Source organism: Mycobacterium sp. GA-2829 (assembly GCF_001499965.1).
Taxonomy (GTDB): domain Bacteria; phylum Actinomycetota; class Actinomycetes; order Mycobacteriales; family Mycobacteriaceae; genus Mycobacterium.
The window spans coordinates 1-55,098 of record NZ_LQIT01000031.1; the positions used below are offsets into that span (position 1 = coordinate 1).

Below are 55,098 nucleotides of genomic sequence, written 5' to 3' on the forward strand. Positions count from 1 at the left end.
CCGCCGAAACACTCGACGCACTACTGTGCGACCCACTCAATCCACCCGCTGTTGCATAGACGCCTTGAACCCAAGCGCGAATTCTCGCGCACGAGCTCACGTTCGGCCGAGGAACCCAGCGATGGCCCTGGCGATCGGCCCCGCCTGCAACCGGAACGACTGCAGCGGCCCGATCAACGGTTCGTCGTAGCCGGCGAACCACAGCCCCGGCGCGGCGCTCGGCAGCCCGTTGACCACCGGCGCCCCGTCCTCCTCCAGCACCCCGAGATGGCCCACCAGCGGTTCCAGTCCGTGCCGGTAGCCGGTCGCGCCGATCACCACGTCGGGATGGATCCTGCTGCCGTCCTCGAGCACCACGGCGTCGACGTCGAACGACTCCACCGCCGCGACGACTCCTACCCGGCCCGCCTTGATCCGGGGCACCAACTCGTCACCCAGCGTGGGGACGCTGCCGTCGTCGAGCAGCGCCCGGTAGATGCCCTGCCGCGGCGCAGGCAGACCCACCGAGCGCAGGTCGCCGAACCACACCCGGCTCACCACCGCGGCGGCACGGTCGAGCACCGGGACCGGCAGCTTGCTGAACGCCGGGCTGAACGCGTCGACCGGGATACCCGCGGCCGACCGCGGCACCAGATGCGGCGGGGTGCGCACCGCGAGCCGGACACGGGTGGCGACGTCGTCGCTCAGCTGCAGCGCGATGTCCACCGCGGAGTTGCCCACCCCGACCACCAGCACGTCGCGGCCGGCGTACGGCCACGGGTTGCGGTAGTCCGCCGAATGCAGCAGTTCGCCTGTGTAGCCGTCCATTCCGGGCCAGGCGGGCAGTGCGGGCGTGTGGTAGTTCCCGGTCGCGATCAGTACGGCATCGGCGGTGTACGCGTCACCGTCGGTCGTGATCAACCACCGGTCGTCATCACGGTCGATCCGGGTGACCGCGACCCCGAGGGCGAGCCGAAGCCGTTGTCGGCGAACGTAACTGTCGAAGTAGTCGATCATGTCGTCGCGGCGCGGCCAACGGCCGTAGCGGCGCGGGATGGGCTGTCCCGGCAGATGCGACCAATAGCCGCAGGTGTTGAGGCGGAACCCGTCGTAGCGCGCCCGCCAGGTGGACGCGGGCGCCGACGCCCGGTCGAGGATCAGCGGATCGATCCGCTGTTCGTGGCGGAGTTGGCGCGCGATGGCCAGCCCGCACGGGCCCGCACCCACGACGATGACGCGCTCGTGGCGCTGCTGCGTTGACGACATCGCGGTCAGTGTTCCCATCCGGCGCGACGCTCAAGCCGGTTTCCCGCCGAACGCGTTGGGTAGTCCTGTGGTTCACCCGACCGTTCGAGGAGGATTCGATGAGCTCACCGGAGCCGACGCAAGACGAGCCGACCCAGCACAGCGCCCAACTCGGGGGCACCCCCGAAGGGCAGGTGCCCAGCGCCAGCCCCGGGTACTCGACGCCTCCGCCCGAAGGTGTCCGCGACGCCGAGGACCAGGGCGACGCCGCTCCCGAATAGGCCTACGGCTCAACCTTTCTCGGCCGTGCGCGGACTGTGCGTGCTGGGATCCTCACCGCGGGTCAGCGGCGGCACGTGCTCGACGACGCCTGCGACCTTGGCCAGGCCGGAGCTCACGGTGCTCAACACGGTGCGCTGCCTGCCCGAGGAGTGCCGGGCCCCGCGGTCGAGGTGATCGCGGGCGCGGTCGAGGAAGGTCAGCGGGGCCGCCGCGACCGCGTTGCCCGGTGGGCGGCGCGCCACGACCGGGTGCGGACGCGTCGGCGCCGTCCGTCGCACCGCCTCCCACGCCCAGCCCAGCCGGATGAGGGTGCGCCGGTCGACGGACTCCTGCAGCATCGGCAGCAGCCGGTCCTCCTCGTCCCGAACGTCTTCCCGCAGAAGCGTTTCGATGCGCCGCCACAGATCACGGTGCCGGGCCCCGTCCACCGTCGCCTTCTCCAGTTCGGTGAACAGTTCGTTGATCTCCTGGTGCTCCTGTTCGATCTCGAGGGTGAGCGGTTCCCCGCCGGGCACCATCTTGCGGATCGCCGGCCACAGCACCGCCTCCTCGGCGAACGCGTGCGGGAACACCAGTCGGCACAGCTCGTTCAGATAGTCCTGCCGCTCGTCTCCGGTCGTCGCGTCGATCCGGTGCAGCAACCGGTCCAGCTCGATGTGGTCCCGCTTCTGGCGGGTGAGCACGCTGTACGGCCCACCGAGCTGAGCGAGATTCTGATCGGCAAGCAATGTCGACATGAGTACTCCTCTCCGTGGCCGAACCAGTGCCCCGCAAACGCCTCTCCAAACATCGCGATTGCAGCGTTTGCCCACCCTTACCCGGGGTACCGCGTCGGTTGCCGTACAGGAGCGTGCGGCGGTCGGGGTGGTCGTTGCGGCGGCCGCTGAATTCAACAGTGGAGAACTCATGTTCCGTCATACCGATTACATGCAATTCGACGTCAAGCCCGAAAAGCCGGATCCGGTCTACGCCCGCAAGCTCCAGGAACTGCTCGGCGGTGCCTTCGGCGAGATGACCGTGACGATGCAGTACCTCATGCAGGGCTGGAACTGTCGCATGAAGGGCAAGTACAAGGACCTGATCATGGACGTCGCGACCGAGGAGATCGGTCACGTCGAGATGATCGCGACGATGATCGCCCGTCTGCTCGAGAGCGCACCCGCCACCGACGCCACCGAGAACGCGCTCGGCGATCCGGTGGTGGCCGCGGTGATGGGCGGAATGGACCCGCAGCAGGCCATCATCTCCGGTGGGGCGCCGACGCTGTCGGACAGCCAGGGGCAGGCTTGGAACGGGAAATTCGTTGTGGCGTCGGGCAATCTGCTCGCCGACTTCTATGCCAACGTGAACGCCGAGGCCCAGGGCCGCGTGCAGACCGCACGGCTGTGGCACATGACCGACGATCCGGGCGTCAAGGCGATGCTGAAGTTCAACCTCGCCCGCGACACCTACCACCAGAACATGTGGCTGGCCGCGATCGAGGAGTTGCAGGCCGACGGGCTGGAGGGCGTCGTGGCACCGAACGATCTGTTCGACGAGGAGTACGAAGAGCACGCCAGCACGCTGTGGCACCTCTCCGACGGCGCCGACGCCGACAAGGGCCGCTGGGTCAACGGACCGCTGCCCGACGGCAGGCACACGGGCAAGTTCCTGGCCGATCCGCAGCCGCTCGGCGACCGTCAGTCCGGTCCGCCGCCGGACCCGAAGCTCTACGTCACCTACGACGGTTCGATGGGTGAGCCGCGGACCCCGTCGTTCGGCACCGAGAAGGGCATGATGGGCAAGCTCAAGGACGCGATCGACCCGGACAAGACATAACGGGCCGCTCCGTAGTCTGGATGAGGTGACTGCCTCACCCCCGACCAATCTGCGCCTCGACGACCGCTTCGCCACGGAGTTGCCGGAAATGGCGGTCCGCTGGAGGGCCGAGGAAGCCCCGGATCCGCGACTGCTCGTGCTCAACGAGCCGTTGGCCGCGGAACTCGGGCTGGACGCCGATTGGCTGCGCACCCCCGACGGGGTGCGTCTGCTGGTCGGCAATTCGGTTCCCAGCGGCGCCACTCCGGTGGCCCAGGCGTATGCCGGGCACCAGTTCGGCGGGTTCGCGCCGCGGTTGGGCGACGGCAGGGCGCTGCTGCTCGGCGAAGTCGTCGACGCCGACGGCCGGCTGCGGGATCTGCACCTCAAGGGTTCGGGCCACACCCCGTTCGCCCGGGCCGGTGACGGGCTGGCCGCGGTCGGGCCGATGCTGCGCGAGTACATCGTCAGCGAGGCGATGTACGCACTCGGCATCCCCACCACGCGGTCGCTGGCCGTGGTCGCGACGGGCCGCCCGGTGCAGCGGGAGACCGTGCTCGACGGCGCCGTCCTCACCCGCGTCGCGGCCAGTCACCTGCGCGTCGGCAGCTTCCAGTACGCCGCAACCTCAGGAGACCGGGATCTGCTGCGTCGACTGGCCGACCACGCCATCGCCCGCCACCATCCGCAGGCCGCGGCCGCCGACAACCCGTACCTCGGCCTGTTCGAGGCCGTGGTGTCCGCCCAGGCGCAGCTGATCGCCCGGTGGATGCTGGTCGGATTCGTGCACGGCGTGATGAACACCGACAACATGACGATCTCCGGGGAGACCATCGACTACGGGCCGTGCGCGTTCATGGACGTCTACGACCCGGAGACGGTGTTCAGCTCCATCGACATGTGGGGCCGTTACGCGTACGGGAACCAGCCCGCGATCGCGGGCTGGAACCTCGCCCGCTTCGCCGAGACGCTGCTGCCGTTCTTCGACGCGGACCTCGACCGCGCGGTCGGCATCGCCCAGGATGCGCTGGGTGGGTTCGGCGCCCAGTTCGAGGCCGCGTTCTCCACGGGGCTGCAGACCAAGCTGGGCCTGACCGCGGCCGGCGACGCCGAGGTGGCGCCCCTGCTCGAGGATCTTCCGAACCTGTTGCGCGACAACCACATCGACTACACCACGTTCTTCCGCGACCTGGGCCGGGCCGCGCGCGGCGACGCCGAACCGGTGCGCGGCGCGTTCGTCGACCTCGCAGGGATCGACGCGTGGCTGAACCGTTGGCGCGCACTGCATCCCGACCCCGAGGCGATGGACCGGGTCAACCCCGTCTACATCCCCCGTAATCACCTCGTCGAGGAGGCGTTGACCGCCGCGTCCGCGGGCGACCTCACCCCGGTCCAGCGGCTGCTCGACGCGGTGACCGGGCCGTTCGACGAACGGCCCGGTCTGGCGCGCTATGCCGAACCCGCTCCGGAGGAGTTCGGCAGGTACCGCACGTTCTGCGGCACCTGAGCCGGCTCAGGGAGCCGGTACCGCCCCGCAGCCGACGCCCGGGATGCACCCGGCCGCACCGCCGGGTCCGGCCGTACCGGCGGGACCGCCGGGGATGGCGCCGGTCGCGCCCTGCGGACCGGCCGCACCGCCCGGACCACCCGGGATCGCACCCGCAGCACCCTGCGGACCGGCCACGCCGCCTGGACCACCCGGGATGGCGCCCGCAGCACCCTGCGGACCGGCCACGCCGCCTGGACCACCCGGGATGGCGCCCGCGGCACCCTGCGGTCCGGCGACACCGCCGGGTCCGCCGGGCACCGCACCGGCCACACCCGGCGCGGGCGGGACGTACACGCCCGGCGCGGGTGCAGGTGGCGGTGGCGGGACGGCGCCGCATCCGGTGCCGTATGGGTCGACGCAGCCGGGCGGGCCGCCCGCGGTGTAGGTGACGGTGGTGCTGCCCAACGGGGCGGCGACGGCGAAGAACGCGAGCGCGGAGAAGCCGGCGGCGAGCGCCGGCGCGAATTTCTTACGTTCGAGCAACATGCCGGCGGCTACCACGATCGTCTGTGACCTAAACGCAACCTGCGCGAAATTCTTCTCAGTAGTGGTACGTGTCCGACGGGGCGGGCATGTGCACCGGCTCGTCCTCGAACTCGGTGGCCTCGATGCCGTAAGCGCGGGCGAGGTCGAGGATCTTGTTCGCCCGCGCGATGCGGGGCAGGTCGGACCCGTTGCGGATCTCTCCCCCGTCGCGTTCGAACTCGGCGAAGAATTCCTTGGCCCAGGCGATCTCGTCCTTCGACGGGGACAGTCCCTCGTTGACCACGGCACACTGATCGGGGCTCAGGCAGATCTTGCCGGTCATGCCGAACTCCGTGGACACCGCCGTCGCCTCGATCAGTTTGAGCGCACTCGAGCCGATGGTCGGTCCGTCGATCGCACTGGGCAGATGCGCGGCCTTGGCGGCGATGGTGAACCGGGACCGCGCGTAGGCCAGCGTGGCGGGGTTGTCGCCGAAGCCGGTATCACGGCGGAAGTCGCCGATGCCGAACGCCAACCGGAAGGTGCCCTTCGCGGCGGCGATCTCGGTGATGCGTTCCAGTCCGCGGGCGGTCTCCACCAGCGCGACGATCGGCACCCCGGGCAGTCGTTTGGCGGTCTCGGTCACATGGTCGACGGATTCGGCCATCGCCAGCATCACCCCGCCGACCGAGGTCCCCCCGAGCGCGGCGAGGTCGTCGGCCCACCACGGCGTGCCGAACCCGTTGATCCGCACCCAGTCGGCGTTGCCCGCGCCCAGCCAGCGCACGACGTTGTCGCGGGCGGTCTCTTTGTCCTTCGGCGCGACCGCGTCCTCGATGTCGAGGACGACGATGTCCGCACGCGAGCGGGCCGCGGCGGCGAACCGGTCGTTGTGCGCGCCGTTGACCAGCAGCCAGCTACGCGCGAGTACCGGATCGATACGCGTACCCGCCTCGTCGGAGTCGTGGGAGTCAGGGCCGTAGGAGTGGGCGACCTCGTCATACACGCCCTAATCGTCACCCAGGCGCCCGAGGGGCGGAGAGTCAGGGGTGCGACATCGGGCCCGGCGGCGGCGGGGGCGGCACCGGCAGGCACAGCCCGGTGGTGGTGTCGAGGTAGCGGCCCGGCAGGCAGAACGGCGCGCAGCCGTTGGTGACCCCGGTCTCGCCGGGCAGACAGGCCGACCCGACCGCGGGCGTCACGATCGTGGTGACGGCCACGGGTGCCGCGGTGAATGCGGCCACCGACAGCGCCGCGACGAGCAGCCGTCGCATCGGGTGCGTCATGGTTCGACTGTAGGTCGGTGCGCTGCGCGTGACCGGCGAATCGGGTCAGACGGTGTCCGGAAGCTGTGCGCCGGTGGCCAGTTCGGCGTACTGGCGCATCAGCCGCAGCGCGGTGTCGCGGCTCATCTGCGGATCGCGCGCGACGATGCGGTAGCCGAGGTAGTCCTCCATCGCCATCAGCGTCATCGCGATGTCGGCGGCCGGTGAGCCGAGCCGGAACGCCCCGGCGCGTTCCCCGTCGGTGAGGATGCGGACGTAGAGGCCGACCTGCCGGTGATAGATCTCCGCGACGTCGCGGCGCTGGTCGAGTTCGAAACCCGCGGCCAGCACCGCCCGCCAGATCGACCGCCATTCCGCATCCTCGGGACCGGTCGGCAGGCCTGCGGCGATGGTCAGCGCGAGTTGGGCGGCGGCCTCATCGGTGGCCTCGACGACGGCAAGACGCTCGTCGTAGAAGCGGGTGTCCGAGCGCAGCGCCAGCTCGGCCAGCAGCTGGTCCATCTCCTTGAAGTAGTAGCGCACCGCGTTGGCGGTCAACCCCAGTTCGGCAGCCACGTCGGTGATCCGCAGGGTCGCCAGGTCGTGGCGTTCGATGAGCGCGATCGTGGCGTCGAGGATCTCCTCGCGGCGCTCGGCCTTCCTGCTGGGACGTGCCACTGCTCTCCTCCGGGCGATGCGTGCACCAACCGTACCGTCGGCGATCCGAACCTTCCTCTTGCGCATCCGCCGCCCCGGCCGCATTATTTTCCGGACAGGAAAAAAACTAACGACTTCCCGGAGGCGTCATGCGCACCCGCGACCTCGGCGTCGTGATCGGTGAACACCCCACCGGTCCGCACAACGCCATCACCGACGTAGCGGGCGTGCGGGTCGGGCACACCACCCTGCACCGGGACGGCCCCCCGGCCGTGCACACCGGCGTGACCGTCGTCGTCCCGCACGACGACATCTGGACCGAACCGGTCTTCGCCGGCGCCCACCGGCTCAACGGCAGCGGCGAGATGACCGGGCTGGAGTGGATCCGCGAGACCGGCGAGCTGACGTCGGCGATCGGGCTGACCAACACCCACAGCGTCGGCGTCGTACGCGACGCCCTGGTCGACGAACAGGTCCGCGCGCGCGGCGACGGGCTGTACTGGTCCCTGCCCGTGGTCGGCGAGACCTACGACGGGGTCCTCAACGACATCAACGGTCACCACGTACGCGCCGAACACGTCCACGCCGCCCTGGCCGCCGCGGACAGCGGCCCGGTCGCCGAGGGCGCCGTCGGCGGCGGCAGCGGCATGATCTGTCACGAGTTCAAGGGCGGGATCGGCACGTCCTCGCGGGTCACCGAGACCGCCGCGGGCAGCTACACCGTCGGCGTCCTGGTCCAGGCCAACCACGGCCGTCGCGAACGGTTCCGGGTCAACGGCGTCCCCGTCGGCGAGCTCATCGGCCCCGACGTCGTCGCCCTGCCCGACATGCCCAAGGCCTACGAGCGTGGTTCCGGGTCGATCATCGTCATCGTCGCCACCGACGCACCGCTGCTGCCGCACCAGTGCAGCCGGCTCGCACAGCGCGCCGCCCTGGCGGTGGCCCGGGTCGGTGGCAGCGGCGAGCAGTACAGCGGCGACCTCATGCTGGCCTTCTCGACCGGCAACCGCGGCATCCCGCCCTACTCGTGGGACGAGGACACCGGCACCGACCGGCCGGAGATCGACCTGCGGATGGTCGCGCCGCAGCTCATGACGCGGCTGTTCGACCTCACCATCGAGGCCACCGAGGAGGCGATCGTCAACGCCGTCGTCGCCGCCACCACCGTCACCGGCCGCGACGGCCGCACCGCCCACGCCATCGACCACACCCTGTTCCGCCAGGCCGTCCTCACCAGGGAGATCTCATGAGCACCGACGTCACCCCCGCCGCGGAGGCGCGGCGCCTCGAAGGCAGGCTCGGCCCTGTCGCGGTCGTGTTCATGGTGGTCGCTGCCGCCGCCCCGCTGACCGTGATCGGCGGCAACATGCCGCTGGCGATCGGCATCGGCAACGGGGCGGGCGCCCCGCTCGGCTTCGTGATCGCCTCGCTGGTGCTCCTGATGTTCAGCATCGGGTTCGTGGCGATGACGCCGTACGTACCCGAGGCGGGCGCCTTCTTCTCCTACGTCACCCTCGGGCTCGGCCGACGGCCGGGCACCGGGATCGCCGCCGTCGCGCTGATCGCCTACACCGCGATCCAGGTCGGCATCTACGGCTACATCGGCTGGGCCATCGGCGACACCGTCCGGTTCTACGGCGGCCCCGAGATCCCCTGGCCGGTGTACGCGTTCGCCACGCTCGCGATCGTCGCGGTGCTGGGCTACCGGCACATCGACCTGAGCGCGAAGGTCCTCGGCGTCGCGCTCGCGCTGGAGATCGGCATCGTGGTGGTGCTCGACCTGGTGATCGTCGCCGATCCGGGCCCCGCGGGGCTGACGCTGACCTCGTTCGCGCCGTCCACGTTCACCCAGGGCGCCCTCGGCATCGCGGTCCTCTTCGCGCTGACCGGGTTCATCGGCTTCGAGGCGACCGCGGTGTTCCGCGACGAGGCCCGCGACCCCGAGCGCACGATCCCGCGGGCGACCTACGCCGCGGTGCTCATCATCGGCGGCTTCTACGCGGTGACCTGCTGGGCGTTCGTCGTCGCGATCGGCCCGGACCAGGTGGTCGAGGTCGCCGAGCGCACACTCGACGGCGAGGGCAACATGCTGCTCGACACCACCGACGACAAGCTGGGCCGCATCGGCCGCGACATCGTCAACGTCCTGCTGCTGACCAGCCTGTTCGCCTGCGTGCTGTCGTTCCACAACGTGATCGCCCGCTACCAGTTCGCGCTCGCGGGCAAGGGCCTGCTGCCGCGCCGCCTCGGCGCGGTGCACGCGCGGCACCACTCACCGGCGTTCTCGTCGATCGTGCAGACGGTGACGGCCGTCGTGATCGTCGCCGTGCTCGCGGTGCTCGGGGTGGACCCGCTCGTCGGCGTCTTCGGTTCGATGGCCGGGGTGGCCACCGTCGGGATGGTGCTGTTGATGCTGACCACGTCGGTGGCGGTGCTCGTGTACTTCGCCCGTCACCGCGACCACGCGGCCGGGCGGCCGTGGCAGACGCGGATCGCGCCGGTGATCGCGTGTGCCGGACTGACGGCCAGCATGTATCTGGTGCTCAGCAACTTCACCCTGGTGACCGGCGGCAGCACGACGCTGAGCGCGGTGCTGGCGGCGATCCCGTTCGTCGGGCTGGTGCTCGGCGCGGTCCGGAGCCCGCGACGCGGCTGATCAGCGGGTGCAGCCGCGCCACACCATGTCGAGCAGCTGGGTGAGCGCGGTCTCGTCCAGCGGCGGCAGGCCGAACACGAGCCGGTAGTAGGCCGGGGAGAACAGCGCGTCGACGGTGACGTCGATGTCGAGGCCGGACCGCAGTTCCCCGGCGGCGATGCCGCGCAGCAATACCGCGGTGACCGCGGCGCGGCGCGGCAGCAGCCACTGGTCGAGCAGCGCGGCCGCGACGTCGGTATTGCGGTCGGCCGAGGCGATCACGCTGCGGAACAGCGGGCCGGTGGTGGGGTCGGACAGGAGGCCGTTGAGCGCGCGCAGCTGATGGTCGAGCGCACCCCTGGTGTCGCTGCCGGCGGGCGGCACGATCGAGGTCCGCGTCGCGGCCAGCAGACCCTCGAGGACGATGGCCGCCACCGACGGCCACCACTTGTAGATCGTGGTGCGGCTGACCACCGCGCGCCGGGCGATCGCGTCGATGCTGATGGCTCCGGTGCCGCCCGCGAGTGCCAGTTCGGTCGCCGCCCGCAGCACCGCGTCGCGCAGCTCGACGTTGCGCGGGCGGCCCCGTCGCGGGGGTTGCGCTGCGGTGTTTGCCAGCTCCGACGGGGTCCGTGTACCTTCGTTAGTGGACACTCTGTCCACTATATTTCTTTTTCCTTCACGGCCCTCAGCGGTCGTCGTATTCGATTGGGGCAGCGGCGGTTTCCATGGTCAGCAGGTTCACCACCACGTCGGTCTTCGCGAAATCGTCGGCTTCGGTCGCAGCGACCGTGGGGGCGGCCGTGCTGGCCATCGGACTGAGCGCGTGCACCCCCGGCGACACCCCCGCGGCGACGGAGGCCCCCGGCCTGCCGACCCCGGAGTCGAGCAGCACCAGCCAGACGTCGGCGCCGAAGGAGAACACCAGCGCACCCGTCGTCGACTACGCGAGGCTGCTCATCGAACCGGGCGACATCAACTCCGCCTACGACACCTTCGTCGCGCGCTCGACGGTGCCCAACCGGCGCGGGGGCAAAGGGGTTTCGGCGCTCTACGTCAACGAGGCGGATACCCGCGCGCTCGGCGTGACGATCTCGATCCTGCCGGACGAGGCCGCTGCCGCCGCGGCGCTGGAGGCCAGCATGCACGCGATCGGCAACACCGTCACCGGCGGCGAGCCCGCGCCCTCGCGGGTCGGTAACAACGGAACCGTGGTCGCGGGGCTGTCCCCGGACGGCAGCAAGGAGATCACCACCCTGCTGTTCACCGAGGGTCCCGCGGTGGCGCGGTTGGAGTTCCAGAGCGCGCCCGGAGATGTCACGCCGCTCGACGTGGTCACCGACATCGGCATCAAACAGGAGATCGCGCTGCGGGTGGGTCTGCCCGCCATCCAGAAGTGACCTCCTCACATCCCACGGTGGAATGGCGCGCATCGGGGTAGAGGACACCAGTGAGCGAATTGCGTCGTGAGCTGCTGCAGGAACTCCTGACGACGTACGGACCGTGCGGTCAGGAGGCCGCGGTGCGCGACATCTGCCGCCGCGAACTGGAACCCTTCGTCGACGAACACTGGGTCGACGAGGCCGGAAACCTCGTCGGCGTCGTCCGCGGCGACACCGGCGACACCGCGGGCACGCGGGTGATGGCGCACCTCGACGAACTCTCCATGCTCGTCAAACGCGTCGAGCCGGACGGCACCGTGCACCTCACCCCCCTCGGCACCATGTATCCGGGCAACTTCGGGCTCGGCCCGGTGGCGCTGCTCGGCGACCGGGAGACCCTGAGCGGTGTGCTCACCCTGGGTTCGGAGCACACCACCAAGGAGAGCCAGCGGATCTGGGAGACCAAACCCGATCAGGGCGATCAAGCGCTCGACTGGCTGCACGTCTACGTGTTCACCGGACGGTCAGCGGACGAGTTGACGGCCGCGGGCGTGCGTCCCGGCACTCGGGTCTGCGTCGACCGCAGCAAGCGGAACCTGTTCGAGTTCGGCGACTACCTGGGCGGCTACTTCATGGACGACCGCGCGGCGTGCGTCGCGCTGCTCGACTCCGCCCGTCTGCTGCACGAATCCGGTCGGCGCCCGGCCGGCGACGTCTACCTCGTCTTCACCACGGCCGAGGAGATCGGGGGCGTCGGCGGGTCCTACGCCAGCCGCACCCTGCCGGGGGAACTCACTCTCGCGTTGGAGGTCGGCCCGACCGAGGCCGAGTACGGCACCACCTGCGGCGGCGGACTGATCGTCGGCTACAGCGACGCGATGTGCGTCTACGACAAGGACGTCGCCGACCGGTTGATGGCGATCGCCGATGACCGCGGGCTGTCCCCGCAGGCCGCCGTGCTCGGCGCGTTCGAATCCGACGCCTCGCACGCCAAGGCCAACGGGCTCACCCCACGGGCCGGGCTGTTGTGTCTGCCGACGCTGAGCACGCACGGCTACGAGGTGATCACCCGGCGCGCGATTCCGGAGATGGCCGAGGTGCTCGCCGAGTTCCTGCTCGATCCGGCCGCATGACCACCGCGAGTTGCCGGTCCGTGGAGAATCGACCTGTGGCGTCGCGCATGAGCTGGGTGCGGCGGTGGTGGCAGCTGCCCGATCACTTCGACTGGTTGACGGGCTACCTGCACAGCCGCGGCATGATGGCCGCTGCCCGGATCCTGCTGGCCGCCATGGTCGGGTCCCTGGCACTGGTGCCGATCCTGTTGGTGTTCAGCGACTTCGGGCCCCGGTCGACGTTCGGTGTCGTGGTGTCGTGCGCCGCGGGCATCGCGGGCTGGGCGACGATGATCCCGTACGTCCAGCGCTGGCCCACCCGGGTCCAGTCGCTGGCGGTGTCGCTGATCGCGACGGTGTGTGTCGCCGCGATCTGTCTGTCGCAGTCGTATCCGTTGGTCGCGCTGGTGGCGTGTTTCGGGTTCGTGACCCCGGCCGCCTACGTGGCGTTCATGCACACCTCCCGCTACACGGTGTACATCTTCTGCGTGGCCGTGGTGACGGCCGCGATCGGTGCGGTGCGCCTGGCGAACAGCGGGCACATCGTCGGTGCTGTCGCGATCTTCTGGTTCGTCGTGGTGCTCAACGCGGTCATCCCGTTCGGCGTGCAGACGATCGTGCACGCGCTCGGCGCCGACGTGGTGCGGTCGGAATGGGATCCGCTGACCGGGCTGCTGACCCGGCGGGCGTTCTATCAGCGGCTGTCCGGTCTGCTGGCCGACACCGCGTCCGCCGACCGTCACCTGCTGGTGGCGGTGATCGACCTCGACCGGTTCAAGAACCTCAACGACACCCAGGGGCACGCCGCCGGCGACCGGGCGTTGATCGCCGTCGGCCGGGCCCTGTCCCGCAGCGCCGACGCCGACGCACTCGTCGGCCGCACCGGCGGTGAGGAGTTCGTCGTCGCGACCGTCTCGCAATCGACCAGCCCGGCGCAGCTGGGGCTGCGGCTGCTCGCGGGGATCGAGAGAGCCGCCGCACCGCTGACGGCGAGTGTCGGGACGGCGAGCGTGCCGTTGATGCGGCTGCGTGTCACCGGATGGCGCGCCGGGATCGACGAGGCGATCACCGCCGCCGACACCGCGATGTACGAGGCCAAACGCGCGGGCGGGAACCAGGTCCGGCACAGCGAGCTGCCCGGCGTTCCGGACGACGACCTGGCCTGACCTACAGCCCGGGCTGGTCCTCGATGAGCCCCAGCCAGATCTGCGCCGCGTCGATGGCAACCTTCTCGCTGATGAACGCGTGCTGGGTGCCGGTGTAGATGTCGCGGAACGCCCGCTCGAGGCGGCGGCCCTCGCGGATCGCGTCGGTGCCCGCGACCAGATGCGCCCACTCCGCGCAGGCGCGGGCGGTGTCGGTGGCGAAGACCGCAGCCACCCGCATGTCCGCGCGCAGCGTCGGGGTGAGGTCCTCACCGGCTGAGACGGCGGCCTCGGCGGTGGTGAACGCGTCGAGTACCAGCAGCCGCGCGGCCCGCCACGCCGCAGTGTGGTGGGCCAGCCCCTTCTGGAAGGTGGGCCGGCTGGCGAGCGACGCCATATCGCTCATCCGGAACTTCGTCGCGGCGAGTTCGCCGACGTCATCGAGCATGCTCTTGGCGACGCCGAGCGCCCACGCCGCGTGTCCGGCGGCGGTGACGGGCATCAGGCCCATCCGGGTGGCAGGCGACCCGCCGCGGTGCGGGGTCCGGCTGAACAGCGGGAAGGTCCGCTCGGCGGGGACGAACACGTCGTCGACGCGGTAGTCGTAGGAGCCGGTGCCCTTGAGCCCCTGCACGAACCACCCGTCGGTGAACGTGACCTCCTCGCGCGGCAGCACCGCCACCTGCATATCGGGCACTCCGTCACCGGCCCAGCGGATCTCACCGGCGTCCATCGGCAGGAATCCCGCCGCGACGTACTGCGCGTGACCGGTGCCCGAACCGAAGCTCCATGCCCCGCTCAACCGGTAGCCGCCCGCGGTCGCCACGCCTTGCCCGTTCGGGAAGAACTGTCCCCCCATCGTGACCTGGTTGTCGTGCGCGGTGAACACCTCGGCGAAACCGGCGTCGGGCAGATAGCAGGCCGCGGCGAACGACGACGGCAGGTTCGCGATCCCGACCCAGCCGAATGATCCGTCCTGCCAGGCCATTTCGATCCACGTCTCGATCATCTCGGCGAACGTGGGTTCCACCCCGCCCGCCGGGACCGGGTTGAACGCGGTCATCAACCCGCAGGCCCACATCCCGTCCACGATCTCGGGGCACAGCGTGCGCAACCGTTCACTGTCCTCGGCATGCTCCCGCACCAGATCGCGCAGGTCACGTGCCCGCCCGACGACCCCGGGGTGTCGTGTCTTCATCGCGACCGACCGTAACCGCTGTGTGCCACCGACGAGGCCGAATCGAGATGTCCGGGGGTTTGCCCGGCGGCCTCGCGGGTAATTCAAGATCTCCCAGCGCGCACCGAACCGACCGAAGGGACCCGTCGATGAGCACACCGATGCCTCGTCCGTGGCTGTTCCGTGCGGTGACGGCGCTGCTGCCGCGCCGGGCGCCCAAGAAGTCCGCGTGGGTGCCCGCGGCGCCCTCATATCTCAGTTATCAGGTCAGGATTCGTTGATCGACGACGCGGTACGGTTGGCCGGCCGAAGCGTCCTGCGGTTGGGCCGCTCCCTTCCTTTCGTCGGCGGGATGTTCGGCGCGCCGCCACATCTCGCCCTCGACGGCCGTGTCGTCTTCGTCACCGGCGCGGCCCGCGGCCTCGGCGCCGAGATCGCCCGGCAGGCGTATGCACGCGGTGCGCGGGTGGCCCTGGTCGGGCGTCGGCTGCCCCCACTGCAGGACCTCGCGGCTGAACTGGGCGACGGCGCAGCCGCATTCGAGGCCGACGTCACCGATTTCGACGCACTGCGGCGCGCGGCCGACGGCGCGGTCCAGACCTTCGGCGGGATCGACGTCGTCGTGGCCAACGCCGGGATCGCACCGCCGTCCGAGTCGGTGGCGACCATCGATCCCGAGACCTTCGAGCACACCGTCGAAGTGGACCTGCTCGGGCAGTGGCGCACCGCCCGCGCCACGCTACCCGCCGTGCTGGCCGCCCGCGGACACATCGCGTTCGTCGGGTCCATCTACGCGTTCTTCAACGGTGTGCTGGCCGCGCCGTACGCGATCAGCAAGGCCGGGGTGGAACAACTCTCCCGCGCGCTGCGGGTGGAGCTCGCCCAGCACGGCGCCACCTCGGGCATCGCCTACCTCGGCTTCATCGACACCGATCTGACCGCCGACGCGTTCGCCGACGAACACGCCGCGGCGATCCGCGGCGCCGCACCGGGATTCATCACCAAGCCGATGAGCACCGAGGACGCCGCAGCGGCCGTGCTCTCGGGGATCGAACGGCGCGCCGCACAGGTCACCGCCCCGTGGTGGGTGGGCCCGCTGCTCGCGACCCGTGCGGTGACCACGGCGGTCATGGACGACGTGCTGATCCACAACGCCAGCGTCACCGAAGCGGTCCGCGGCGCGGAAACCCTTGCCCTACGCGCGAAGCGGTGATCAGGGCCGAACGGTCGTCAGGCAGAACGGATGTCCGACCGGGTCGAGCAGCACACGCCAGGCCGCACCGGGTTGGGCCGAAGCCTCCGTCGCGCCCAACGCCACCGCCGCGGCCACCGCGGCGTCCAGATCGTCGACCGCGACATCGAAGTGCATCTGCTGACGCTGCGGACCATCTGGCCACGTCGGCGGCTCATAGCTGTCGACGCGCATCAGCGTGACCATCGGTCCGGCGCCCGCGAGTGCGATGACACCGCGGTCGGGTGTGGCGAAGAACTCCTGCAGGCCGAGCAGACCGCGGTAGAACGGGGCGAGCGCATCGGGGTCCGGGCAGTCGACCGAGATCGACGCCAGCGTGCCGACGGGTGTATCGGGTGTGGTCATGGGTCCTCTCCTCAGCGCACCACGATGGTGTGTTCACCGCGTGGCACGAGTTCGCCGATGACGGGTGCGCCGGGGATCTCCCCCGCGATCAGCAGGCCGCCGGAGGTCTGGGCGTCGGCCAGCAGCAGCGCCTCGTCCTCGGACACTGCGGACAAATCCGCATGCGGGGCAACCCATTCCAGGTTGCGCCGGGTGCCGCCGCTGACGTGGCCCGCGGCGAGCGCGTCGCGCGCCCCGGCGATGTAGGGCACCGCCGCCGCATCGACCACCGCGGTGACACCGCTGGCCCTCGCGAGTTTGTAGAGATGGCCGAGCAACCCGAAACCGGTGACGTCGGTGGCACATTCGGCACCGGCCTCGAGCGCCGCCACCGCGGCCTGTGCGTTGAGCGTCGTCATCACCGCGATCGCCTCCTCCGACCGCTCACCGGTGGCCTTGTGCCTGCTGTTGAGGACACCGATGCCCAGCGGTTTCGTCAACGTCAGCGGGGTGCCCGCCTTTCCGGCGTCGTTGCGCAGCAGGCGGTTCGGGTCGGCGATCCCCGTCACCGCCAGACCGTACTTCGGTTCGGGGTCGTCGACGCTGTGCCCGCCGGCCAGGTGGCAGCCCGCTTCGGTGCACACGTCGAGGCCGCCGCGCAGGGTCTCGGCGGCCAGTTCGAACGGCAGCACGTCGCGCGGCCACCCCAGCAGGTTGACCGCCACCACGGGCCGGCCGCCCATCGCGTACACGTCCGACAGCGCGTTGGCCGCCGCGATCCGGCCCCAGTCGTAGGGGTCGTCGACGACCGGGGTGAAGAAGTCCGTCGTCGCGATCAGCGCGGTGTCCCCGGCGATGCGGACGGCGGCGGCGACGTCGCCGTCGTCGAGTCCGACCAGCAGTTCGCCCACCGGATCCCGCGGTGTCGCCGCGGTCAGCCCGCGCACGACGTCCTCGAGTTCGCCCGGCGGGATCTTGCACGCACAGCCGCCGCCGTGGGCGAACTGCGTCAGACGGTAGGTCACGTCGGAGGTCATGCCCACCATGGTGCCTGCCATGATGGGGCGGTGGTCCAGGGAGGCGTATTCGGTCTGGTGACCGGCGCGATCTTCAAAATCGTCGAACGGCAGGATCTGTCGTTGGCGGGTTCGATTCCCGTCCGCCTCCGCCATGTTTCCCGTGATTTCGGTGTAGTTGGTTGCGCTGACCGCAACCGGCTACACCCAAATCACCAACGGGGTGCGGCGTGACCGACCCGCGCCGCCGCGTCCCCCACACCGACGCGCTGCTCACCGACCCTCGGCTGGCCGAGGCCGAACGCACGTTGGGCCGCACCCTGGTCAAGTCGGTCATCGCCGCCGCCCAGGAGCGGGCGCGCGCCGGGGACATCGCACCCGAACAGGTCGCCGACCAGGCGGTGGCCGCGCTGCCGGCCGCCGCGGTGAGCCTGCGGCCGGTGATCAACGCGACCGGCGTCGTCGTCCACACCAACCTCGGCCGCGCCCCGCTGTCGCAGGCGGCCGTCGACGCCGTCGTCACCGCCAGCGGCGCCACCGACGTCGAGTTCGATCTCGCGACGGGCCAGCGCGCCCGGCGGGGCCGTGGCGCGCTCGCCGCACTCGCCGCGGCCGTGCCCACCGCCGCCGCGGTGCACGTGGTCAACAACAACGCCGCCGCGCTACTGCTGACCGCGCTCACCCTGGCGCCCGGCAGGGAGATCGTCGTCAGCCGAGGCGAACTCATCGAGATCGGCGACGGGTTCCGCATCCCCGAACTCCTCGCATCGACGGGTGCGCGCATCCGCGAGGTCGGCACCACCAACCGCACTCACCTGCGCGACTACGCCGACGCGATCGGTCCGGACACCGGATTCGTGCTCAAGGTGCATCCGTCGAACTACGTCGTCAGCGGATTCACCAAGACGGTCGGCATCGCCGAGCTGGCCGGGCTCGACGCGCCGCTGGTCGTCGACATCGGTTCGGGGCTGCTGACCCCGCACCCGGTGCTACCCGACGAACCCGACGCCACGACCGCACTGCGCCAGGGCGCCGACCTCGTCACCGCCAGCGGCGACAAGCTTCTCGGTGGGCCGCAGGCCGGGCTGCTGTTCGGCACCGCCGAGCTGGTCGAACGGCTCCGCAGGCATCCGTCGGCGCGGGCGCTGCGCGTCGACAAGCTGACGCTGGCCGCACTCGAGGCGACGCTGGTCGGTCCGCCGGTCCCGGTCGAGCGGGCGCTGACCGCCGACGTGGCGGGTCTGCGCGAACGCGCGCAGCGGCTCGCCGCGCAGCTGCCCGATGCGCGGGCCGTCGACTGCGAGGCGGCGGTCGGTGGCGGCGGCGCCCCGGAGGTCACGCTGCCCAGTGCCGGGATCAGCCTGCCCGCCGAGTTGGCCGGACCTCTACGCGCGGGGACACCGCCGGTGGTCGGGCGCGTCGAGGCCGGCCGCTGCATCCTCGACCTGCGCACGGTCGATCCCGACGACGATCCGCGCCTGCTGGCGGCCGTCAGCGCATGTATGTAGTCGCGACCGCCGGGCACGTCGACCACGGCAAGTCGACGCTGGTGCACCGCCTCACGGGGATGTGGCCCGACCGGCTCGCCGAGGAGCAGCGCCGCGGCCTGACCATCGACCTCGGCTTCGCCTGGACCGAGATCGACGGCCACCAGGTGGCGTTCGTCGACGTCCCCGGGCACGAGCGGTTCGTCGGCAACATGCTCGCCGGGGTCGGGCCCGTCGCGGCGGTGATGTTCATCGTGGCCGCCACCGAGGGCTGGATGCCGCAGTCGCAGGAGCACCTCGACGCGCTCGACGCACTCGGGGTGCGGCACGCGCTGCTGGTGGTCACCAAGGCTGACCTCGCCGACGCGACGCCCGCCATCGAACAGGCGCGGGAGGCGTTCGCCGCCACCGGGATGGCCGATCCGCCGGTCGCCCTCAGCACGGATCTCGATGGGGTGCGCACCGGGTTGGTGCGGCTCGTCGATCGGCTGCCCGCGCCGGACACCGCGGCCGACGTCCGGCTGTGGGTCGACCGGTCGTTCACCGTGCGCGGCGCGGGCACGGTCGTCACCGGCACGCTCGCCGCGGGGACGCTGCGGGTGGGTGACGAACTCGAGCATGCCGGGCGGCGGGTGACGGTGCGGGGACTGCAGTCGCTGGGGACGTCTCGCGAGGCCGTCGAACCGGTCGCGCGGGTGGCGGTGAACCTGCGCGGGATCGACCGCAAGGACATCGGCCGCGGCGACGCCCTGCGCACGCCGGGGGCCTGGCTCGACACCGACGAGGTCGACGTGGCGCTGCGGGCGGCAGGCGATCTCAACCGACAACTGGTGCTGCACATCGGGTCCGCCGCGGTGCCGGTGCACGTGCGGCCACTCGGCACCGCCGCGCGGCTGCGGTTGGCGCGTCCGCTGCCGCTGCGGATCGGCGACGTCGGCCTGCTGCGGGATCCGGGGCAGCACCGCATCACCGCCGGGGTCGAGGTGCTCGACGTGCGCCCGCCCGCGCTGCGCCGACGGGGTGCGGCGCGCGAGCGGGGCGCCGAACTGGCCGCGGGCCGGGTGTCGCCGCCGGTGTGTGTGCGCGCGTCGGAGCTGCGGGCGATGGGGTTCGCCGCGACCGGTGTGCGGATCGGGGCGTGGGTGGTCGACCCCTCGTGGTGGGCGCAGCGGCGCGAGCGGGCGGTGAACGCGGTGCGCCGGTGGACGGCCGACCACGAGGTGGCGGCGGGGATGCCGCTGGAGACGCTTCGTCAGGAGGTGGGGTTGCCTGCGGCCGAACTGGTCGCGCCGCTGCTCGCCGACGCTGATCTGCGGGTCGCCGACGGCCGGGTCGGTGCGCCGGGGACGGCGCTGCCCGCGCGCGTCGACGAGGCGGTGCGTGCGGTGGAGGAGCTGCTCACCGCCGCGCCGTTCCAGGCGCCCGATGCCGACACGCTGACCCGATTACGGCTGGGCACAAGCGAGTTGGCGGCGGCGGTCCGGGCAGGCCGGCTGGTCCGGATCGCCGACGGTGTGGTGCTGGGACGCGACGCGTTGGAGCGGGCCGCGGGGATCCTGCGGGAGATCCCGCAGCCGTTCACCGTGGCCGAGGCGAAACGCGCGTTGGGGACGACGCGTCGGGTCGCGGTGCCGCTGTTGGAAGCGCTCGATGCGCAGCGGCTCACCCGGCGCGGGGACGACGGCACCAGGACGTTGTCCGAAACCTGACCACCGCATACCTAGAAGCGCTAGGGTAGCGGTGCTATGTATATCGACAAGGACCTCGTCGCGGCGACGGCGACGCCACTGGTACTCGGCATCCTCGCCGAGGGCGAGTCCTACGGGTACGCGATCATCAAGCGCGTCCACGACCTGTCGGGCGGGCAGATGCAGTGGACCGACGGCATGCTGTACCCGCTGCTGCACCGGCTCGAGCGGCTCGGCTACGTGTCGGCGTCGTGGGGCGTCTCCGACAGCGGGCGTCGGCGCAAGCACTACGCCATCACCGACGCGGGTAGGCAGATGCTGGCCGAACGCCGCAGTCAGTGGAGCGTGGCCGTCGATGCGCTGGATCAGGTGTGGCGCAACCTCCAGCCGCCGGTCGCCGAGGGATGGTCGTGATGGTCGACGCACCGCTCGAGGCCCAGATCGGCAAGTGGCGCGGTTACGTCGAACGCCACCAGGCGATCTCGCCCAACGACGCCGACGAGATGGAAGACCACCTGCGCAGCCAGATCTCCGATCTCGCCGCGGCGGGGCTCTCGGCCGACGAAGCCTTCCTGGTCGCCGTCAAGCGGATGGGAAACATGGGCGGGGTGTCCCGTGAGTTCGCGCGCGAACACTCCGAGCGGCTATGGAAGCAACTGGTCCTGCCGACCGGCACGACGGATGGGGCAGGCCGGCGAACGACGAACGAACTGCTCGTCGTCCTCGCGCTCGCCGTCGGCGCCGCGGTGGCCGTGAAGGCCGGCTGGGCGGTGCTCGGCGACCGCGGCTTCGCCCGCAACGCCTCGCTGTTCGTCCTTCCCTTCCTCACCGGATACTTCGCGTGGAAGCGCCGGATGCCGCCGCGGGACATCGCCACGCTCGCGGTGCCCTACGTCGTCGCGGCCGCCGTGCTCAACGCCTACCCCTTCGCGCCCGAGGGGGCGACGGAGGTCATCGCGGTGATCCACGCGCCGATCGTGTCCTGGTTCGTCGTCGGGGCGGCCTACACCGGAGGACGATGGCGATCCGACCGCAGGCGCATGGATTTCATCCGGTTCACCGGCGAGTGGGTGATCTACCTCGCGCTGCTCGGAATCGGTGGCGGTGTCCTCGTCGGCCTGACCGTCGGTGCCTTCGACGCGCTGGGCATGGATGTCGAGTGGGTGATCGAGAGCTGGGTGATGCCGTTCGGCGTGGCCGGTGCCGTCGTCGTGGCGGCGTGGCTGGTGGAAGCCAAACAGAACGTGGTGGAGAACATCGCCCCCGTACTGACGCGGGTGTTCACCCCGCTGACCATCGTCATGCTGCTGGTGCTGCTCGTGGCGTTCGCGGCGTCCGGCAGCGTCGTGGGCGTCGACCGCAACCTGCTGATCCTGATGGACCTCATCCTCGTGCTGGTGCTCGGCCTGCTGCTGTACGCGACGTCGGCGCGCGACCCGCAGTCGCCACCGGACCTGTTCGACCGCCTGCAACTCGTCCTCGTGGTGAGCGCCCTCGCCGTCGACGTGCTGATGTTGGTGGCCATGCTCACCCGCATCGCGGAGTTCGGCGCGACGCCCAACAAGGTGACCGCGCTCGGCCTCAACCTGTTGCTCCTGGTGAACCTGACGTGGTCGGCGCGGCTGCTCGTCGGATTCCTCCGCGGCCGTACCGGGTTCAGCACCGTCGAACGGTGGCAGACGCGTTACCTGCCGATCTTCGGCCTGTGGGCGGCCGTGGCGGTCGTCGTCATCCCGCCGGTGTTCGACTTCGTATGACGGGCTCTCGTGATTGGATGGACGCCAAGCGGGTAAGGAGGACGCCGTGGACTTCAGGAAGCTGATCGAGTCGTGGCCGGTCTACCGGCAGCTCACCGGCGACGACGCCCTGGGCCGCGGCAAGGCCGCCCAGTCCAAACGCTCCCTGACCCTGACGCCGCGCACCGCCGAATCGGACCGCGTCGCGCATTCGGTGTGCCCGTTCTGCGCCGTAGGCTGCGCCCAGAAGGTGTACGTCAAGGACGAGAAGGTCGTCCAGATCGAGGGCAACCCGGACAGCCCCATCTCCCGAGGTCGGCTGTGCCCCAAGGGTTCTGCGAGCAAGCAGCTGGTGACCGGGCCGCAACGCCTCACCAAGGTCAAGTACCGCCCGCCGTATGCCACCGACTGGCAGGAACTCGACCTCGACACCGCGATGGACATGGTCGCCGACCGCCTGCTCGACGCGCGGCAGAAGGGCTGGCAGCAGTTCGACGCCGACCGCAACACCCTGCGCCGCACCATGGGTGTCGCCAGCCTCGGCGGCGCCACCCTCGACAACGAAGAGAACTACCTGATCAAGAAGCTCTTCACCGCGCTCGGCGCGTTACAGATCGAGAACCAGGCGCGTATTTGACACAGCGCCACGGTTCCCGGTCTGGGAGCCTCCTTCGGTCGCGGCGGGGCGACGGACTACCAGCAGGATCTCGTCAACGCGGACTTCATCGTCATCATGGGGTCCAACATGGCCGAGGCCCATCCCGTCGGCTTCCAGTGGGTGGTCGAGGCCAAGAACCGGGGCACCGAGGTCGTGCACATCGACCCGCGGTTCACCCGCACCAGCGCGCTGGCCGACCGGCACGTCTCGCTGCGCGCCGGTAGCGACATCGCGTTCCTCGGCGGGGTGATCAACTACATCCTGTCGAACGACCTCGACTTCCGTGAGTACGTCACCGCGTACACCAACGCGTCGTTCATCGTCGACGAACGGTTCAGTGACGCAGAGGATCTCGACGGTCTGTTCTCGGGCTACGACGACGAGACCGCGTCGTACGACCCGTCGACGTGGCAGTACGAACGCACCGATCAGGAGAAGGGCGGCGCCGAGGCCAAGGAGGAAAGCGCCCCTTACGAATCCGGTTCCGGCGGGCCACCGGTCGAGGGCGGCGCCGGGGAGATCCCCCGCGACGAGACGCTGCAACACCCGCGTTGCGTGTACCAGATCCTCAAACGGCACTACGCCCGCTACACCCCCGAGATGGTCGAGCGGGTGTGCGGCGTTCCCGCCGCGCAGTTCCTCGAGGTGGCGCGAAAGTGGACGGAGAACTCCGGTCGCGAGCGGACCGCCGCACTGGTCTACAGCGTCGGCTGGACCCAGCACACGATGGGCGCACAGTTCATCCGCGCCGGCGCGATCATCCAATTGCTGCTCGGCAACATCGGCCGCCCCGGCGGCGGCGTCTTCGCGCTGCGCGGGCACGCCAGCATCCAGGGTTCGACCGACGTGCCGACGCTGTTCAACCTGCTGCCCGGCTACCTCGCGATGCCGAAGGCGGGCCACGAGACGCTGGCCGACTACCTCGACGACATCAAGAGCCGCAACCAGAAGGGCTTCTGGCACAACGCCGATGCCTACATGGTGTCGCTGCTCAAGGAGTACTGGGGCGACCACGCAGGAGCCGACAACGACTTCTGCTTCGACTACCTGCCGCGCATCAACGGCGACCACGGCACCTACCGCACTGTGATGGACATGGTCGACGGCAAGGTGTTCGGGTACTTCCTGCTCGGCCAGAACCCCGCGGTCGGCTCGGCGCACGGCAGGCTGCAGCGTCTGGGCATGGCCAACCTCGACTGGTTGGTGGTGCGCGACCTCGTCGAGATCGAGAGCGCCACGTTCTGGAAGAACGGGCCCGAGATCGAGACCGGGGAGATCTCCCCGGAGACCTGCCGCACCGAGGTGTTCCTGTTCCCGGCCGCCTCCCACGTGGAGAAGGCAGGCACGTTCACGCAGACGCAGCGGATGCTGCAGTGGCGCGAGAAGGCCGTCGAACCGCCGGGCGACGCCCGCTCCGAGCTGTGGTTCTTCTACCACCTGGGCCGGATCCTGCGGGAGAAGCTGGCCGGTTCCACCGACGAGCGGGACCGTCCGCTGCTCGAATTGTCCTGGGACTACGCGATGGACGGCGACGAACCCGACGGAGCGGACGTGCTGCGCCGGATGAGCGGCGTCGACCTGACGACCGGCCGCGCGGTGGACAACTACATGTCCCTGCGGGCCGACGGCAGCACGATGTCGGGCTGCTGGATCTACAGCGGGGTCTACGCCGACGAGGTCAACCAGGCCGCGCGGCGCAAACCGCACGACCAGCAGGGCCCCTACGAGAACGAGTGGGGCTGGACCTGGCCGATGAACCGGCGGGTGCTCTACAACCGCGCCTCGGCCGATCCGCAGGGCCGGCCGTGGAGTGAGCGCAAGAAGCTGGTCTGGTGGGACCCCGAGAAGCAGGAGTGGACGGGCTACGACATCCCGGACTTCGAGAAGAACAAGCCGCCGGACTACCGGCCCGAACCGGGTGCGGTCGGGGTCGCGGCCCTGCACGGCGACGACCCGTTCATCATGCAGGCCGACGGCAAGGGATGGCTGTTCGCCCCGAGCGGTGTCGCCGACGGCCCGCTGCCCACGCACTACGAACCGCACGAATCGCCGGTGCGCAACCCGCTGTACGCGCAGCAAGGCAATCCGGCGCGCAAAGTGTATGGGCGAGCGGATAATCCATCGAACCCGTCGCCGCCGGAACTGCACGGCGACGTCTTCCCGTACGTGTTCACCGCCGCCCGGCTGACCGAGCATCACACCGCGGGCGGGATGAGCCGCCAACTCCCCTACCTGGCGGAGTTGCAGCCCGCGCTGTTCGTGGAGGTCTCCCCGCAGCTGGCGGTCGAACGCGGGCTGACCCATATGGACTGGGCACATGTGATCACCAGCCGCGCGGCCGTCGACGCCCGGGTGGTGGTCACTGACCGGTTACGCCCGTTGCGCATCGAGGACCATGTGGTACATCAGATCTGGATGCCGTACCACTGGGGCAACGCCGGACTGATCGACGGCGACGTGGTCAACGACCTGTTGGGCGTGGTCGCCGATCCGAACGTGTTCATCCAGGAGAGCAAGGTCGCCACGTGTGACATCCAGCCCGGTCGCCGGCCGCGGGGACCGGCGCTGCTGGAGTACATCGCAATGTACCGGCAACGGGCGCGGATCACGATCGACACCGGAACCGACCTCGACACGACGGAACCGTCGACCGACCACACCGAGGAAACGTGATGAGCGACAACAGCTTCTACGGTCCACTCGCCGATCCGGCCGCCAACGCGGGCTACGAACAACATCCCGAGCGAGTCGGCTTCTTCACCGACACCTCGGTGTGCATCGGGTGCAAGGCCTGTGAGGTCGCGTGCAAGGAGTGGAACGAGGTCCCTGTCTCAGGAGATGGAGACGGGTTCAACCTGCTGGGCATGTCGTTCGACAACACCGGACACCTCGGCGCGAACTCGTGGCGGCACGTGGCGTTCATCGAACAACCTGCCCCGCAACGGGAAACGGTCGACCTGGGAATGCCCGACGTCAGCGGCGCGGGCATCGACATGGTCGGCCAACGACCGGACTTCCGCTGGCTGATGGCCTCCGACGTCTGCAAACACTGCACCCACGCCGGCTGCCTCGACGTGTGCCCGACCGGGGCGCTGTTCCGCACCGAGTTCTCCACAGTCGTTGTGCAGCAGGACATCTGCAACGGCTGCGGGTACTGCGTGTCGGGCTGCCCATACGGGGTGATCGAGCGCCGTGAGGGCGACGGCCGGGCGTGGAAGTGCACGCTGTGCTACGACCGGCTGCACGACGGGCTCGAACCGGCGTGCGCGAAGGCCTGTCCCACCGATTCCATCCAGTTCGGCCCCCTCGACGAACTGCGGGAGCGCGCGGCGTTGCGGGTCGAACAGCTTCATGAGCGCGGCGCCACCGAGGCCCGGCTCTACGGCCACGACCCCAACGACGGCGTCGGCGGCGACGGCGCGTTCTTCCTGCTGCTCGACGAGCCGGAAGTGTATGGGCTGCCGCCGGATCCGATCGTGCCGACTCGGGATGCGGGTGCGATGTGGCGGTACGCGGGGATGGCCGCGTCGGCGTTGGTGGGTATCGCCGTGTCGGCGTTCCTAGGGCGGGCCTGATGCCCAAAGAGCAGTTGGCCGTCCCGAAGGCGGAGTTCCGGTCCTACTACGGGCGGCAGATCCTCAAGACGCCGGTGTGGAACTGGATGATCGCGGCATATCTGTTCGCCGGTGGACTGTCGGCGGGGTCGGCGATGCTCGGCGCGGGCGCGGATCTGACCGGACGCCCGCAGCTGCGGAAGGCCTCGCGGATCAGTTCGCTGATCAGCCTGCTGGCGAGCATGTACTTCCTGATCGGCGATCTCGGCAGGCCCGAGCGGTTCCACCACATGCTGCGGGTGGCCAAGCCGAGCTCGCCGATGAGCGTGGGCACCTGGATCCTCGGCGCGTACGGGCCGGGCGCCGGGCTCGCCGCGGTGGCCGAGTTGATGCCCGCGCGGCTGCGCCGCACCCGGTTGGGCGGGCTGCTCGCGTGGGCGGCGCGGCCGGCCGGGCTCGAGGCCGCGGCCGTCGCGCCGGGTGTCGCGTCGTACACCGCGGTCCTGTTGTCGCACACCGCGGCTCCGGCATGGCACGAGGCGCATCCGTATCTGCCGTTCGTGTTCACCGGATCGGCGGCGGCCAGCGGCGGCGGGCTGGGCATGCTGCTCGCACCGCTCGACGAATCCGGGCCTGCCCGCCGGATGGCCGTGGCGGGGGCGGCGCTCGAGGTGGCGGCGTCACGGACGATGGAACGGCGCCTCGGTTTCGTCGGACAGGCCTACACCACCGGCAAGGCGCACCGGCTGCGGCAGTGGTCGGAGATCCTGACCGTCGGCGGCGCGGTGGGCGCGGTCGTCGGCAGGCACCGCGCGGTGCTCGCCGTGTCGGGCGCCGCCCTGCTGGCAGGCAGCGCCCTGCAGCGGTTCGGGGTGTTCGAGGCAGGCGTCGAGTCGACCAGGGACCCGAAATACGTTGTGGTGCCGCAGCGGGAGCGGCTCACCGCGGGTGAGCAGGCGCGCGGTGACGCACCGGGTGCGCAGTTCCCCCGGATCACCGCGACGGTGCGCAAGGCGCGCACGGCCGCGGCGGGTGTGCTGTCGCGGTCACGCTGACTCGTCACAGGTGCGTGGCGGCGAATCCGGCCCCCTGCTGCACCATGCCGTTGAACGGATACGAGCCGTGCGCGCCCGCGCTGCCGCCGGGTCCACACACCGGATCACCCGCCGCGCACAGTTCGATCGTCCTGGCGGCGTACAGCGGTCCGGTCACCACCGGCGGCATCTGGTACTTGCTCAGATACGCGCCGTTCGGCTTGCCGAGCAGCACCACGGCCGCCACGTTGTCGGCGACGTCGGGCGCGAGCAGCGGCGGCATCGGCGCCGGCGTCGCGCCCTGGGGCACCGCGTCACCGGTGACGAATCCGGACACCATCGCGCCCTGGGAGAACCCGCCCAGCACCAGCCGGGTGTTCGGGCAGATCACCGACATCACCTGCACCCGGTTCGTGGCGTCCCGGATACCGTCGACCACGGTGCGCGGGAAGTTCGGGTTCGCGAAATCGTTGCTGGCCGGATAGTTCACCCCGTACACCCCGAGCGTGCGCCACCCGATCTGGGAGCGCAGCGCGTCCACGAACGCCTGCCCCGTCCCGCCGACCCCCGGCGCCTCGGCGGTGCCGCGCGCGAAGATCACCTCCACATCCGGACACGGTTGCGCCGACGCGGCGGGCACCCGCCCACCCAGCACCAGCACCAGCGTCGCCGCCGTCAGCGCCGCTCCCGCGGCCAGCCGACGCAAAGCCTTCATCCCACCCCCACAGTCGCACCATCCCCGACCCGACGCCGATGCTAGCCGCGGCACCGACCGTCGCGGGCCGACTTAGACTCGGCGGTCGTCGACGAAAGGAATCGCGTGGCGGCAATCCCTGTCATCGCGTTGACCGGCTACCTGGGTGCCGGTAAGACCAGCCTGCTCAACCACGTCCTGCGGGCGCCCGACGCCCGGGTCGGGGTGGTGATCAACGACTTCGGCGACCTCAACGTCGACGCCGCACTGGTCACGGGGCAGGTCGACGAACCGGCGTCCATCGCCGGTGGCTGCATCTGCTGTCTGCCCGACGAGGGTGGCCTGGACGCGGCGCTGGAGAAGCTCGCCGATCCGAAGCTGGGGCTCGACGCGATCATCGTGGAGGCCAGCGGGCTCGCCGACCCCGTCGCGGTGTCGCGGATCATCCGGTTCAGCGGGGTGGACCGGGTGCGGCCCGGCGGCGTCGTCGACGTCATCGACGCCGCCCGCCATTTCGAGACCGTCGACCGCGGCGGTGCCCCGCCCGCCCGCTACGCGGCGGCCTCCCTGGTGGTGGTCAACAAGCTCGACCAGCTGCCCGACCGCGACGCCGCCCTCGCGCGGATCGAGACCCGGGTGCGGGAACGCCACCCCGAGGCGCACATCGTCGGCGCCGTCGGCGGCCGGGTCGATCCGGCCCTGCTCTACGACGTCGCCGACGCCGACGACGCCACCGGGCAGCTGTCCTTCCGCGAACTGCTCATCGACAGCGACGCCCACCATCACGTGCACGCAGCGTCGGTGACCGCCACCAGCAGCGGAGGTGTCGACCCCGCGGCGCTGTTCGACCTGCTCGAGGCGCCGCCGGCGGGGGTGTACCGGCTCAAGGGCACCGTCGCCGTCCGCTACCGGGAGAAGACCCGCCACTACGTCGTCAACGTGGTCGGGCCGTCGGTGCACGTCGCGCCCGGATCGCCCGGACCGCTGAACACGCTGGTGGCGATCGGAACCGGATTCGACGTCGACGCGGTCCGCGCCCGAGTGGAGGCGGCGCTGCGGCCGTGCGAGGGGCCGGTGCCGACGGCGGGGCTGCGGCGCCTGCAGCGCTACCGGCGGCTCAGCGTTTAGCCCCGCTTCCGCCGACCTCGGCGGGCAGCGGCGGGCCGAGCGGCTTCGTCGGAGTCGGAGTGGCGGGGGCAGGCCCGGCGCCGGGTGACGACGGGGTGGCGGACGCGGCCGGGCCGTGGAAGTCCAGCATCGTCTCGGTGCGGACGACGTCGTCGCCGATGCTGATGGTCAGCGCCTCGGCGGTGACGGTGTAGGTGGCCGGACCGTTCTCGGCGACGTACTCCCCGTCCCCTGCCGCCGTCGCCGAGGTGATCAGCTTGGCGCCGTCACGCACCCGCACGCCGCGGTACTCGTAGGTGCCGTCGGTGGATTTGCAGACCGCGATGCGCGAGCTGTCGGTGCTGCCGAACGCAACCGCGGTGCTCGGGGACGCGCAGCGCGCGGTCGAGTCGACGTAGCCCTGCGCGTCGGAGGCGAGTGCGGGGGCGGCCGCGCCGGGCGGCGCGCCCAACAGCGCAACCCCCGTGACGGCGACGGCGGCCAGAGGCCAACGGATGGAACAGCCGAATCCAGACATCACCGTCCACTCGACCACGGCCCGCGCTCCGGGGCGAGCGCTGACACCGAGAGTCCACGGGATCGTTAGGTGCCCGAGACCCGCAGCGCCCGGGTGGCGGCGCGCACCGCGAGATAGAGCACCGTCGTCGTCACCACGAACACGGGCCAGCCCATCGCGATCCGCGCCACCGCCAGCAACGCCTCCCGGTCGCTGTCGTAGAGGTGGTACTGCACTCCGAATCGCGTCCAGGACACCGCGGCCATCATCAGCGTCGCGCCGTCGAAGATGCGCCGCACCCGGCGGACACGACGCCAGGAGCCGTCGCGACCCGTGAACCACGCCCACACCACCCCGACGGCGGGCCGACGCACCGCCACCGACAGCGTGAACAGCACGGCCAGCGCGAGGTACATCCAGATGCCGGGGAGGTAGAAGTCCTTGCTGCGCCCGGTGATCCACGCGACGCCCGCGCACAGCGCCACCGTGGCGAACCCGAGCACCGCGGGGCGGGTGGAGTCACCGCGGACGAGACCCCACACCAGCACGACGGTCGCCGCGGCCAGCGCCGCCACGACGGCGGGCACCAGACCGAACAGCGCCGAGGTGGGTGCGAACGCCGCGACCGGCAGCGCGGTGGACACCAGCCCGCGGACACCGCCCGCGCGGGCTAGGAGATTCTGCCCGCTGAGCATGGGCCGAGGGTACCGGCGCGGCGGCGCTGCGGGAGGATCACGCTCGACATGACCGAACCCGACGGCGCACCGGAGACCTCCCGGCGGCGTCACATCGTGCGCCTGGCCGTGTTCGCGGCGCTGGTCTTCGGCCTGTTCTACCTCGTGGCCGTCGAGCGGGTCATCGACGTCGAGGCCGTCCGGGCGGCGGTGGCCTCCACCGGGCCCGCCGCACCGCTGGCGTACGTGGTGGTCTCGGCGACCCTCGGCGCGCTGTTCGTGCCGGGACCGCTGCTGGCCGGAACCAGCGGCTTCCTGTTCGGGCCGGTGCTCGGCACCTTCGTGACGCTGGGCGCGACGGTCGGCACCGCGGTCGTGGCGGGGCTGGTGGGCCGGCGGGCCGGGCGGGACAGCGCCCGCGCCCTGTTGGGCACCGACCGTGCCGCGGCGCTCGACGCGCAGATCGAGCGGCTGGGGCTGTGGGCGGTCGTCGGGCAGCGGTTCGTGCCCGGCATCTCCGACGCGCTGGCGTCGTACGCGTTCGGCGCGTTCGGGGTACCGCTGTGGCAGTTGGCGGCCGGGGCGTTCATCGGGTCGGTACCGCGTGCGTTCGTCTACACCGCACTCGGCGCCTCGATCGGCGAGCTGAGCTCACCGCTGGCATATACCGCGATCGGGGTCTGGGTGGTCACCGCGATCGCGGGCGCCTTCGTCGCCCACCGCGGCTACCGCGGATGGCGGCAACGCCACCGGAAACCGCCACCTGCCGAGGAAGACGCCTAGAGTCGGTCGGGTGAGCGCCGGGGAGAGCCGCGCCGGGGTGGACCTGACCAACCTGGACCAACCGCTGAGCCCCGATGCCGACGCCACCAAACGCGACCTCGTCGACTACCTGGACGCGGTGGCCGACCGGATCCTGCCGGGACTGGCGGGCCGCCCGCTCACCGTGCTGCGGGTGCTGCGCGGGCAGGCACCGTTCATGCAGAAGAACGCGCCGAAGTACACCCCGGACTGGGTGAAGACGGTGTCGATCTGGGCGGAGAGCTCGCACCGGGAAGTCAGGTACCCGCTGTGCGACGACCGGCGCACCCTGCTGTGGCTGGCCAATCAGCGCGCCGTCGAATACCACCCGACCCTCGGCCTCGCCGAGAACATCTACCGGCCCACCCATCTGGTCCTCGACCTCGACCCACCGGCCGGGGCCGGTTTCGCCGCGGTGGTCGACGTCGCGCACCTGGTGCGGCAGGCGCTCACCGACAGCGGGTTGGCGGGCGCGGTGAAGACCAGCGGCGCCAAGGGTTTACACGTGTTCGTGCCCGTCGACGCTCATGCCCCGGTCGAGGACGTCGCGGCCGCGACGCGGGCGCTCGCGGCCCGCGCCGAGGCCCTCGACCCGACGCTGGCCACCACGGCGTTCATCGTCGAGGACCGCGGCGGCAAGGTGTTCGTCGATTCGACCCGGGCGGGCGGCGCGACGGTCGCCGCGGTCTACAGTCCGCGGCTGCGCCCGGGTACGCCGGTGTCATTCCCCCTCGACTGGTCCGAACTGTCCTCGATCACGCCGGGCGATTTCACCGTCCACACTGCGCTGGACGCGCTCGGCGACCGTGATCCGTGGGCCGATGCGATGCCCGCCCCGCAGCGACTGCCCGACGACCTGATCGAGCACGGGCGCACGATCCCCGTCGCGCGGGTGGCCGCGATGCACGAGGGCAAGCGCCGCGCGAAGGCGCGCCGCACCCGTGGTGAGTGACCCACGTCGCTTCAGAGCATGGAAAGTGCCATGCGACAACCGTTTCCTGCCATTGGAATTAAATGGCTGAGCTGCGGGTTTACCAGATCGGAACACCAAGATCTCGGAAAGAAGCACAAAGATGAACAAGCTCGGATTCGCCACCATCGCCGCCAGTGGACTCGCCACCGCCTTCCTCGGACTGGCTGTCCCCGCGCAGGCCGCCCCGGCCGGACCCGGTAACGCCGAGAACGCCATCGCGCAGCTCGACGACCGCGGCTACGCCGTGCGCGTCAACCACCAGGGCATGGTCAAGCCGCTCGACCAGTCCAGCATCGTCTCGGTCCGCTACGACAACGACGACCGCGTCGTCTACGTCACCGTCCGCTGACACGAACTCCGCACGAGGGGCACCCGGAACGGGTGCCCCTCGTGCTGTGTTCACGCGTCCGGCGGGAAGGGCACGGGGTAGGGCTCGCCGTAGTCGGCCGAACGCCCGACCGACGCCCACTTCTGATCCAGGGCGAGCAGGTCCCGATCCTGACGCAGCGACCCCTCGACCGCGTTCACACCCAACGGCAGGTGGTACGGAATGTCGTTGCGCCGCACCATCTGCACGAGGATGTCGGCGGCCCGGACGGGGTCACCCGCGGTGATCGCCGCGCTCTTGCGCACGGTGCTCATCGCCCCGACCGTATCGGCGTACTCCGGCGGGATGTCGTCGACGGTCATCGAGGCCCCCGCCCAGTCGGTGGCGAAGCCGCTCGGCTCGACCACCAACACTTTGATCCCGAAGCCCGCGGTCTCGGTCTGCAGCACGCGGGAGAACCCGTCGATCGCGAACTTGGCCGCCTGATAGGACCCGATCCCGGGTGATCCGCCGACGCGGCCACCCATCGACGAGAACTGCACCAGCACGCCACCGCCCTGCTCCCGAAGGATCGGGATGACGGCTTTCGACACGTGGTAGACACCCCAGAAGTTGGTCTCGAACTGGGTGCGGAAGTCGGACTCGGACCCGGTCTCGATCGGTGCGACGTTGGCGTAGCCGGCGTTGTTCACCACGACGTCGATGCGGCCGAACCGCTCACGCGCCATGGCGACCGCCGCGTCGACGGCCGCGGTGTCGGTGACGTCCAGCGGCACCGGCAGTATCCGCTCGCCGTGCACCTTCACGAGGTCGGCGAGGCTTTCGGGGCGGCGTGCGGTCGCCACGACCGTGTCGCCTGCGGCCAGCGCCGCCTCGACCAGGGCACGTCCGAACCCGCGCGAGGATCCCGTGATGAACCACACCCGGATTGCGTTGTCGCCGTTCATAGTCCGGACTCCCGGAGCGCCTCCGCCAGCGGTTCGAGCACCCCGACATCCAGCGGCGGACGCAGGTAGATGATCGCCAGGTCCAGGCCTTCGCGACTGAATCCGGCCACTTCGTCCAGCAGCTTGGGGAAGTCGCGCTCGGCGTTGAGCCAGATGTGCGCCGACAGCGTGATCTCCCTCGGATCGCGACCGATGTCCGCACAGTGCGCCGCCAGCACATCTCGTTTGCGGGCGAATTCCGCCGGGGTGCCGAGTACGAAGTTCCAGTGGTCGGCGTAGCGGGCGGTGATCCGCAGTGTGCGTTTCTCACCGCTGCCGCCCATGCAGATCGGGGGGTGCGGGCGTTGCGGGCCCTTCGGTTCGTTGCGCGCCTGCTGGAGGCGGTAGTACTGGCCGTCGAAGTCGGTGGTGTCCTTGCTCAGCAGGCTGACCAATACCTCGCACGCTTCTTCGAAGCGATCCAACCGCTGCTTGACGGTTCCGAGTTCGATTCCGTACGCGCCGGATTCGAGCTCGTTCCAGCCGGCGCCGATCCCGAGCTCGAGGCGTCCGCCGGAGATGATGTCCAGCGCAGACGCCATGTTCGCGAGCACCGCGGGATGCCGGTAGTGGATTCCGGTGACCAGGGTGCCCAGTCGGAGCCGTGAGGTGGCCTGGGCCAAGGCGGTGAGCGTCGTCCACCCATCCAAACAGGGCCCCGCGGGATCGCCCTCGATCGGATAGAAGTGATCGAAGGTCCAGCCGGATTCGAAGATGTCGATGTCGTCGGCGGCGCGCCACAGCGCCAGCATGTCCGCCCAGGTGGTGTTCTGCGGCGACGTCTTGAAGGCGAATCTCATGCGTCGGCCGCCGATCGGATCAACTCCACCACCGGGATCGAACGCTTCGAGACGCGTTGATACTCCGCGAATTGCGGATGCAATGCGCTCTGCTTCGCGTAGATCTCGTCGCGTTCGGCGCCGGTCAGCACCCGGGCGGTGGCCGGGAACGTCTCGGTGCCGAGTTCGACGATGACGGCGGGGTGTGCGAGGAGGTTGCGGTACCAGTCCGGGTGGCTGTCCGAACCGCCCTTGCTGGCGAAGACGAAGATCCGTCCGTCGTCGACGAGGGTGGCGAGCGGGGAGATCCGCTCGACACCGGACTTCGCCCCGATGTGGTGCAGGAGCAGCAAGGGGGTGCCGGCGAACATCCCACCCGCCGTTCCCCCGTTGGCGCGGAACTCCGCGATGACGGCGCGGTTCATCTCCGCGAAATCCATTGTCTCGGTCATGTTCTCTCCTTGATCGGATGCGTCCCGTTCAGAACGCGGGGTTGACGCCGGGTCGTCCGGGTCGGTGCTCGCGGATGAGGTCGGCGACCCACGACGGCGCCGCCGCCTTGTGCGGCCGGGCCAGCGCCTGGTCGATCACCGATGTCTGCAGCACCTCCTCCAGATTCGAACGTGGGTAGCGCAGTTCCGCATCCCCGATCGATCGGGCGAACTCGGCCCGCAGCGCGGTTGGACCGAATTCGATCTGCACTCCCCTGCGCAGGTAGTGCGGGATCACCCCGCGCCGTTCGGGTATGCCCGGTGTGGTGTGCAGTGCGATCGCCTCCCAGATCGGGTCGACGGCTCCGGCGTCCCAGCCGCGCGCCACCAGGAACGTGGCCGCGGCGTCGGCGCCTTCTATTTCGAAGCGCGCTGCGCCGTTGTACTGCTCCGCCGTACCCGCGTCGTGGAAAAGCGCTGCGAGGCAGAGCGACTGCTCGTCGAGTTCGGCGACTCCGTCGCGACGCGCCGCCGCACGGCCGAGCAGGTAGGTGCGGACGCTGTGCCGGTACACCTCGGGATGGAGCACCGCGCGCATGTGCGCCTCCGCCTCACCGACGACGGCGCCTGCGGGAATTGGCATGGCGATGCGTCTTTCAGTCGAAGGTCAGGACGAGGCGGCCCCGGACGCCACCGGCCTCCAGCGCGCGGTGGGCGTCGGCCGCCTCGGCGGCGGGGTAGGTCCGCGCCACCCGCAGAAGCAGTTGGCCCTTCTCGGCGAGCACCCGGAGTTCGTCGAGCTTGTCGAAGGCGTGGGCGTAATCCGGAACCCACACCTGCCGAGCGGTGACACCGCGCCCGTAGTCGATCGGTGTGAAGACGCCGTTGTGCGGCACAGGTATCAGCGCGACCCGCCCGCCGTCGCGCACCGCGCTCGCGATCTCCTCGCCTCTGCGCACCGTGTCGACCGCCGCATCGACTCCGTCGGGCCACCACTGTCGGATTCGTTCTCCCACACCGTCTCCGCGGGCGACGATCTGGTCGGCACCGAGGTTCGCGACGAGCGTCTCGTCGGCGGCCGCGGCGTCGGCGATCACGCGCAACCCGTCGACCTTGGCGAGTTGGATGACGTAGCCGCCGACCGCGCCTGCCGAACCCGTGACGGCGATGGTCGCACCGGTGGCGAGGTTCAGGACATCCAGGGCGCGTCGCGCGGTGAGCGCACTCATCGGTAACGTGGCGGCCTCGGCGAAGGTGGCGCCCGCGGGTATGCGGGTCACCTGGTCGGGTTCGACCACGAGATATTCGGCGTAGGCACCGCCGGTCGGCTCGATGGGCATCACGATGGCCATCACCCGATCCCCCACTCGCAGATCGGTGTCGGCGTCGGCGCCGATCTCGACGACCACGCCGGCGGCCTCCATGCCCGGGATATACGGGCGAGTCAACGGCCCTGCCTCCAGGACCTCGTCGAGTTCTCCGGTGCGCAGCACCACGTCACCCGGGTTGACCGTCGCGGCGTGGACGCGGATGCGAATCTGCCCGGGACCGGTCGTGGGCCGGGAAACCTCGACGAGCTCGAGCACCTCGGGACCGCCGTAGCGAGTGACGCCAACGGCCCGCATCGTCGGCCGCGTCACAGTCCCAGCTCGCTGAGTCCGGGATGGTCCTGCGGGCGCGGCTCGCTGCGGTCCCAACCGAACAGGCGGTCGGTGGCGCTGATCGGGACGTCGTTGATGCTGGCGTGCCGGACCGCCATCAGTCCGTCGGCGTCGAATTCCCAGTTCTCGTTGCCGTAGGCGCGGTACCACTGCCCTGTCTGGTCGTGGTATTCGTAGGCGAACCGCACGGCGATGCGCTCGTCCCCGAAGGCCCAGATCTCCTTGATGAGCCGGTATTCGAGTTCGCGTGCCCACTTGTCGGTGAGGAATTCGACGATCTGCTCACGGCCACGCAGGAACGTCGACCGGTTGCGCCATCGGCTGTCGGCGGTGTAGCCCAGCGCGACGCGCTGCGGATCGCGAGTGTTCCAGAGATTCTCGCCCGCACGAACTTTCGCGATCGCGGTGTCGCGGGTGAAGGGCGGCGTCAGTGCCGATGCGGTCATGTGTGGTCCTTTCACGACTTCACGAATGCGAGCAGATCGGCGTTGATCGTGTCCGCGTGGGTGGTCGGCATACCGTGCGGATAGCCCCGGTACGTCTTGAGGATTCCGTTCTTCAGCAGCGCAGCGGTCTTGGGGCCAGACGCCGCATAGGGCACCACTTGATCGTCCTCGCTGTGCATCACCAGCACCGGCACAGTGATCTTCCCGAGATCGTCGGTGAAGTCGGTCTGGGACCATGCGGTGATCTCGTCGTAGTGGGCCTTGGCGCCGCCCATCATGCCTTGGCGCCACCAATTCTCGATGTTCGCTTCTGAGGTCTCGGCGCCCGCGACGTTGTAGCCGTAGAAGGGGCCGGCGGGGATCGCGCGGAAGAACTCCGAGCGATTCGCCGCCAACTGCGCCTGCAGGTCGTCGAACACCGCCTTCGGCAGGCCCTCGGGGTTGGCGTCGGTCCTGACCATGAGCGGGGGCACCGCGCTGATCAGCGCTGCCTTGGCGACCCGCTCTTCACCGTGGCGTGCCAGATAGCGCACCACTTCCCCACCGCCACAGGAGTGCCCGACGTGGATGGCATCGTGGAGATCGAGGTGTTCGACGACCGCGGCGAGATCGTCGGCGTAGTGGTCCATGTCGTGACCGTCGGCGACCTGACTCGAGCGGCCGTGCCCGCGCCGGTCATGTGCGATGACGCGGTATCCATGCTGCAGGAAGAACAGCAGCTGGGCGTCCCAGTCGTCGGCGGACAGCGGCCAACCGTGGCTGAACACGATCGGTTGCCCGTGCCCCCAGTCCTTGAAGTAGATGTCGACGCCGTCGTCGGTGGTGACGATCATTGCGGTCCTCTCATGGTGTGGTCAGCGGCCGGGCATCAGCAGCGGTTTGCGCTTGCGCATCGCCGCGATGGCCACGGAGTCGAGGTTGAGCGTGGCGGCCACCACCTGCGGTGGGGTCAGAGCCAGCCACTGGTTGAGTGAGACGTCGACGAACCGGTCGCTGCGGAACAGTTCGAGCATCCGGACGGGTTCGTCACCGACGTTCTCGAAGTAGTGGCCCATCCCGAACGGCACGTAACCGACGTCGCCGGGGTAGTAGTCGAACGTTCTGGCCTTACCGCTCGATCCGAACACCGTCATGCGGGCATGCCCGGATATCCAGTACTGCCATTCGTCATTGTTGGTGTGCCAGTGCATCTCTCGCACGGCGCCGGGCGCAAGCTCCACCCAGGCAGCGGAGATCGTCGACGCGGCGGGGAAGTTCTTCGAATCGGTGATGCGGACGCTGCCGCCGGGAAGTTCGATCGGATCCTGGGCCAGCATCCGGTGGGTCATCCGTTCGGCGGTGCCGTTCGGGGAGCGCACGGCTTCGATGTCGGCGACCAGTGCGCCGGGCACCTCACCGTTGAAGATGTACCGGTCGTGTTCGATGTCGCCCGCGGCGGGGATGTTCTCGAACGCCGACTCGGGCACGCCGAAGTTCTTCGCGAGCGCGTGCCTGGGGGTGTGCGCGAACCAATCGGTGACGAGGAACGTCTCGTTCTCCGAGAAGTTGCCGTCGTCGAACACCAGCAGGAACTCGCAGTCGTCCAGCGCCTGGATGGAGTGCGGATAGCCCGCCCGGAAGTTCCACAGGTCACCGGGGCCGACGTCGTCGATGTAGTTGCGCCCGTGCGGGTCGATGGCGGCGATGCGGGCGTGACCGGCGAGCATGAACGCCCACTCCGCCTCTCGGTGCCAGTGCAGTTCGCGGTAGGCGCCGGCCTTGAGTCGCATGTTCACCCCGGCCAGCGTCGTCGCGACGGGCAGATCCCTGACCGTCACCTCACGCGCCCAGCCGCCGGGCAGCAGCCGGTTGTGGGCGGCGGCGAAGGAGAACTTCAGATTGGGCATGCTGCCGGAGTCCGTTGGCGGTGCGCCGGGGTTCTGGGCGGCGATCGCGATGTTGTCGGGGCCCAGGACGGTTGCGCCGTCCGCGCCATCGATCGTTGGCACCATGCTCTGATCTGGCCGTAGGTCGGTCATGTCGGTCCTCCCGGGCTCTCACTGAGAAACGAGCATTCCGTCCCGCGTATTGCGCGCGTATCCGCCGGCCGACAGTCCGATACGCCAGTCGTGGCTCAGGGCAGTACGCGGTCGAGCTGGCCGCGCGAGGTGATGCCCAACTTCGTGAAGACCTTGCCGAGGTGGTACTGCACAGTGCGGGCACTGATGAAGAGCCGTGCACCGATCTCGGCGTTCGAGAGCCCGTCCCTGGCCAGGCGCGCCACTTGGGCCTCCTGCGCAGTGAGTTGCTGCTCGGCCGCCGGCGTATCGGCCCTGCGCGGGCTGTCGCCGACGGCGTTCAGTTCGCGCCTCGCACGCTCGGCGAAGGCACCCATGCCCATGTCGGTGAACATCTGGTGGGCAGTGCGCAGTTCTGCGCGGGCTTCGCCGCGACGGCGCTCGCGGCGTAACCACTCGCCGTACACCAGGTGCGCGCGTGCCAGTTCGGCGCGCACCCGGGTCCGGCTCAGGTGGTCGATCGCTTCGCGGTAGGAGCGGTCGGCCGCATCACCTTCGCTGACAAGGGCACGCGACCGTGCGGCCACTCCCAGCGCCCAGGATGTTCCACTCGCGGCCGCCATCCGCTCGAGCCGGGTAAGGGCATGTCCGGCGAGATCGTCTGCGCCCGTCCGTGTCGCCGCCTCGACGAGTTCGGGCAGCGACCAGTGCGACGCCCCCAACTCCGGAGGGAAGTCGGCCGCCTGTCGTGCCGCGGCCAGCGCGCTGCGGTAGTTCCCGCCACCGTTGTGCAGGACCGCCTCCGCCCACCGCGCTACCGTCAGGCCGTTGCCTTCTCCACGGGCCGTCACCTCCGCCACCGTGGCCGCGATCAGGGCTGTCGCCTGATCCCGATGGCCCCCCATGGCGGCGACTCCGAGCTCGGCGTAGGGCGCGAGACTGCTCCCGGTTGCATCCATCGCGGCGTGCAGTTCGTCGACCACCGAGGCGGCGCCGGCCAGGTCACCGAAGAACACCAGCGCGATGGCGCGCGCACTGAGTGCCAGCGGGACGTCACTGAGCGCGCCTGCGGCGCGGGCCGCGTCGATGTGGCGGGCCGACAACGCCTCCAAACAGGCGTCGTCCCAACTGAAGTGGGCCGCCGTGCCGGCGAGGAATATCCACCGGAAGTATTCGTCCGCGGCCGTGTCGGTGGTGAAGGCAGCCAACGCCCGCCGCATCAGCGGCGCCCCCGCGACGTAGCCGTGGCTGAACTGCGTGACAAGCCAGTCGAGTAGCAGATCCGGCGGGGTGGGCTCACCCGGCGGGCCCGGTCCGGACTCCACCGTTCGGGCGATCTCGACGACGTCGGCGCCGACAGCCAACCGCCCGACGAACATGGCCGCCGTCATCGCCTCGAGATATGTCGTTCGGGCAAGCGCGACGTCGATGAGTGCAAGCTTCTCGGCGGCCTTCAACAGCAGCGGCGGAGCCTCACTACCGCGACTGGTCACGAACGCGATCTGGCCCCGCGCCAAGTCGGCCCTGGCCTGTTGCAGATCGGTGAGCGGCCCACCCTCTGCCATGGCCAGCAGGTCCAGCGCCGCGTCGAACGCCCCCGCCTCGATCTTGGCCGATGCCGCCGCCAGCGCGCGATCGGCGCGCTGCGCCGGGGTCACCGACAGCATCGCCGCCCGTTCCAGGAACGCCGCCGCCGCGCCGACACCGCCGCGGGCCTGCGCGCGCGCCGCCGATCGTTCGAGGTCGGCGGCGACGATGTCGTCGGGCCCGGTCGCGGCGTGCGCCCGGTGCCAGGCCCGCCGGTCCGGGTCGGTCTCGGCGTCCGTCGCCGTCGCGAGGGCGTGATGTGCCTCGCGTCGCTGTGCGAGCGACGCGGAGTGGTAGGCCGCCGACCGCACCAGGGGATGGCGGAACCGCACGCGACTGGTGAACGTCGCCAACTCGGCTTCGACGACAGGCACCGCGGCGTCGGTGCCGATGCCCAATTCGCCTGCCGCACGCCACATCAGCGCGACATCGCCGGTGGGCTCCGCCGCGGCGACCACCAGCAATCGCTTGGTGTCCTCGGGCAACGTGTCGATCCGGGCCCGGAAGGTGGCCTCCACGTCACCCGGCAGCCGGACCGCCTCGGGCAGTCCGAATCCGCCTGCGAGCTCGTCGGCGGTCAGTGCGCGGGGCAGCTCCAGCAGCGCCAGCGGATTGCCGTGGGTCTCGGCGATGATCTGGTCACGCACTCGCGCGTCGATCGGCGCGGTCAACGCCGTCTCCAGCAGCACCCGGGCATCGGTGCCGCGCAGGCCGCTGACCACGAGAGCGGGCAACCCGGCCAGCGCCTCGGTGGGTACCCGCGCGGCGAACACCAGCCCGACCGATTCGGCCACCAGGCGGCGCGCGACGAACGCCAGCACCTGTGCCGATGCCCGGTCCAGCCACTGCTCGTCGTCGACGAGGCACAGCAGCGGCCGCTCCTCGGCCGCGTACGAGAGCAGGTTCAGCACGGCGAGGCCGACGAGGAAGCGGTCCGGCGTGGGTCCGGTCGTCACCCCGAGTGTCGTGCTCAGCGCGAGCCGTTGGGGTTCGGGCAGCCGGCCCTGCAGCTCCATCAGGGGTGCGCACAGCTGATGCAGCCCGGCGAAGGCCAGTTCCATCTCGGCCTGCACGCCCGCCGCCCGCACGACCCGGCAGGACGTCGCCGTCGCCGCGAGGTGGTCGAGCAGAGCGGTCTTGCCGACACCCGCGTCGCCGCGGATCACCAGCGCGCGGCTCTCCCCTGCGTTCAGGGCCGCGACGAGCCCGTCGAGCATCGCGATCTCCGCGCGACGCCCGATCAGATCCACCGTGCCACCGCCCGCTGCACGGACCTGACGGTATACCCCCTACCGCCGCTCCGCCCAGGTCAAGTGATCAATTCTGCGCCGCGGCCACCCTCGCGCGTTCCCGCATCGAGGCGACCACACCGCCGTCGTTGAGGATGTCGGTTCCGGTGAGGTACCCGGCGCGCGCGCTCGCGCAGAACGCCAGCAGTTCGCCCATCTCCTCCGGTCTCCCCCACCGCGGCACCGCGGCGTCGGCGACCATCGCGCCCGCCCCCGCCTGTTCCTCGAGCCGGCCCATCTCGGTGTCGATCGACCCCGGCGACACCGAGAGGATGCGCAGCCCGCGGCCGTTGAACCGCTCGGCCTGCGCACTGCTGTACCACTTCACGAAGTTCTTGCTCAGCGCGTACGCGATCCCGGACCGCATCTCCTCGGGGGCGATCTCGCAGGCGCTCAACATGTCGGCGAGGAATCCGTCCGCGTCGGACAGGGCGCGCGGGAACGTCGCGGTGGGGATGATCTCCTCGGGCAGCAGATGCCCCGCCATCGACGCCACGTTGACGATCGCGGCACCGTCGGGCGCCGTCTCGAAGAAGGTCTCGTTGACGTTGAGCGTGCCGATCGCGTTGGTCCGCATGACGTATTCGGCGTCGCCCATGCTCGGGCTCACCCCGGCGGCGTGGATCACCGACACGATGGGGCCGAGTTCCGACGCGGTCTCGAACAGCGCGGTCACCGCATCGCGATCGGTGACGTCGCAGTGCACCGCAGTCGGGGTGATCCCCTCGTCCTGCAGCGTCGCGACGGCGGTGTCCAGCCGCTCCTTGCGGACGTCGCACAGCACCACCGTGTGGTCCCTGCCGACGATCCTCGCCGTCGCCACACCCATACCGCCGGCCCCGCCGGTGATCACCGAGATAGCACCCATACTCGGACCGTATACACATCGGTACGTTGGTACCGGTGAACGACGCGAACAATGCCAAAGTGGACGCCACCCTGAGCGGCGTCTCGGAGACCGCGCTGCTGACCCTCAATGGCCGCGCCCACCAGGCCCGCCACCCCCAGGCGATCATCGACGATCCGATGGCCATCCGGCTCGTCGACGCGATCGACTTCGATTTCGCCAAGTTCGGCCGCCGCAAGGGTCAGGAGATGGCCCTGCGGTCGCTGGCGTTCGACCGGGCGGCGCTGCAGTACCTCGTCGCGCATCCGTCCGCCACCGTCGTCGCACTCGCCGAAGGTCTGCAGACCAGCTTCTGGCGCCTCACCAGCGCCCGACCCGATCTCGACATCCTTTGGCTGACCGTTGATTTCGAACCGGTCATCGCCCTGCGCGAACAACTGCTACCCCACGACGAGCGGATCACCAACCTCGCCCAGTCCGCGCTGGACTTCTCGTGGATGGACCGCGTCGACACCAGCAACGGGGTGTTCATCACCGCCGAGGGCCTGCTGATGTACCTGCAGCCCCACGAGTCGATGCGGCTGATCACCGAGTGCGCCAAGCGGTTCCCGGGTGGGCAGATGGTGTTCGACCTGCCGCCGGTGCTGGTGAAGAAGTTCGCGCCCAACGGTCTGAAATCGGGTCCGAACTACCGTGTCCCGCCGATGCCGTTCAGCCTCAGTGCATCTGCGCTGGCCGACCTGGCGATCACGGTGCCCGGTATCCGCGCCGTCCACGACCTGCCGATGCCCCGAGGCCGCGGGGTGATGTTCGAGAAGGTCTTCCCCGCGTTCTGGCGGTTCAAGCCGACCAGGAACTACCGCGGTGCCTACACCCTGCTCGAATTCGGTTGACCCACCGCCTCGGTGAGCAGTTCGGCGATGCGGGCGTGCAGCTGCTCGGTGTCGTCCTCGACCGCGACGGTGGACAGGAACAGCGCCGCACCCGCCGCCATGGCCAGAGCTGCGCGGGCGTCGCGTTCGGCCTCGGGCCCTGCCCCGAACAGCGCCACCGCCGGACCGCTGAACTCGGTCCACAGCCTGCGCCGCATCGCGTCGTTGTCGGCCATCGCCAGCAGCAGCCCGGGCACCGCGGCCCGGACCTCGGCGCGCGCGAACAGTTCCCGGCTGCCGCGGACCACCCAGTCGATCCAGCCGCGCCGGTCGGTGCCCGCGAACGGCGCCAGGTCCGGTGCGGCGCCGAGGATCGCGTGGAACACCAGCTCGGATTTCGACGGCCACCGGCGGTTGATGCTCGACCGGCTCACCCCGGAGCGGATTGCGATCTGCCGCATGCTCAGGTCGTCCCAGCCGCTCTCGACCAGCAGCTGCCGGGTCACCGCGAGCACGCGCTCGTCGATCGAACTGTCCCTGGGCCTGCCCTGCGCCCTTCCGTCGTCCACAGCGCAATTCAACCGCGCCCACCCCGGCCGGGGGGTGTGCGCACTAGGCTGAGCACGTCGTCAGACGTGGGGAGCGATCGTGGTCACCTTGGACCGGCTCGTCAATGTGCTCGGCGGTTACGGCGTCAAGCTCAAGGGCAACGCGAAACCGCGGTCCACCGAGCTGCGGACCGTGGTCATGCGGGAGGACCGCGAGATCATCGGCGATGTCCTGCTCGCGATCGGCGCCGATTCGGTCGCCACCGCGCTGGAGTGGGCGCGGGCGGCCAGGGCCGCGGTGGTGCTGGTGCGCGGCGACGACGGCGCGCGCGACCCCGGCACGAGCGGTGCCGACGAAGCCGCGGTGCTGGTCGTGGACCCGGATGTGTCGTGGAGTGAACTGGCCGCGGTGGTGTTCGGGTTGGTGCTCGAGGGCCGCGAGACCGAATCCGGGCGTGGCCCGACCGATCTGTTCGCGCTCGCCGACAGCCTCGCCGACGCGATCGGCGGTGCGGTGTCGATCGAGGATCGGCACTGGCGGGTGCTGGCCTATTCGCGGATGCAGCAGTACACCGACGACGCCCGCGTCGAGACGATACTGGGCCGTCAGGCGTCCGACCGGCTGCGTGCGCTGTTCACCGAACGCGGGGTGGCCCGACACCTCGCCGCCTCCGACGAGCCGATGTTCGTCGCCCCCGCCCCCGCCGAGGGGCTGGCCGGGCGGATGGTGATCGCCGCGCGCGCAGGCCGGGAGCTGCTGGGCTCGATCTGGGTGGCGTGCGCCGAGGAGCTGCGCGGCGATCAGCTGCGGGCGCTGGCCGACGGCGCCCGCATGGTCGCCCTGCACCTGCTGCGGTCGCGGGCGAGCGCCGATCTGGAACGGCAGGTGGAGTCCGATCTGGTGATCGGGCTGCTCGACGGCACCGTCGACGCCCCGACCGTGGTCAGCAAGCTGGCGCTGCCACCGTCGGGGTTGCGGGTGATCGCGCTGCGCGCCCGTATCGGCGACGACCGCCACGCGGCGCTGCTGCTCGCGTTCGAACGCGCCACCACCGGGTTCGGCTGGTCACGGCCGGGACGCAGCACCCTGTCGGACACCACTGTCTACACCGTGCTGCCGAGCGAACCCGCGCACATCGCGCGGCACTGGGTGGACGGTCTGCGGTCGGCGCTGCCGGAGCAGGCCGAGGTCGTGGCCGGGATCAGCAGCACCGCAACGGTTCTCGAACTCCCGACGGCGCGGGACGAGGCCGACGAATGCCTGGCCCTGCACGAGATGCAGGGCGGTGTCGGGGAGGCGCCCGCCTACGACGAGTCCTGGGACGACATCGTGCTGCGGCGGTTGCGGATCGCCGCCCGCGTCGGCCGCACCCCGCAACGCGGTCCGGTCGCCGACCTGCGCCGCCACGACGCCCTGCACGCCACCCGGTACGTGGACACACTGCGGGCGTGGCTGGCCGCCCAGGGCGATCTGCACGAGGCCGCCGAACGCCTCGGCGTCCACGAAAACACGGTGCGCTACCGGTTGCGCAAGATGGCCGAGGCGACCGACCTCGACCTGACCGACGCCCGCAAGCGGCTGGCCATGACCGTCGAACTCGCCGCCACCGACGATGACGGTTTCACGTTGTCGGAGCCCGACAAAACTTCCTGAACCGATTGTCCTCCCAGGTCAATCGTCGGACGCACACTTCTCGCCATCATCGGTGGGGACAGTGTTGTCCGCGATGGAGGTACGTGATGTTCGGCGATGACGGTTTCGACGGCGGCCCGCGGTCGGTGATCGTGGTCGGCGCCGGCATCGTCGGTCTGTCGACCGCGTGGTTCCTGCAGGAACGCGGCGTCGAGGTGACGGTGGTGGACCGCAGCGGGGTCGCGGCGGGCGCGTCGTGGGGTAACGCCGGCTGGGTGTCGCCCGCGCTGACGATCCCGCTCAACGAGCCGTCGGTGCTCGGCTACGGGTTGCGGTCGCTGGCCGATCCGGCCGCACCGCTGCACATCCCGGCGCGCGTCGACGTCGGGCTGTGGAAGTTCCTCACCCGCTTCGCGGCGAACTGCCGTCGCTCGTCGTGGGAACGCGCGGTCTCGGCCAACGTGCCCTTCAACGCCGAGGCCCTCGAGGCGTACGACGTGCTCACCGCCAACGGCGTGGACGCCCCGACCACCGACGGTCCGATCACCGCGCTGTTCACCGACGAGCGGCACGCCGCGCACCTGATCGACGAGTTGCGCGGACTCAGCGCCGCCGGACAGCAGGTGCACCACCGCACGCTCACCGGCGACGAGCTCGCGGCGCAGGTGCCGCTGGCCGCGCCGGCAGTGACGGTGGGCATCAGCGTCGAGGAGCAGCGGTTCGTCGACCCCGGCCGGTTCACCCACGCCCTGGCCCGCGCTGTCACCGAACGTGGCGCGACGATCAGCGAGGTCGACGTCGTCGACGTGCTGCCGCACCGGCGCGGGGTGCGGATCTACCCACTCAACGGGGCGCCGCTGACCGCCGATGCGGCGGTGATCGCCACGGGCGCCTGGCTGTCCGGGCTGGCCGACCGCTGGGTCCGCACGCCGGTGCGCGCCGGCCGGGGGTACTCGTTCACGGTGCCGGTCGACCGTCCGGTGCCGGGGCCGGTGTACCTGCCGGAGGTGCGCGTGGCGTGCACGCCGTACCGGGGTGCGCTGCGGGTCGCGGGGACGATGGAGTTCCGCGGTCCCGACGAACCCGCCATCCCGGCCCGCATCGAGGCGATCGTCGGTTCGACCGCCCCGCTGCTCGACGGGGTGCGGTGGGAGCGCCGTACCGACGAGTGGGTGGGTCCGCGGCCGGTCACTCCCGACGGCAGGCCGTTGATCGGGGCCGTCGACCGCGGTGTGTACATCGCGGGCGGTCACGGCATGTGGGGGCTGGCGCACGGCCCGGTCACGGGTCGCCTGCTGGCCGAACAGATCACCACCGGTAAACAACCCGAGGCGTTGCGCGCGGTCGACCCGCTGCGCTGAGGAGAACTTGCATCCAGTCGTCAGGGGCGGCGCGTAGACCCGCCCCTGACGACAGTCTTCGCTTTTCAATCCAGGAGGAGTCATGACGACAGCACACAAACCCGCACAACGGTTCTGGATGACCCCGGTCGCCTATGCGCGGCTGCAGGACGAACTGACCGAGCTGCGGCGGCTCATCGCGACCGAGGCCGCCGACGACAGTCAGGAGAACACCGTCGCGGTGCAGCGCGCGCGGCAGACGCGGATCCAGCAGATCCACGACCTGCTGCTCAACGCCGTCGTCGGGGAGGATCCGCCGGACGACGGTGTCGCGGAACCGGGCATGGTGTTGACCGTCCGGTTCGACGAGACCGGCGACCAGGAGACGTTCCTGCTGGGTGTGCGCGGCGCGGAGTACGGCGACCTCGAGGTGTACTCGGTGAACTCGCCGCTGGGTGAGGCGCTGATCGGGGCGAGGCCCGGTGAGCGGAGGACCTACGAGGTGCCGAGCGGGCAGTCGATCCCGGTGACGCTGCTCAAGGCCGTGCCGTTCGGGATGCATCAGCCGCGAAACTGACTCACGCGTGGCTGCGCGGCGTTCGCCGAGTTCTACCTCATGGTCGTCCGGTCACCGGATTGGCAACCCTGGTGTAGAACTCGGCGCGTAAGCGAGAGAACGCGAACAAGTCCTCGCCCGCGGCGCGCCCCGGCCTTCGCGAAACTGAACTGACGCAGCAAAAGTGCGAGAACGGCCCTGCACCAGTTCAGTCTCACGCGCGGCAGCGCGGTCGGATAGGTACCCCGTCCCGCGACGCTATGCGCCCGCCCTACACCAGGGTTGTGAATCGAGCCGTGGGTCCGCAGATCACAGCCCTGGTGTAGGTCCGGCGCCCAAGCGGCAAATCCGAATAGGTCACCAGGCCGCGGTGCGCCCCGGTATCGCGAAGCTGAACTGGCGCAGCGCAAATGCGAGAACACCCCTGCGCCAGTTCGTTCTCACGCGCCTAGAACCCCGCCAACTCCAGATCCCGCAACGGCGCATCAGCGGCCGCGCGGATCTCCACCGCCAGCAGCGCACCGCATCCCGGGCACGCGTACCCGTCGGCCCGCAGATCCGCATGCAACCGCACCTTGGGACCCAGCTTCTCCGCGCTCAACTCGGTGTGGGCTGGCAGGTCGAGCGCGAGGTACTGCTCGAATCGCTCACCGATTCGTGGTGTCACCTGTTGACGCAGTGACCAACTCGTCCTCGTGCTCGTCGGCGAACGGGATGTGTCCGCGGGTCAGCACGAACAGCGCCAGGGCGGCCAGCGCCGCGGCGCCGAACATCACCACGCCCATCGGCAGCGCGCTGGCCTGTCCGAGCAGGCCGACCAGGGGCGGGGTCACCGCACCCATGCCGTACTGGAGGAAGCCGAGGACGGCCGAGCCGGTGCCCGCGGCGTGGGGCACCTCGCTCAGCGCCAGTGCGGTGGCGTTGGCGTAGACGAAGCCGATGCTGCCCATGAAGCCGGCCATCAACCCGATCGTCGCCCACCCGACCACGTGCCCGACGGTGACGGTGAACAGCATCAGCGCGGTGACCACCAGCATCGCCGAGACCCCGCCGATCAGCACCCGGCGGGGCGGCAGCGTGCGCACCAGCCGCGCCGAGATCATGCTGCCCGCACCGACGGCCAGCGCACACGACCCGAACGTCACCGAGTACGCCGCGGGCGAGAAGCCCAGGATGTTCTGCACCACGAACGGTGACGCCGCGATGTAGCCGAACATCGCCGCCGCGGCGAACGCCATCACCAGGGTGTAGCCGAGGTAGAACCGGTTGGTCAGCACCGTGCGCGCACTGGTGCCCAGCGCCTTGAGCCCGCCGGGGCGCCGCAGTTCCTCGGGCAGCGACTCCTGCACGGCCAGCAGCACACCGAGCAGGGTCAGCACGTTGAGGACCGCGAGCGCGAAGAACACCGCACGCCAACCGAATCCGGTGACGATCACGCCGCCGAGGATGGGCGCGGTGATCGGTGCCAGCACGCCGATCAGCATCATGACCGCGAACAACCGCGCCGCCCGCGATCCGCGGGAGCGGTCGGCGATCACCGCGCGTGAGATCACCACACCGGCCGCCCCGCAGAAGCCCTGCGCGAACCGCAGGGCGATGAGCAGTGCGACCGACGGCGCCAACGCACAGGCCACACTGACCGCGACGCACGCCACGGTGCCGATGATCAGCGGTCCGCGCCGGCCGTAGCGGTCCGACAACGTCCCGATGATCAGCTGTCCGACCGCCAACCCGATCAGGAACGTGGTCAGCGAGAGCTGGATCGTCGACGGGGAGACGCCGAACTCCGACGCCATCTCCGGGAACGCCGACAGGTACATGTCGATCGAGAACGGGGTCACCGCGTTGAGCAGGGCGAGGACGGCGATCAGCGCCGCCGCCGGCGCACCGGACGCCGAGGCGATTCGGGACATGTGAGACCTTTCCGTGTGCACGGCGCAGCGCACGGCACTAGATCTGAAACGATACGTATTTCTAGATATGTATGTCAAAATAGCTACATGACTCTCGTGAGCGAACCGGCCGCGGGCCACCGCGCGCTGGCCCTCGCGCTGCAGGATCTGTCATGGCGGATCGCGAAGTTCGGCCCCGCCAAGGTGGGCCTGGAACCGCTGCCCGCCTCGGAGCTGACGGTGCTGCGGGCAGTGATGGAGAGCCCGGGCCGCAGTGTGTCGGCGGTCGCCGCGGCGACCGACATGCAGTCGAGCAACGTCAGCACCGCGGTGCGCGCCCTGATCGACCGCGGTCTGCTCGCCAAACACGCCGACCCCGACGACCGTCGGGTGTCGCTGCTGGAACCGACGCCGCGCGCACTCGCCGAACGTGACGCCATCGAGGACGCCGTCGCGCACTGGGTGTCGACGGCCTTGGACGACCTGTCCGCTGCCGACGTCGACGCGTTGGTCGCGGCGACCCCTGCCATCCGAGCCCTGACGACCCGGGTCGCGTCCTCGCAGACCGGGCGGGGAGTCTAGGCGGCGGTCGCCGGCGCGAACGACGCGATGATCGCCTCGGTCGGCGAGCGCCAGGTCATACCGAAGTCGGCCAGCGTGGCCGAATCGTCGGTCGGGGTCGCCGCGGTGAGCAGCAGCGCCGCCTCGTAGGAGAGCCCGTCACCGAGCGGCACGATGCCGGCCAGGGTGTCGCCGATACGGCTCATCCCGCGGAACGTCCGCTGACTCAACGGGATTCGCCGGATGCGCCGCCCGCAGCCCTGTTCGAGTGCGTCGATCATCCCGTCGAAGGTGATCAGCTCGCCGCCGCAGACGTAGCGGTGCGGACCGCGGCCGGGCGTCATGGCCGCCGCGTGGACGGCCGCGACGTCGCGCACGTCGATCATCTGCATCCCGCCGCGCAGCCGCGGCGCCAACCCGAAGCGGACGATCGGCGCCCAGCCCCGTTCGGTGACACCGGGCGCGGTGTGAAAGGCCGGCCCGACGACGCTCGACGGGTAGGTCACCACCACGGGCGCGCCGTCGGCCTGCAGGCGCCGCGCGACCCGGTCGGCGTAACCCTTGGTCTTCGCGTAGGCGCTGCGGCCGTTGGCCGGCGGGGTGTCCGGTCCGATGATCCCGTCCGGCGGCGGGAACAACGAGCTGTAGCTGCTCACCGACACCACCGGGTCGAGACCGGCGCGCACCGCCTGGGTGAGCACGGCCTCGGTGGCGTACGCGTTGACCTCCCACATCAGCGCCGCGCGCCGGTTGTCGGTGCCGACCACCCCGGCGCCGTGGAGCACTGCGTCACAGCCGTCGAGCAACCGGGTGATCGTCATCGCGTCCCGGATGTCGCCGGTCAGCACGTCGACGCCGCCGAGTTCGGCGAACCGGTCGAGCACCGGCGCACCCTCCGCGTCGGGGCCGACCAGCAACCGCACCTGGTGTCCGTCCGCCAGCAGCGCGCGCACGCAATGCGCTCCCACATACCCGGTTCCACCGGTGACGCCGATCAGCATCCGATTACGGTACCAATGGCCTCGTTATTAGGGTGTGCCCCCGTCGTTTCACGGGTCTTGTGCGGGGCAACTCTGCGGTGGCAGCGTGCGTTTACGCAGCCCGGCACGCTGCGCCCACAGAAAGGAAGACCATGGCGCTCAACGACGACGACATCACCACCACCCCCGGAGGCGGCGAAGGCACGGCCGACGGCGGCTCGAACCCCGAAGGTCACGACGGCGGAGCCGACGGCACCGCGGATGCCGGCGAGGGCACGGCCGACGGCGGCTCGAACCCCGAGGGCCACGACGGCGGGGCCGACGGCACTGCCTGAGCGATCGACATGCTGAGCCGCTGCATCGCCACCGACCCGCACACGTTCGCCACCGAACACTGGGGTCGACGACCGCTGCTCAGCCGTTCCGATGCGCTGCCCCGCGACTTCGGGGATCTGCTGTCGTCCGACATGGTCGACGAGTTGATCGCCGAACGCGGGGTACGTGCACCGTTCATCCGGCTGGCCAAGGAGGGTGACGTCCTCGCGAAGGACTGCTACCTCGGGCCGGCCGGATTCGGCGCGGAGATGCCCGATCAAGTGGACTCCGCGAAGGTGCTCGCCCAGTTCGCGGCGGGCGCGACGATCGTGTTGCAGGGTCTGCACCGGCTGTGGCCGCCGGTGATCGACTTCGTCCGCGCGCTCGTCGACGATCTCGGCCATCCCGTGCAGGCGAACGCCTACATCACCCCATCGAGCAACCGCGGCTTCGATCCGCACTACGACGTGCACGACGTCTTCGTGCTGCAGACCGCTGGCACCAAACGCTGGGTCGTACACGCCCCGGTGTTCGAGCATCCGCTGCCGTCGCAGCCGTGGACGCAGCACCGCGAGGCGATCGCGGCGCGGGCGGCCGACGAGCCGGTGATCGACACCATGCTGACCCCCGGCGACGCCCTCTACCTGCCGCGCGGCTGGGTGCACTCCGCCCGTGCCCTCGACGACACGTCGATCCACCTGACCGTCGGGGTGTCCGCGGTGACCGGCGTCGACGTGGCGCGTGCGGTGGTGGACGCGCTGGCCGACCACGAGGCGTTCCGGGCGTCGCTGCCGATGGGCGGCCATCCCGACTATCCGGATGAGATCATCGCGACGGTGACCAAGGTGATGGCGCAACTGGTGGAGACCATGCGCGACGACGCGACCGCGCTCGGCGGTGCCGCCGCCGAACGGTTGACCCGCAGGCACGCCGACCGCACCCGCCCGGTGGCCGTCCGCCCGCTGGCCACCCTCGACGCCGCCGCGCACGCCGACACCGTCGCGGTGCGGTGGCGGCATGGGCTCGTCGCGACCGTCGACACCTCCGGTGACCGTGTCGCGCTGCGGCTGCCCGACCGCGTCATCACGTTCCCCGCCTCCTGCGCACCGGCGGTGCTGGCGCTGAGCCGCGGAGCCGTCGTGGACGCGGCCGGCCTGCCCGGCCTCGACCGCGCCGACGGCGCGGTGCTGATCCGCCGGCTCCTGCGCGAGGCGGTCGTCACGCCCTCGCCGGCCGAATGAGTTTCGGTAAACGCACCCCGTGCAGCGATCAGTCGCTGCGCCGCGCCGACCCGATGTACGGCACCGCATCTGCGGGATCGGCGTGGGTGCTGCTCGAATTGTCCGGCGGCTGGGGCCCTTCGGCGTTCCTGCAGTCGCCCGCCATCCTCGATCCGGAGCTCGGGCGGGCGATCGTGCGGCGCGTCGAGGGGGCCAAGATGCGGATCGCCGCGATCCGCCGCCACGGCCGCAGGCCCGCGGCGCCTCGGTGGCGCTGGTTCATCGCGCACTCCGGCGTCGGCGGGGAAGCGCTCTACGGCGGGGAGGTCGACGGGCCGCAGGGCTACCTCGGCCTCGCGCTCGACGGCTCCGACGGCACGCTGCTCACCGACCCCCTCGTCGCGGTGTGCGCGCACGGTAAGCACGATCAGTGCTGTGCGGTCCGTGGGCGCGGCGCCGCCGCCGCGATCAGCGCCGCGTATCCCGAGATCGCCTGGGAATGTTCACATCTCGGTGGCGACCGGTTCGCGGCGACGATGCTCGTGCTGCCCGAAGGACTGTGCTACGGGCGGGTGGACCAGACCGATGCGGCCGAACTCGTCCGCCGGTACCTCGACGGGCGGCTGGATCACCGCTACCTGCGCGGGCGCACGTCACTGCCCCATGCGGTCCAGGCCGCCCAGCACTTCGCCCGGGAGAAGTACGGCGACGACCGCATCGCGGGTCTGACCCCGCTGACCGTCGAGCACACCGATCACCGCCACCGGGTGGTGCTCGACGGGGAGCACGGCCCGGTCGAGGTGGTGCTCGAGGAGGGGTGGTCCGAGCCGCTGCTGTCGCAGTGTCATGCGAAAGTGCCTGGGCGGGTGCGGATCTTCAATCTGGTGTCGCTGGCACCGGCCTGACGAGCCGGTCGGTCAGCGTCGCGAGCAGCGCGTCGAGGTGCCGCCCGACCTCGGTGATCCGCGGGTCGCCGAGGCTACCGAACTGCAGGCTGGGCTGGTCGACGGCGAACCGGGTGACGCCGTCGCGGTCCTCGAAGAGCAGGGTGCGCAGCGGGGCGTACATCATCGCCGCCGGATCGTGCCGGAACATCGTCTCGGCGATGGTGTGGTTACCCATCAGGTACTGAGTGGCCCGCCAGCGCGACGGCGAGCCGGCCATGACGGCAGTGACGTCACCGGTGTAGTAGCGCAGGAAGCTCAGCGGTGCCTGGACTTTCGCGACCGACAACACCTCGTCCCAGGATCCGGCGCGCGCGAAGGCCGCTGCGTCCACAGCCGGCACCAGATGTTCGTAACGGGCCCGCGCCGCGTCGTAGGGGTCCGGGAGTGCGACGACGATGCGCCGCGCCCGGTAGTCGACGGTCTGCTCGGTCATCGGTGCTTGAGAGGTCGACGATGAGCAGGGTGCTGCGCGCGGTCGTGAGTCAGGGTGGCGTCCTGGGTCATGGTCACTCCCCCGCTCCGGCCATGGCGTGGCCGCCGACGTGTTCGAAGGCCTCCCGGTTGGCGGCGATGTAGTCGCGCAGGCCGACGGGTTCGCGGCCGATCAGCTCGCGCAGTGTCGCCGCGTCGGCGGGTATCACACGACCGCTCTGCGCGATCGCCGCGCCGACTGCGGAAATGTGTTGCGCCATCACGGTATTCACCACGTCGGCGCCGTCGACCTCGGCCAGCGCCAACAGGTCGGCGCGCCACTGCTCCTCGGTGAGCGGCGTGAACCGCACGGGCGTGCCGAGGACGTCGGACATCAGCTCCGCTATGTCGGCGTGGCTGAACCGTTCGGAGCCCCGCGGGTACGTCACGGGTCCGGTGAAGCGCTCAGGGTGCAGCAGGGCCGCCACGGCCAGGTCGGCGGCGTCGATACCGCCGATCCACGCGACCTCACTGTCGCCGAAGGAGTTGCCGAACGCGCCGTCGCGCCGGATCGACGGGCCGTGCAGGACCGAGAGGTTCTCGTGGAACACGGCCGCGACCCGCAGGATCAGCAGATCCAGCCCGGCCCAGGTCATCACCTCCTCGGCGAGCCACTGGGCGCGGCCGAGGCCGCTGGGATGTGCCGGATTGGCCGGGCCCATGGACATCACGACCGTGCGCGGGTTGCGGCCGACCTCGCGCACCGCGGACGCGTAGGTGGCGGCCGCGGGCACCACACCCGCGGCGATCGGATAGGTGAAGTACGCGAGGTCGACGCCGTCGAGCGCTTCGACCAGGCTGCCGCGGTCGAACAGGTCGCCGCGCACCACCTCGGCGCCCAGTTCGGTGAGGCGATCGGTGCGCTCGGTGAGCGTGCGCGCCAGCACCCGCACCGCGCGTCCCTCCTCGCGCAGCCGCCTCACCAGATGCTCGCCGGTGTTGCCGTGCCTGCCGGTGGCGCCGATGACCAGGATCGGATCCGTCACATGTGTCTCCTCGATGCGCTGATGTGTCCCGAACGTACCTCCGGTTCCGACCAAAGTAAACAGATCGGTATGCTTTGAATGCACGAGTGTTTCCAACCAACATGGTCATTGCTGCCAGGTAGACCGACCGGTATCCTGCGGGGATGGCTGGAGTGGTAGCGGCGCCGGTGGAGCGGCGCGGACGCGGGGCGCGCGAGCGCATCATGCGTGCCGCGTCGAAA

60 protein-coding genes and 1 tRNA gene (1 of these 61 only partly in view) are annotated in these 55,098 nt (G+C 70.4%); 31 read left to right on the forward strand and 30 right to left on the reverse strand.

Features of this window, described 5'->3' with window-relative positions:
- Nucleotides 1-96 precede the first annotated feature (96 nt).
- Nucleotides 97-1,245 carry an NAD(P)/FAD-dependent oxidoreductase gene (locus tag AU194_RS18600; RefSeq protein WP_059090799.1) on the reverse strand — a complete coding sequence of 383 codons (1,149 nt, stop codon included), beginning with the start codon at nt 1,243-1,245 and terminating at the stop codon, nt 97-99.
- A gap of 98 nt (nt 1,246-1,343) precedes the next feature.
- Here AU194_RS18600 and AU194_RS31880 point away from each other — a divergent pair, with 98 nt between their 5' ends.
- Complete coding sequence (locus AU194_RS31880; protein ID WP_157576222.1) at nt 1,344-1,505, forward strand: hypothetical protein; 162 nt, start codon at nt 1,344-1,346, stop codon at nt 1,503-1,505.
- Nucleotides 1,506-1,514: 9 nt separating this feature from the next.
- On the opposite strand, the gene AU194_RS18610 is transcribed toward AU194_RS31880, so the two are convergent.
- Nucleotides 1,515-2,243, reverse strand: a complete 729-nt coding sequence (locus tag AU194_RS18610; protein WP_059090736.1) for a hemerythrin domain-containing protein — start codon at nt 2,241-2,243, stop codon at nt 1,515-1,517.
- Nucleotides 2,244-2,412: 169 nt separating this feature from the next.
- Here AU194_RS18610 and AU194_RS18615 point away from each other — a divergent pair, with 169 nt between their 5' ends.
- Together AU194_RS18615 and AU194_RS18620 are read left to right on the forward strand one after the other, a co-directional pair.
- Nucleotides 2,413-3,324: a manganese catalase family protein gene (locus AU194_RS18615; RefSeq protein ID WP_059090800.1), complete on the forward strand. Its 912-nt coding sequence runs from the start codon at nt 2,413-2,415 to the stop codon at nt 3,322-3,324.
- Nucleotides 3,325-3,412: 88 nt separating this feature from the next.
- Complete coding sequence (locus tag AU194_RS18620; protein WP_231743473.1) at nt 3,413-4,810, forward strand: protein adenylyltransferase SelO; 1,398 nt, start codon at nt 3,413-3,415, stop codon at nt 4,808-4,810.
- A gap of 6 nt (nt 4,811-4,816) precedes the next feature.
- Here the strand turns inward: AU194_RS18620 and AU194_RS18625 are convergent, their stop codons facing one another.
- From AU194_RS18625 to AU194_RS18640, 4 genes are read right to left on the reverse strand one after another with little or no spacing between them, the layout of a single operon-like run.
- The gene (locus AU194_RS18625; RefSeq protein WP_059090738.1) at nt 4,817-5,338 is read right to left on the reverse strand and encodes a hypothetical protein; all 522 of its coding nucleotides are present in this window, start codon (nt 5,336-5,338) and stop codon (nt 4,817-4,819) included.
- A gap of 55 nt (nt 5,339-5,393) precedes the next feature.
- Nucleotides 5,394-6,323, reverse strand: a complete 930-nt coding sequence (locus tag AU194_RS18630; RefSeq protein ID WP_059090739.1) for a CoA ester lyase — start codon at nt 6,321-6,323, stop codon at nt 5,394-5,396.
- Between the two features lie 37 nt (nt 6,324-6,360).
- On the reverse strand, nt 6,361-6,603 hold the full coding sequence (locus AU194_RS18635; RefSeq protein WP_059090740.1) for a hypothetical protein: 243 nt from the start codon (nt 6,601-6,603) through the stop codon (nt 6,361-6,363).
- 45 nt (nt 6,604-6,648) lie between these two features.
- Entirely contained in the window at nt 6,649-7,260 is a 612-nt protein-coding gene (locus AU194_RS18640; RefSeq protein ID WP_231743466.1) for a TetR/AcrR family transcriptional regulator, read from the reverse strand.
- Nucleotides 7,261-7,388: 128 nt separating this feature from the next.
- Here AU194_RS18640 and AU194_RS18645 point away from each other — a divergent pair, with 128 nt between their 5' ends.
- Both AU194_RS18645 and AU194_RS18650 read left to right on the forward strand, forming a co-directional pair.
- Complete coding sequence (locus tag AU194_RS18645; protein WP_059090741.1) at nt 7,389-8,489, forward strand: P1 family peptidase; 1,101 nt, start codon at nt 7,389-7,391, stop codon at nt 8,487-8,489.
- The gene (locus AU194_RS18650) at nt 8,486-9,895 is read left to right on the forward strand and encodes an APC family permease (protein ID WP_059090742.1); all 1,410 of its coding nucleotides are present in this window, start codon (nt 8,486-8,488) and stop codon (nt 9,893-9,895) included. The genes AU194_RS18645 and AU194_RS18650 overlap by 4 nt, the downstream gene beginning before the upstream one ends.
- On the opposite strand, the gene AU194_RS18655 is transcribed toward AU194_RS18650, so the two are convergent.
- Both AU194_RS18655 and AU194_RS32870 read right to left on the reverse strand, forming a co-directional pair.
- Nucleotides 9,896-10,528 (reverse strand): TetR/AcrR family transcriptional regulator, encoded by a 633-nt coding sequence (locus tag AU194_RS18655; protein ID WP_369804161.1) that lies wholly within the window; start codon nt 10,526-10,528, stop codon nt 9,896-9,898.
- Between the two features lie 34 nt (nt 10,529-10,562).
- The gene (locus AU194_RS32870) at nt 10,563-10,688 is read right to left on the reverse strand and encodes a hypothetical protein (protein ID WP_255374840.1); all 126 of its coding nucleotides are present in this window, start codon (nt 10,686-10,688) and stop codon (nt 10,563-10,565) included.
- Between AU194_RS32870 and AU194_RS18660 the strand changes: the two genes are divergently transcribed.
- From AU194_RS18660 to AU194_RS18670, 3 genes are read left to right on the forward strand one after another with little or no spacing between them, the layout of a single operon-like run.
- Nucleotides 10,678-11,274, forward strand: coding sequence for a hypothetical protein (locus AU194_RS18660; RefSeq protein WP_059090802.1), 597 nt, complete (start codon nt 10,678-10,680; stop codon nt 11,272-11,274). The two genes, AU194_RS32870 and AU194_RS18660, sit on opposite strands and share 11 nt — an antisense overlap.
- A 50-nt stretch (nt 11,275-11,324) precedes the next feature.
- Nucleotides 11,325-12,389, forward strand: a complete 1,065-nt coding sequence (locus AU194_RS18665; RefSeq protein ID WP_059090744.1) for a M42 family metallopeptidase — start codon at nt 11,325-11,327, stop codon at nt 12,387-12,389.
- A gap of 35 nt (nt 12,390-12,424) precedes the next feature.
- Nucleotides 12,425-13,534, forward strand: a complete 1,110-nt coding sequence (locus AU194_RS18670; RefSeq protein ID WP_231743468.1) for a GGDEF domain-containing protein — start codon at nt 12,425-12,427, stop codon at nt 13,532-13,534.
- A 1-nt stretch (nt 13,535) separates the two neighbouring features.
- Here the strand turns inward: AU194_RS18670 and AU194_RS18675 are convergent, their stop codons facing one another.
- Nucleotides 13,536-14,711 carry an acyl-CoA dehydrogenase family protein gene (locus AU194_RS18675; protein WP_059090746.1) on the reverse strand — a complete coding sequence of 392 codons (1,176 nt, stop codon included), beginning with the start codon at nt 14,709-14,711 and terminating at the stop codon, nt 13,536-13,538.
- A 128-nt stretch (nt 14,712-14,839) separates the two neighbouring features.
- Here AU194_RS18675 and AU194_RS32875 point away from each other — a divergent pair, with 128 nt between their 5' ends.
- Complete coding sequence (locus tag AU194_RS32875; RefSeq protein ID WP_255374841.1) at nt 14,840-14,971, forward strand: hypothetical protein; 132 nt, start codon at nt 14,840-14,842, stop codon at nt 14,969-14,971.
- The gene (locus tag AU194_RS18680) at nt 14,968-15,903 is read left to right on the forward strand and encodes an SDR family oxidoreductase (RefSeq protein WP_231743470.1); all 936 of its coding nucleotides are present in this window, start codon (nt 14,968-14,970) and stop codon (nt 15,901-15,903) included. The genes AU194_RS32875 and AU194_RS18680 overlap by 4 nt, the downstream gene beginning before the upstream one ends.
- Here AU194_RS18680 and AU194_RS18685 read toward each other — a convergent pair whose 3' ends face one another.
- Nucleotides 15,904-16,287: a VOC family protein gene (locus AU194_RS18685; RefSeq protein ID WP_059090748.1), complete on the reverse strand. Its 384-nt coding sequence runs from the start codon at nt 16,285-16,287 to the stop codon at nt 15,904-15,906.
- An 11-nt stretch (nt 16,288-16,298) separates the two neighbouring features.
- Nucleotides 16,299-17,303, reverse strand: a complete 1,005-nt coding sequence (selD, locus tag AU194_RS18690) for a selenide, water dikinase SelD (RefSeq protein WP_082698711.1) — start codon at nt 17,301-17,303, stop codon at nt 16,299-16,301.
- A 39-nt stretch (nt 17,304-17,342) separates the two neighbouring features.
- Here selD and AU194_RS18695 point away from each other — a divergent pair.
- From AU194_RS18695 to nrfD, 8 genes are all read left to right on the forward strand, one after another.
- Nucleotides 17,343-17,437: transfer RNA gene (locus AU194_RS18695), tRNA-Sec, on the forward strand.
- A 75-nt stretch (nt 17,438-17,512) separates the two neighbouring features.
- Entirely contained in the window at nt 17,513-18,790 is a 1,278-nt protein-coding gene (gene selA / locus AU194_RS18700) for an L-seryl-tRNA(Sec) selenium transferase (protein ID WP_059090749.1), read from the forward strand.
- Nucleotides 18,781-20,478: a selenocysteine-specific translation elongation factor gene (locus tag AU194_RS18705; protein WP_059090750.1), complete on the forward strand. Its 1,698-nt coding sequence runs from the start codon at nt 18,781-18,783 to the stop codon at nt 20,476-20,478. Before selA ends, AU194_RS18705 begins: the two co-directional genes overlap by 10 nt.
- 36 nt (nt 20,479-20,514) lie before the next feature.
- Entirely contained in the window at nt 20,515-20,871 is a 357-nt protein-coding gene (locus AU194_RS18710; protein WP_059090751.1) for a PadR family transcriptional regulator, read from the forward strand.
- Nucleotides 20,862-22,214, forward strand: a complete 1,353-nt coding sequence (locus tag AU194_RS18715) for a permease prefix domain 1-containing protein (RefSeq protein ID WP_059090752.1) — start codon at nt 20,862-20,864, stop codon at nt 22,212-22,214. Before AU194_RS18710 ends, AU194_RS18715 begins: the two co-directional genes overlap by 10 nt.
- 46 nt (nt 22,215-22,260) lie before the next feature.
- Nucleotides 22,261-25,524 (forward strand): formate dehydrogenase, encoded by a 3,264-nt coding sequence (gene fdh / locus AU194_RS18725; protein ID WP_231743471.1) that lies wholly within the window; start codon nt 22,261-22,263, stop codon nt 25,522-25,524.
- On the forward strand, nt 25,524-26,426 hold the full coding sequence (locus tag AU194_RS18730; RefSeq protein WP_059090754.1) for a 4Fe-4S dicluster domain-containing protein: 903 nt from the start codon (nt 25,524-25,526) through the stop codon (nt 26,424-26,426). Before fdh ends, AU194_RS18730 begins: the two co-directional genes overlap by 1 nt.
- On the forward strand, nt 26,426-27,460 hold the full coding sequence (nrfD, locus tag AU194_RS18735; RefSeq protein ID WP_231743472.1) for an NrfD/PsrC family molybdoenzyme membrane anchor subunit: 1,035 nt from the start codon (nt 26,426-26,428) through the stop codon (nt 27,458-27,460). Before AU194_RS18730 ends, nrfD begins: the two co-directional genes overlap by 1 nt.
- 4 nt (nt 27,461-27,464) lie before the next feature.
- On the opposite strand, the gene AU194_RS18740 is transcribed toward nrfD, so the two are convergent.
- Entirely contained in the window at nt 27,465-28,154 is a 690-nt protein-coding gene (locus AU194_RS18740; protein WP_059090755.1) for a cutinase family protein, read from the reverse strand.
- A 105-nt stretch (nt 28,155-28,259) separates the two neighbouring features.
- On the opposite strand from AU194_RS18740, the gene AU194_RS18745 reads away from it, so the two are divergent.
- Nucleotides 28,260-29,261 (forward strand): GTP-binding protein, encoded by a 1,002-nt coding sequence (locus AU194_RS18745; protein ID WP_059090756.1) that lies wholly within the window; start codon nt 28,260-28,262, stop codon nt 29,259-29,261.
- Here the strand turns inward: AU194_RS18745 and AU194_RS18750 are convergent.
- Both AU194_RS18750 and AU194_RS18755 read right to left on the reverse strand, forming a co-directional pair.
- Nucleotides 29,251-29,778 carry a hypothetical protein gene (locus tag AU194_RS18750; protein ID WP_059090805.1) on the reverse strand — a complete coding sequence of 176 codons (528 nt, stop codon included), beginning with the start codon at nt 29,776-29,778 and terminating at the stop codon, nt 29,251-29,253. The genes AU194_RS18745 and AU194_RS18750 overlap by 11 nt on opposite strands.
- Nucleotides 29,779-29,843: 65 nt before the next feature.
- Complete coding sequence (locus AU194_RS18755; protein WP_059090757.1) at nt 29,844-30,452, reverse strand: DUF3159 domain-containing protein; 609 nt, start codon at nt 30,450-30,452, stop codon at nt 29,844-29,846.
- Nucleotides 30,453-30,500: 48 nt separating this feature from the next.
- On the opposite strand from AU194_RS18755, the gene AU194_RS18760 reads away from it, so the two are divergent.
- The 3 genes from AU194_RS18760 (at nt 30,501) to AU194_RS18770 (ending at nt 32,554) form a co-directional block, all read left to right on the forward strand.
- Entirely contained in the window at nt 30,501-31,214 is a 714-nt protein-coding gene (locus AU194_RS18760) for a TVP38/TMEM64 family protein (RefSeq protein WP_059090758.1), read from the forward strand.
- Between the two features lie 10 nt (nt 31,215-31,224).
- Entirely contained in the window at nt 31,225-32,184 is a 960-nt protein-coding gene (locus AU194_RS18765; protein WP_059090759.1) for a DNA polymerase domain-containing protein, read from the forward strand.
- A 121-nt stretch (nt 32,185-32,305) separates the two neighbouring features.
- The gene (locus AU194_RS18770) at nt 32,306-32,554 is read left to right on the forward strand and encodes a hypothetical protein (RefSeq protein WP_059090760.1); all 249 of its coding nucleotides are present in this window, start codon (nt 32,306-32,308) and stop codon (nt 32,552-32,554) included.
- Nucleotides 32,555-32,604: 50 nt separating this feature from the next.
- On the opposite strand, the gene AU194_RS18775 is transcribed toward AU194_RS18770, so the two are convergent.
- The 10 genes from AU194_RS18775 to AU194_RS18820 form a co-directional block, all read right to left on the reverse strand.
- Complete coding sequence (locus AU194_RS18775; protein WP_059090761.1) at nt 32,605-33,480, reverse strand: SDR family NAD(P)-dependent oxidoreductase; 876 nt, start codon at nt 33,478-33,480, stop codon at nt 32,605-32,607.
- Complete coding sequence (locus tag AU194_RS18780) at nt 33,477-34,319, reverse strand: LLM class F420-dependent oxidoreductase (protein WP_059090762.1); 843 nt, start codon at nt 34,317-34,319, stop codon at nt 33,477-33,479. Before AU194_RS18780 ends, AU194_RS18775 begins: the two co-directional genes overlap by 4 nt.
- Nucleotides 34,316-34,750, reverse strand: a complete 435-nt coding sequence (locus AU194_RS18785) for a nitroreductase family deazaflavin-dependent oxidoreductase (protein WP_059090763.1) — start codon at nt 34,748-34,750, stop codon at nt 34,316-34,318. Before AU194_RS18785 ends, AU194_RS18780 begins: the two co-directional genes overlap by 4 nt.
- Before the next feature lie 28 nt (nt 34,751-34,778).
- Complete coding sequence (locus AU194_RS18790; protein ID WP_059090764.1) at nt 34,779-35,372, reverse strand: HD domain-containing protein; 594 nt, start codon at nt 35,370-35,372, stop codon at nt 34,779-34,781.
- Between the two features lie 13 nt (nt 35,373-35,385).
- A complete protein-coding gene (locus tag AU194_RS18795; RefSeq protein WP_059090765.1) occupies nt 35,386-36,354 on the reverse strand; it encodes an NADP-dependent oxidoreductase in 969 nt (322 codons plus the stop codon).
- Between the two features lie 11 nt (nt 36,355-36,365).
- The gene (locus tag AU194_RS18800; protein WP_059090766.1) at nt 36,366-36,836 is read right to left on the reverse strand and encodes a nuclear transport factor 2 family protein; all 471 of its coding nucleotides are present in this window, start codon (nt 36,834-36,836) and stop codon (nt 36,366-36,368) included.
- A gap of 11 nt (nt 36,837-36,847) precedes the next feature.
- Nucleotides 36,848-37,669, reverse strand: a complete 822-nt coding sequence (locus tag AU194_RS18805; protein ID WP_059090767.1) for an alpha/beta fold hydrolase — start codon at nt 37,667-37,669, stop codon at nt 36,848-36,850.
- Between the two features lie 21 nt (nt 37,670-37,690).
- On the reverse strand, nt 37,691-38,854 hold the full coding sequence (locus AU194_RS18810) for a cupin domain-containing protein (RefSeq protein ID WP_059090768.1): 1,164 nt from the start codon (nt 38,852-38,854) through the stop codon (nt 37,691-37,693).
- A 95-nt stretch (nt 38,855-38,949) separates the two neighbouring features.
- On the reverse strand, nt 38,950-41,670 hold the full coding sequence (locus AU194_RS18815) for an AAA family ATPase (RefSeq protein ID WP_082698709.1): 2,721 nt from the start codon (nt 41,668-41,670) through the stop codon (nt 38,950-38,952).
- A 67-nt stretch (nt 41,671-41,737) separates the two neighbouring features.
- A complete protein-coding gene (locus AU194_RS18820; RefSeq protein ID WP_059090769.1) occupies nt 41,738-42,577 on the reverse strand; it encodes an SDR family oxidoreductase in 840 nt (279 codons plus the stop codon).
- Nucleotides 42,578-42,612: 35 nt separating this feature from the next.
- Between AU194_RS18820 and AU194_RS18825 the strand changes: the two genes are divergently transcribed.
- The gene (locus tag AU194_RS18825) at nt 42,613-43,449 is read left to right on the forward strand and encodes a class I SAM-dependent methyltransferase (protein WP_197417668.1); all 837 of its coding nucleotides are present in this window, start codon (nt 42,613-42,615) and stop codon (nt 43,447-43,449) included.
- Here AU194_RS18825 and AU194_RS18830 read toward each other — a convergent pair.
- Nucleotides 43,425-43,997 carry a TetR/AcrR family transcriptional regulator gene (locus AU194_RS18830; protein ID WP_059090770.1) on the reverse strand — a complete coding sequence of 191 codons (573 nt, stop codon included), beginning with the start codon at nt 43,995-43,997 and terminating at the stop codon, nt 43,425-43,427. The two genes, AU194_RS18825 and AU194_RS18830, sit on opposite strands and share 25 nt — an antisense overlap.
- A gap of 79 nt (nt 43,998-44,076) precedes the next feature.
- On the opposite strand from AU194_RS18830, the gene AU194_RS18835 reads away from it, so the two are divergent.
- The 3 genes from AU194_RS18835 (at nt 44,077) to AU194_RS18845 (ending at nt 47,526) form a co-directional block, all read left to right on the forward strand.
- Nucleotides 44,077-45,630: a CdaR family transcriptional regulator gene (locus AU194_RS18835; protein WP_059090771.1), complete on the forward strand. Its 1,554-nt coding sequence runs from the start codon at nt 44,077-44,079 to the stop codon at nt 45,628-45,630.
- An 86-nt stretch (nt 45,631-45,716) separates the two neighbouring features.
- The gene (locus tag AU194_RS18840; protein ID WP_059090772.1) at nt 45,717-46,970 is read left to right on the forward strand and encodes an FAD-binding oxidoreductase; all 1,254 of its coding nucleotides are present in this window, start codon (nt 45,717-45,719) and stop codon (nt 46,968-46,970) included.
- A gap of 82 nt (nt 46,971-47,052) precedes the next feature.
- Nucleotides 47,053-47,526 (forward strand): GreA/GreB family elongation factor, encoded by a 474-nt coding sequence (locus AU194_RS18845; protein WP_059090773.1) that lies wholly within the window; start codon nt 47,053-47,055, stop codon nt 47,524-47,526.
- A gap of 427 nt (nt 47,527-47,953) precedes the next feature.
- Here AU194_RS18845 and AU194_RS32255 read toward each other — a convergent pair whose 3' ends face one another.
- Nucleotides 47,954-48,172 (reverse strand): hypothetical protein, encoded by a 219-nt coding sequence (locus AU194_RS32255; RefSeq protein ID WP_059090774.1) that lies wholly within the window; start codon nt 48,170-48,172, stop codon nt 47,954-47,956.
- Complete coding sequence (locus AU194_RS18855) at nt 48,153-49,418, reverse strand: multidrug effflux MFS transporter (RefSeq protein ID WP_059090775.1); 1,266 nt, start codon at nt 49,416-49,418, stop codon at nt 48,153-48,155. Before AU194_RS18855 ends, AU194_RS32255 begins: the two co-directional genes overlap by 20 nt.
- A gap of 87 nt (nt 49,419-49,505) precedes the next feature.
- On the opposite strand from AU194_RS18855, the gene AU194_RS18860 reads away from it, so the two are divergent.
- Nucleotides 49,506-49,979, forward strand: coding sequence for a MarR family winged helix-turn-helix transcriptional regulator (locus AU194_RS18860; protein WP_059090776.1), 474 nt, complete (start codon nt 49,506-49,508; stop codon nt 49,977-49,979).
- On the opposite strand, the gene AU194_RS18865 is transcribed toward AU194_RS18860, so the two are convergent.
- Nucleotides 49,976-50,959, reverse strand: a complete 984-nt coding sequence (locus AU194_RS18865; RefSeq protein WP_059090777.1) for an NAD-dependent epimerase/dehydratase family protein — start codon at nt 50,957-50,959, stop codon at nt 49,976-49,978. The genes AU194_RS18860 and AU194_RS18865 overlap by 4 nt on opposite strands.
- A 131-nt stretch (nt 50,960-51,090) precedes the next feature.
- Between AU194_RS18865 and AU194_RS18870 the strand changes: the two genes are divergently transcribed.
- From AU194_RS18870 to AU194_RS18880, 3 genes are read left to right on the forward strand one after another with little or no spacing between them, the layout of a single operon-like run.
- On the forward strand, nt 51,091-51,273 hold the full coding sequence (locus AU194_RS18870) for a hypothetical protein (RefSeq protein WP_059090778.1): 183 nt from the start codon (nt 51,091-51,093) through the stop codon (nt 51,271-51,273).
- A gap of 9 nt (nt 51,274-51,282) precedes the next feature.
- Nucleotides 51,283-52,494 carry a cupin domain-containing protein gene (locus tag AU194_RS18875; protein ID WP_059090779.1) on the forward strand — a complete coding sequence of 404 codons (1,212 nt, stop codon included), beginning with the start codon at nt 51,283-51,285 and terminating at the stop codon, nt 52,492-52,494.
- Entirely contained in the window at nt 52,491-53,378 is an 888-nt protein-coding gene (locus AU194_RS18880; protein WP_059090780.1) for a sucrase ferredoxin, read from the forward strand. Before AU194_RS18875 ends, AU194_RS18880 begins: the two co-directional genes overlap by 4 nt.
- Here the strand turns inward: AU194_RS18880 and AU194_RS18885 are convergent.
- Both AU194_RS18885 and AU194_RS18890 read right to left on the reverse strand, forming a co-directional pair.
- Nucleotides 53,350-53,853, reverse strand: coding sequence for a DUF302 domain-containing protein (locus tag AU194_RS18885; protein ID WP_059090781.1), 504 nt, complete (start codon nt 53,851-53,853; stop codon nt 53,350-53,352). The genes AU194_RS18880 and AU194_RS18885 overlap by 29 nt on opposite strands.
- A 73-nt stretch (nt 53,854-53,926) precedes the next feature.
- Nucleotides 53,927-54,877, reverse strand: a complete 951-nt coding sequence (locus tag AU194_RS18890; protein WP_059090808.1) for an NmrA family NAD(P)-binding protein — start codon at nt 54,875-54,877, stop codon at nt 53,927-53,929.
- A gap of 143 nt (nt 54,878-55,020) precedes the next feature.
- Here AU194_RS18890 and AU194_RS18895 point away from each other — a divergent pair, with 143 nt between their 5' ends.
- Nucleotides 55,021-55,098, forward strand: the start of a protein-coding gene (locus AU194_RS18895; protein WP_059090782.1) for a TetR/AcrR family transcriptional regulator. 501 nt of this gene lie beyond the right edge of the window; the window shows 78 of its 579 coding nt (coding positions 1-78); the start codon lies at nt 55,021-55,023; its stop codon lies off the right edge, out of view.

Excerpts from the sequence above, each read along its gene's own strand:
- AU194_RS18600 (WP_059090799.1), bottom strand. The coding sequence starts at position 1,245 with ATGTCGTCAACGCAGCAGCGCCACGAGCGCGTCATCGTCGTGGGTGCG.
- AU194_RS31880 (WP_157576222.1), top strand. The coding sequence starts at position 1,344 with ATGAGCTCACCGGAGCCGACGCAAGACGAGCCGACCCAGCACAGCGCC.
- AU194_RS18610 (WP_059090736.1), bottom strand. The coding sequence starts at position 2,243 with ATGTCGACATTGCTTGCCGATCAGAATCTCGCTCAGCTCGGTGGGCCG.
- AU194_RS18615 (WP_059090800.1), top strand. The coding sequence starts at position 2,413 with ATGTTCCGTCATACCGATTACATGCAATTCGACGTCAAGCCCGAAAAG.
- AU194_RS18620 (WP_231743473.1), top strand. The coding sequence starts at position 3,413 with ATGGCGGTCCGCTGGAGGGCCGAGGAAGCCCCGGATCCGCGACTGCTC.
- AU194_RS18625 (WP_059090738.1), bottom strand. The coding sequence starts at position 5,338 with ATGTTGCTCGAACGTAAGAAATTCGCGCCGGCGCTCGCCGCCGGCTTC.
- AU194_RS18635 (WP_059090740.1), bottom strand. The coding sequence starts at position 6,603 with ATGACGCACCCGATGCGACGGCTGCTCGTCGCGGCGCTGTCGGTGGCC.
- AU194_RS18645 (WP_059090741.1), top strand. The coding sequence starts at position 7,389 with ATGCGCACCCGCGACCTCGGCGTCGTGATCGGTGAACACCCCACCGGT.
- AU194_RS18650 (WP_059090742.1), top strand. The coding sequence starts at position 8,486 with ATGAGCACCGACGTCACCCCCGCCGCGGAGGCGCGGCGCCTCGAAGGC.
- AU194_RS32870 (WP_255374840.1), bottom strand. The coding sequence starts at position 10,688 with ATGGCCAGCACGGCCGCCCCCACGGTCGCTGCGACCGAAGCCGACGAT.
- AU194_RS18675 (WP_059090746.1), bottom strand. The coding sequence starts at position 14,711 with ATGAAGACACGACACCCCGGGGTCGTCGGGCGGGCACGTGACCTGCGC.
- AU194_RS32875 (WP_255374841.1), top strand. The coding sequence starts at position 14,840 with ATGAGCACACCGATGCCTCGTCCGTGGCTGTTCCGTGCGGTGACGGCG.
- AU194_RS18685 (WP_059090748.1), bottom strand. The coding sequence starts at position 16,287 with ATGACCACACCCGATACACCCGTCGGCACGCTGGCGTCGATCTCGGTC.
- selD (WP_082698711.1), bottom strand. The coding sequence starts at position 17,303 with ATGACCTCCGACGTGACCTACCGTCTGACGCAGTTCGCCCACGGCGGC.
- AU194_RS18705 (WP_059090750.1), top strand. The coding sequence starts at position 18,781 with ATGTATGTAGTCGCGACCGCCGGGCACGTCGACCACGGCAAGTCGACG.
- AU194_RS18710 (WP_059090751.1), top strand. The coding sequence starts at position 20,515 with ATGTATATCGACAAGGACCTCGTCGCGGCGACGGCGACGCCACTGGTA.
- AU194_RS18715 (WP_059090752.1), top strand. The coding sequence starts at position 20,862 with ATGGTCGTGATGGTCGACGCACCGCTCGAGGCCCAGATCGGCAAGTGG.
- AU194_RS18730 (WP_059090754.1), top strand. The coding sequence starts at position 25,524 with ATGAGCGACAACAGCTTCTACGGTCCACTCGCCGATCCGGCCGCCAAC.
- nrfD (WP_231743472.1), top strand. The coding sequence starts at position 26,426 with ATGCCCAAAGAGCAGTTGGCCGTCCCGAAGGCGGAGTTCCGGTCCTAC.
- AU194_RS18740 (WP_059090755.1), bottom strand. The coding sequence starts at position 28,154 with ATGAAGGCTTTGCGTCGGCTGGCCGCGGGAGCGGCGCTGACGGCGGCG.
- AU194_RS18750 (WP_059090805.1), bottom strand. The coding sequence starts at position 29,778 with ATGTCTGGATTCGGCTGTTCCATCCGTTGGCCTCTGGCCGCCGTCGCC.
- AU194_RS18755 (WP_059090757.1), bottom strand. The coding sequence starts at position 30,452 with ATGCTCAGCGGGCAGAATCTCCTAGCCCGCGCGGGCGGTGTCCGCGGG.
- AU194_RS18760 (WP_059090758.1), top strand. The coding sequence starts at position 30,501 with ATGACCGAACCCGACGGCGCACCGGAGACCTCCCGGCGGCGTCACATC.
- AU194_RS18770 (WP_059090760.1), top strand. The coding sequence starts at position 32,306 with ATGAACAAGCTCGGATTCGCCACCATCGCCGCCAGTGGACTCGCCACC.
- AU194_RS18775 (WP_059090761.1), bottom strand. The coding sequence starts at position 33,480 with ATGAACGGCGACAACGCAATCCGGGTGTGGTTCATCACGGGATCCTCG.
- AU194_RS18780 (WP_059090762.1), bottom strand. The coding sequence starts at position 34,319 with ATGAGATTCGCCTTCAAGACGTCGCCGCAGAACACCACCTGGGCGGAC.
- AU194_RS18785 (WP_059090763.1), bottom strand. The coding sequence starts at position 34,750 with ATGACCGAGACAATGGATTTCGCGGAGATGAACCGCGCCGTCATCGCG.
- AU194_RS18790 (WP_059090764.1), bottom strand. The coding sequence starts at position 35,372 with ATGCCAATTCCCGCAGGCGCCGTCGTCGGTGAGGCGGAGGCGCACATG.
- AU194_RS18795 (WP_059090765.1), bottom strand. The coding sequence starts at position 36,354 with ATGCGGGCCGTTGGCGTCACTCGCTACGGCGGTCCCGAGGTGCTCGAG.
- AU194_RS18800 (WP_059090766.1), bottom strand. The coding sequence starts at position 36,836 with ATGACCGCATCGGCACTGACGCCGCCCTTCACCCGCGACACCGCGATC.
- AU194_RS18805 (WP_059090767.1), bottom strand. The coding sequence starts at position 37,669 with ATGATCGTCACCACCGACGACGGCGTCGACATCTACTTCAAGGACTGG.
- AU194_RS18810 (WP_059090768.1), bottom strand. The coding sequence starts at position 38,854 with ATGACCGACCTACGGCCAGATCAGAGCATGGTGCCAACGATCGATGGC.
- AU194_RS18820 (WP_059090769.1), bottom strand. The coding sequence starts at position 42,577 with ATGGGTGCTATCTCGGTGATCACCGGCGGGGCCGGCGGTATGGGTGTG.
- AU194_RS18840 (WP_059090772.1), top strand. The coding sequence starts at position 45,717 with ATGTTCGGCGATGACGGTTTCGACGGCGGCCCGCGGTCGGTGATCGTG.
- AU194_RS18845 (WP_059090773.1), top strand. The coding sequence starts at position 47,053 with ATGACGACAGCACACAAACCCGCACAACGGTTCTGGATGACCCCGGTC.
- AU194_RS18855 (WP_059090775.1), bottom strand. The coding sequence starts at position 49,418 with ATGTCCCGAATCGCCTCGGCGTCCGGTGCGCCGGCGGCGGCGCTGATC.
- AU194_RS18860 (WP_059090776.1), top strand. The coding sequence starts at position 49,506 with ATGACTCTCGTGAGCGAACCGGCCGCGGGCCACCGCGCGCTGGCCCTC.
- AU194_RS18865 (WP_059090777.1), bottom strand. The coding sequence starts at position 50,959 with ATGCTGATCGGCGTCACCGGTGGAACCGGGTATGTGGGAGCGCATTGC.
- AU194_RS18870 (WP_059090778.1), top strand. The coding sequence starts at position 51,091 with ATGGCGCTCAACGACGACGACATCACCACCACCCCCGGAGGCGGCGAA.
- AU194_RS18875 (WP_059090779.1), top strand. The coding sequence starts at position 51,283 with ATGCTGAGCCGCTGCATCGCCACCGACCCGCACACGTTCGCCACCGAA.
- AU194_RS18880 (WP_059090780.1), top strand. The coding sequence starts at position 52,491 with ATGAGTTTCGGTAAACGCACCCCGTGCAGCGATCAGTCGCTGCGCCGC.
- AU194_RS18885 (WP_059090781.1), bottom strand. The coding sequence starts at position 53,853 with ATGACCGAGCAGACCGTCGACTACCGGGCGCGGCGCATCGTCGTCGCA.